A 57671-nucleotide genomic window follows, 5' to 3' on the forward strand; every position below is an offset into this window, starting at 1 on the left:
ATTTATTTGTGTGACGCAGCTTTTCATCAATGTGGCATGGGCAATGCTTAGGTGTCTGTAGAGTGCCGGCAATCAGGCACCACCCTTACAGTCTCCGTTCCCATGAGAGGTGTTACATGAAATACGTTCATCCCGGTTTGCCAGGCTCGTTGGTCTCTTTCAAACAGCGCTACGGCAACTACATTGGCGGCAAATTTGTCGAACCCGTTTCAGGCAACTACTTCACCGACACCTCCCCGATGACAGGTCAGACTGTCGCCGAATTCCCGCGTTCCGACGCGAAAGATATCGAACAAGCGCTGGATGCGGCGCATGCTGCAGCCGAAACCTGGGGGAAAGTCAGCGTTCAGGAAAGGTCTAATGTGCTGCTGGCGATCGCCGATCGTATGGAGTCAAAGCTCGAATTGCTGGCACTGACCGAAAGCTGGGACAACGGTAAACCGATCCGTGAAACGCTGAACGCGGACATTCCGCTGGCGATCGACCACTTCCGCTATTTCGCCGGCTGTTTGCGTGCGCAGGAAGGCACCGCCGCAGAGATCGATCAAAACACCGTGGCCTACCATATTTACGAACCGCTTGGCGTGGTTGGGCAGATTATTCCCTGGAACTTCCCGCTGCTGATGGCCGCCTGGAAACTGGCCCCGGCGCTGGCCGCCGGCAACTGCGTGGTGCTTAAACCGGCGGAGCAAACCCCGCTCAGCATCTGCGTGCTGCTGGAAATGATAGGTGACTTGCTGCCGCCGGGCGTGCTCAATGTGGTTCACGGTTTCGGTAAAGAAGCCGGTGAGGCATTGGCAACCAGCAAGCGTATCGACAAAATTGCCTTTACCGGCTCAACCCCGGTAGGCCGCCATATTCTGGCCTGCGCGGCGGAAAATATTATTCCCAGCACCGTGGAGCTGGGCGGCAAATCGCCGAACATCTTCTTTGAAGACATCATGCAGGCGGAACCAGAATTCATCGACAAGGCGGTTGAGGGGCTCATTCTTGGCTTCTTCAACCAGGGTGAAGTCTGTACCTGCCCTTCGCGCGCCCTGATTCAGGAGTCGATTTACCCGCAATTTATGGAAAAAGTGCTGGCGCGCATCACTACCATTCGCCAGGGTGACCCCTTTGACACCGACACCATGATCGGTGCCCAGGCGTCTCAGCAGCAGTTCGACAAGATCCTGTCTTACATCGAGATCGCTAAAAACGAAGGCGGGAAAATCATTGCCGGCGGCGAGCGCGCCAGCCATGAGCAAACCTTGCAGAGCGGTTTTTATCTGCAACCCACCTTGATTACCGGCAATAACAGCATGCGTTTCTTCCGTGAAGAGATCTTCGGACCGGTGATCGGCGTGACCACTTTTAAAGACGAAGCCGAAGCCCTGGCATTGGCCAACGACAGTGAGTTCGGGCTGGGTGCCGGTTTGTGGACCCGCGACGTTAATCGCGCCTATCGCATGGGGCGCGCCATCAAGGCCGGCCGCGTGTGGACCAACTGTTATCACCTCTATCCGGCGCATGCTGCCTTCGGCGGTTACAAAAACTCCGGCGTCGGCCGCGAGACCCACAAGGTAGCGCTGTCGCATTACCAGCAGGTCAAAAACCTGTTGGTCAGTTACGACAGTAAACCGCTCGGGCTGTTTTGATTCTTTCGCGTTACTGAAACCTGGATGGCCTTTCTGAGTGCTGACAAATCGTGAAAAGGTTAATCCGGTAGGGGTCGAACATGTTCGACCCGATTTAACTCATTGATTATGCTTTGGGCGCAGCATGCAGCGCCCCTACCATTAAACAACAGAGCACTTGTCACAACCACTAAGGCCACCTCAGTGGCCTTAGTTATTTGCGCGGGATTATGATGCGGAAAGATCGATAACCATGCGGCCACGAATAGTGCCCGACTTCATCTCTTCGAAGATCTCGTTGATGTCGCCCAACGGACGCTTGGTTACTTTCGGCGTCACTTTGCCTTCGGCGGCAAACTGGAAAGCTTCTTTAAGGTCTTCACGGGTCCCCACCAGCGATCCCACCACCTGAATACCGTCCAGCACCAGCCGCGGAATGCTCAGGTCCATACTCTCTGGCGGTAGTCCCACGGCGACCACTTTGCCCCCCGCGCGAACCGCATTGACCGCGGAATTAAAGGCTGAACGCGCCACCGCAGTGACCACGGCAGCATGCGCGCCACCGACTTTTTGCTGAATGATTTCTTCGGCGTTTTCAGTTTTCGAGTTGATAACCAGATCGGCGCCAATTTCTTTGGCGAAATCCAACTGGCCCTGATTGACGTCAATGGCGATCACTTTGGCGTTGAACACGTTCTTGGCATACTGCAATGCCAGATTCCCCAAACCGCCCAGGCCATAAATCGCGATCCACTGTCCCGGTTTAATGTCGGAAATTTTCACCGCCTTATAGGTAGTGACGCCGGCACAGGTAATGCTGCTGGCTGCAAAGGAGTCCAGGCCATCCGGCACCTTGACCGCATAATCCGCTACTACGATGCACTCTTCCGCCATGCCGCCGTCAACGCTGTAACCGGCATTTTTCACCGAGCGGCACAGCGTTTCGTTACCATTGACGCAATATTCACAGTGGCCACATCCCTGATAGAACCAGGCGACGCTGGTACGATCCCCGACTTTCAACGAGGTGACACCTTCACCTACGGCGGTGACGACCCCAATCCCTTCATGCCCCAGGGTGATACCGGGCACTTCGCCAAAATCGCCATTTTTGACGTGAAGATCGGTATGGCAAACGCCGCAACACTCCATTTTCAGCGCCGCCTCACCGTATTTCAGTGGGCGAAGCTGTTTATCCTGAATATCGACACTGTGGTTTTTAGTCACTACGGCTGCTTTCATAGGATATCTCTCCTCAGGTGAGTTGAAGTACAGTTGTTAATGTAGTTACTCATAACCCTGAGGGCAAGAAATGCGGGGTTTTCTTTAAAAACAAATATTTAATATCAGCCAGAGCGATTGCGGTTCTGAAACGGAAATAATGATTAACGCTTGGTTTTAGTGATTTTTGTGGCCTTGGCGGGGTTACCGGCAACGAATTCCAACGTTGGCGAATAGTAAAAAGGCAACCAGGCATGGTAACTGCTTTCCCATTCCCACTTTACCGGGCAGGGCCACAGAATATCTTCATGCAGGATGTAGTAAACCCATCGCCCGTGCGGGCGGCGCGGTTTGGCTGTACGCATAGCGTCTGGCTTCTTCGGGGCGGAACGGTTATCGCTGATATTCAATAGCCCGCAGTCGCATAACCACGTTGCTGGGCTTGGGGGCAACATCCTTCGTGATGGGATAAAAATGACCGCTCTTCATGTTAAATTCTCTTTGTGATCAGGGATACAGAGTTACCTGGCACAAATTTAACATGGACCACGGTCCGCAAGCCATCTTTCCCCTCCGGAGGACGATCCGTCGACACTTAACTGTCATCAATTATTCATACCAGATAAATACACAGCAGCTAGGGTGGGCACAACATGCCAATTCAAGAAGCGCTATGAGCTATTTATCACTGAGCAACATCACGAAAACCTGGGGCGATAAAACCGCACTGGATAACATCAGTTTTGAAGTGCAGGAAGGCGATTTTGTCGCGCTACTGGGGCCCTCCGGCTGTGGAAAATCTACCCTGCTGCGCACCCTGGCCGGCCTTGAGTCCGCCGACAGCGGTGCGATTGCCATCCAGCAACGTGATGTGACCGCCCTGCCGCCTTCGCAGCGCAAACTCTCGATGGTTTTCCAGTCTTACGCGCTATTTCCCCACCTCAGCGTGCGCGAGAATTTGCTGTTTGGCCTGCGGGCCCGTGGAGAGGATAAACAGCACTTTGCCTCGCGCCTGGCGGACATCAGTAAGCTGATGGAGCTCGAACCCTTGCTGGATCGCCTGCCGTCCCAGCTTTCCGGTGGACAACAGCAGCGCGTGGCATTAGGGCGCGCGGTGATAGCCCAAAACAAACTGTGCCTGATGGATGAACCGTTATCCAATCTGGACGCCAAACTGCGTCAGAGCATGCGCCGTGAAATTCGCGCGCTGCAACGCAAGCTGGGGTTGACCATGCTGTATGTCACCCATGATCAAACCGAGGCCATGAGCATGGCGGACAAGATAATACTGCTCAACGATGGCCGAATTGAACAGCACGACACGCCAGACAACCTTTATAACAATCCCGCCAGCATTTTTGCCGCACAGTTCATTGGCGCACCGCCGATGAATATTTTGCCTTTAACGCTCAAGGGCGATGGTCATCACATTGGCAACGCCCCTCTTCCGGTGCTGTCAGACCGCCAGGAGACGGTATTGAGCCTGGGCATTCGCGCCGAAGAGATCGGTCTGTGCGCGCCCGGCAGCGGCAATCTCACCGGCCAAATCATCAGCTATGAATATATGGGTGCCGATACGCTCGTCGTTTGCCATCTGCCTGCGCTGCAAGAACCGATCACGGTGAAAACGCCCGGAATGCAACGTTTTTCCGAAGGCAGCCTGGTCGGCCTGCAATGGGATGAGCGCGCACAGTACCTGTTTTCCTCCAGCAATGGTGAGCGTTGCCACCACAGGGAACACGCCTTTCAAACCGTGACACAGCAATACGCAATTCAATAATCAAAAACATCACTTTATTTCAGGGGAATACCATGTCTGTCTCGCTCCGTTTATTTAAACTAAGCGCTGCCGCCCTGCTGTTGGCCGGCGTTTCCGTTTCTGCCCTGGCGGCGGATGCCGTTAAGCTGCAAATGTACTATCCGATCGCCGTCGGCGGCAAAATCAGCCACACCGTTGAAGGGCTGGTCGCAGACTTTGAAAAGCTGCACCCGGACATCAGCATTCAGCCGGTCTATACCGGTGACTATGCCACCACGGTGACCAAAGCATTAACCGCCTTTCGCGGCGGAAATGCACCGCAAATCGCCGTCATCGGGGATATCGAAGCTTATTCTCTGATCGACGCCGGGGCTATCTTGCCGGTCAGCGATCTGGCTGACGATCAAGCCGGCAAGGCCTGGATCGACGGTTTCTACCCGGCGTTTATTCGTAAAATCCAGAATAAGGTGTGGGGGATCCCATTCCAGCGTTCTACCGTGGTGCTGTACTGGAATAAACAGGCGTTTCAGCAAGCCGGGTTGGATGGCGAGACGCCACCGGCCAACTGGCAGCAGGTGGTTGATTTTGGCCAGAAACTGGTGGTGCGCAGCGGCAACGAAGTTAAACAGTGGGGCATTGAGATCCCGTCCACCCCGATCGGCTACTGGACCTTCCAGGGCATTGCCGCCACCAACGGCAGCCATTTGGATAACGGCAAGGGAACGGCGGTGACCTTCAACACCCCGGCCAACGTCGAAGCCTTAACCTGGCTGACCGATCTGGCGCAAAAATATGGCGTTTCGCCCAAAGGCGCCATTACCTGGAGCACCACGCCGCAGGACTTTATCGACGGTAAAACCGCCATGATGGTCACCACCACCGGCAACCTGACCACGGTGCGCGAAAATGCCAAGTTCCCGTTTGGCGTCGCCATGCTGCCGGAGAAAACCCAGCGCGGCAGCCCGACCGGCGGCGGTAACCTGTATCTGTTTAACGGCACCACCCCGGCGCAGCAAAAAGCTGCAGTGGCCTTTATGCAATGGTTATCCGCACCGGAGCAAGCGGCCCGCTGGAGCATCGCCACCGGGTATGTTGCAACTTCACCGGCAGCTTGGGAAACCGCGACCATGAAAGAGTATGCCGCCAAGGTGCCACAGGCGACCGTAGCTCGCGAGCAGTTAAAATATTCGCAGCCGGAGCTGTCCACCTATAACAGTGTGCAAATTCAGGAATTGCTGAACCGCGCCGTGGAAGCCGCCGTGACGCAGAGTAAAACGCCGTCGCAGGCGCTGGAAAACGCGCAGAAACAGGCTGACCGTTTATTGCAACGCTACCAATAATCGAGGCAGGCATGACCCCATCGCATTCTGCCTTGTACACCGCCCGCCGGCATCGTTTTACCTTGCAGCTTTATGGCTATTTGCTGGTGCTGCCGGCTTTGATTTTTCTGATTACCTTTACCCATTATCCGGCGTTGGCCACGGTATGGGAAAGCGTATTCAGCGCGGCGCACAACAACCGCCCGGCCCAGTTCGTCGGGCTGGATAATTACCGCGCATTGCTGGATGACGAGACCTTTATTCTGTCGCTGCGCAATAACCTGCTGTATGCGGCCATCACCATTCCGCTGGCGGTGGGCTTGGCACTGCTGATGGCCCTGGCGGTCAACCGACGCCTGCGCGGTACCGCGTTCGTTCGTGCCGCCTTTTTTATTCCTTCGTTGCTGCCGATGGTGGCGATCGCCAATCTGTGGTTGTTTTTCTATACCCCGCAGGTGGGGTTGTTGAATCAGCTATTGGCGCTGTTTTCGCTGCCTGCGGTTAACTGGCTGGGTGACCCGCAGTCTGCGCTTTATTGCCTGATGGCGGTATCGGTGTGGCGCGAGGCCGGTTTCTTCATGATTTTTTACCTGGCGGCACTGCAGCAAATTGATCCCAAACTTGCCGAAGCTGCCGAAATCGAAGGGGCATCACGCGGCTATTTTTTCCGCCGCATCCAATGGCCGCTGCTGATGCCCACCACGCTGTTTATTCTGATCAACGCGTCAATGAACGCCTTCCGCATTGTCGATCAGGTGATCGCCATGACCAACGGCGGCCCCGACAACAGCACCAGCCTGCTGCTGTTTTACATCTACAGGACGGCGTTCAGCTATTGGGACCTGCCCTATGCTTCGGCAATGACCGTGGTACTGCTGGTCATTTTAGCCGGTATCGCGTTAATTAAGTTCAATCTGCTGGATAAGCGAGCCCACTATCAATGAGCCTTTCCATCGCCGCGTCAACGCCGAAAAAAGTTTCACTACGCCGTATGGGTTGGGGTTTGCTCACCTGGGCCGTTGCCCTGCTGTGGATCTTGCCGATCCTGGTGGCCGGCTGGGTCGCCATTCACCCGGTAGGCGAACAGGGAGGCTTTTCACTCTTTGCCCCATTGACCACGCAGAACTTTATCAATGCCTGGCATGCAGCGCCCTTTGGCCGCTATTTTCTTAATACGATTTTGCTGGTGCTGCTGATCGTGGTTTGCCAACTGATCCTGGCCACCATGGCAGCCTATGCGCTGGTGCGTTTCAGGCTTAAAGGGGCCGGCATTCTGTTTGCCCTGGTCTTATTGCAGTTGATGATCAGCCCGGATGTCCTCATTCTGAACAATTATCAAACCATTGGCTCGCTGGGCTTGCGCGATACGCTATTGGGGATCGCCCTGCCTTACTTTGCTTCGGCGTTCGCTATTTTCCTGTTGCGACAAACCTTCAAAAGCATCCCACTGGTGCTGGAAGAAGCGGCGATTGTCGAAGGCGCCAGTCGGTTTTACATTCTGCGCCGTATCTATATTCCGCTGGCGAAACCGGTGTATGTCGCTTTTGCGCTGGTGTCGATAAGCTTCCACTGGAATGACTTTCTCTGGCCGCTGGTTATTACCGACTCGGTCAATGTACGACCGCTGACCGTTGGGCTGCAGCTGTTCTCTGCGCCGGAGCAAGGCGTGCAATGGGCGCTGATCGGTGCGGCGACGCTGATGACGTCCGTGCCTTTGCTGATCTTGTTTCTGGTGTTTCAACGTCAGTTTGTTCAATCCTTTATGCGCGCCGGCATTCGCTAGCGCTGAGCAGGTAACCCATGACTTCACACCTCACAGCTGCACAAACCCTGGCCCTGGGGGCCGTCAGTACGCTTTATCGGGCGCCGCAATTTACTGAACAATCCGGGCAACCAGAGAAGCTGCGCTTTGGGCTGATAGCGGATCCCCAGTATGCCAACGCCGACCCCAACTTCGAATACAACCGTTACTACCGTAACAGCCTGCGCAAGTTGAGCCAGGCCATCACCCAGCTTAATGACTTACCGCTGGCCTTTGTCGCCACGCTGGGTGATTTGGTTGATCGGGACTGGGACAGCTACGCCGATTTGTTGCCGGTGTATCAGCAATTACGTCACCCGCATGCCGTGGTTATGGGTAACCATGATGCGGATGTCATTTCCTGCCATTTGGCGGCGCAGTCTCCTGCGCTGGCGTTGCCGAAGCACTACTACCAGTTCAGCCTGAAGGGCTGCCGTTTTATCGTGATCGACGGTAATGACCTCAGCCTGTATTGCAATCAGGCTAACGGCGACGAGTATGCCCAGGCCCAGCACCTGCTGGCCAGGATCCGCGCCGAGCATCAACCGCAGGCGCAAAGCTGGAACGGCGCCGTCGGCGATGAGCAACTCCGCTGGCTGGAGTGCAGCCTGGCGGACGCACAGAAACAGGGAGAAAAGGTGTTGGTATTCGGTCATTACCCGCTGGCACCAGACAATGAGCATAACCTGTGGAACTGCGACGCCCTGGTCACTCTGTTGTGCCGTTATCAGGTACGCGCCTATTTTGCCGGTCATTACCATTTGGGCGATTATGTGCGGATAGAGAATACCGACTTTATTACCCTGAAGGGCATGGTAGATGGCGATGAACTGCTGCCGTTCGCCATGGTAGAACTGGATGGCGACAGCCTTTCGATTACCGGTTTCGGGCCAGAAATCAGTCGTACGTTAGTGCGATAGCAGCACCGCCCTCAGAACGCCAGGCCTCCGCCACCCGGGTAGAGGGTCTTGCCGGCAATCTTCATCACCTCGGCCCCCAGGGTGACAAAAGGCGCTTGTCGGCAGGCATAAATCAGCCCGCCCGCGCTGGCTCGCACCGCTTTTACCGTATCGGTGATCGGGTCGATGATTTCTGCCACCGCTTCATCCGCCTCCACCCACTCTCCTGGCTGGCGCAACAGCAGCAAAATGCCGCTGGCTGGCGCGTGGACAATCTCCCCGGCGGCAAACGGCAGCATCGCCACTTCGCGTTGCGGTATCGCCGGAGCGGGTCCGGCAACGGCGCCTCGGTGCTGTAAATAACGGTACAGGCGTTCTGCGTCACCGCTGGCCAATTCATGGCTGATATCCCGTTGTCCGCGTAATTCCAGCGTAACCGCCATGCAGCCCGGTTGGAGCTGGCTTAGGGCAGGATGCTGTTGCGCCAGTCGAAGCCAGGGCAAACCGCAGGCTTCATCAAATGAACCGCCACCGCTGTCTTGCGAAAACAGTACCGCCTCAATGTCCATAAAACGCGCCAGAACTTCGGCATGATGTTCCCAAGCCGGATCGGCGTACATATGCAGGATGGCGCGATCGTCACAGTGCAGATCCAGCACCACATCGGCATCACAGGCCAACAGCAGCAATTGGCGACGCAGTGCCGTGACTTCACTGCCCTCGGTCATGGCTTGCAAAACGGTACGCATCGCGGCCCGGACTTGCGGCTGAAGAGGTTGCGAGGCGCTAAAATCGTGGTTTTGCAACAGACGCGCCAGATCGGGAAAATCGCGATTGAAGTTGCGGCCGCTGACCAGATCGAAGCGCCCCACGCCACCGTTGAGCAGCACCTGCGCCAGCCCCGGGGGGTTGGCCAGCGGCACCAGGATTATTTCGCTTTGCAGCTCACCACGCCGTTCCGCCTGGCTGAGTAATCTTTTAAGATAATGCAGCACCAGCATGCCGGGCAGTTCATCGGCATGCAGACCGGCCTGCAGGTAAATTTTTTCGCCTTTACCCGGCTGGCCGAAATGAAAACTGGTGAATTGGCGCTGCCCCCCCAGGGCATGTTCAGGTAACTTATGATGTTTACTTTTCATTGGACGCCCTATCTGTGGAAAAGAAAGCCCGGCTTGATCGCATCGACAAAAAAATCCTTGAAATACTGTGCCGGGATGGCCGCATTTCCTATCAAAAGCTGTCCGAGCAGGTCAACCTGACCGCGCGCCCCTGTCTGGAACGGGTTCGTGGGCTGGAGCGCGACGGCATCATCCGCGGCTACAGTGCCATCATCGAGCTGCCGGAGCCGGAGCATGCGTTCGTGATCCAGGCGCAGATCGCGCTGGCCGACCACGGTCATTCCCAACCGGCGTTTGAGCAGGAGATGCGTAATACCCCGGAGGTGCTGGATTGCTGGCTGGTCAGCGGCAACTTCGATTTTCTGGTGCGCATTGGCTGCCGCAGCATGGAAAACTACCGGTTGCTGGCCGACAGCTGGCTGACCAGCAAGAAATTCCGGGTGGATAAAATCGTCACCCTGACCGAACTGCAATCCATTAAGCGCTCCTGAACGCCCTTAATCTCGACGGACAAACCCCAACCAACGCCGCTCCGCCCGCGAAAACAGAAATATCAGCAGGAAGGTGCACAGCAGGTACAGCGCCGCCGCCATCAAAAAGGGAATAAATGGCGAATAGGTGGCGGCATAAAGTGCCCGCGCCACGCCGGTGATATCCAGCAGCGTGACCGTGCTGGCCAGCGAAGTGGCATGCAGCAAGAACACCATCTCGTTGTTGAGTGCAGGAATGCCGCGCCGTAGCGTGGCCGGCAGCACCAACCGCTGGATGATCTGCCGCTGGCTCATGCCATAGGCTTCACCGGCAATCCACTCCTGGCGCGGAAAGGTTTCCATCATGCCAGCCAGCAGCTGCGCGACGTAGGCACTGGTATTGAGCACCAACGCCAGCGTGGCGCAGAAGGTCGCGTCGCGAAACAGCAGCCAGAAAGGCTGATCGTCCTGCCAACCCAGCTGCACCACGTCAAACTGCGACAGGCCGTAATAAATCAGCATCAATTGCAGGTACAGCGGCGTACTGCGGAAAAAGTAGGTCACGCTGCGGATCAGATAAGACAGCGGGCGTGGGCCGTAAACCTGACCTATCGCCATTAACATCGCCAGCAATAAGCCGGGGACGACCGACAACAAAAACAGTTTGGCGGTCATCGCTAACCCAGTGACGTCGGAGCCGTCACTCCACAGAAAACTCGGTGCGGCTTCCAGCATATTTTGCAGGTTCATCAGCGGGCTCCTGCATTTGAGGAAGCCAAGGCGTATCGCCGCGACAGCCGGCTAAAGCCCCAACTGGAAATCGCCGTGATCGCCATATAAATCAGCGCCACCAGGAAATAAAACAGGAATGGCTTTTGCGTGGCGCGCCCGGCCTGCTCTGCCAGCCACACCATGTCCTCCAGCCCGAGGATCGACACCAGCGCCGAGGCCTTCATCAACCCAAGCCAGTTGTTGTTGATGCCAGGGATGGCAAAGCTCAGCATTTGGGGTAACAGAACACGGCGAAATACCTGGCCTGGGCTCATACCATAGGCCATCGCAGCCTCCAGCTGGCCACGCTCCACGGTAAGAAACGCGCCACGGAAGGTTTCGGTATAGTAAGCGCCAAACACGAAGCCAATCGCCAACACCCCGGAGATAAAGGTGTTAAACCGCAGCGGCCCCAGCCCCAGCAGACCGAGGGCTCCGTTGACCAGCATCTCACCGCCAAAGAACAACAGCAGCATAATCACCAGTTCGGGGATACCGCGCACCAGCGTGGTGTAGCCGGTTGAAACCCAGCGCAGCCAGCGCGGACCAAAGAGTTTGATCAGCGCATTGACCAGTCCAAGCACCAGCGCCACCGCCAGTGATACCAGCATGACGCACAGCGACATCGCCGCCCCCTGCGCCAGCAACGGCAAATACTCTGTGACCATACCCGGCCTCCCATACTTGACAGATTGCCGGGCCAGCCGGCATTAACGAGCCGGTTTAGTTACCGTAAATATCGAAGCTGAAATATTTTTTCTGGATGGCTTCGTAAGTGCCGTCGGCGCGAATGGCCTTGATCGCACCGTTAAGCGCGTCACGCAGCGCCGGGTTGTCTTTGCCCACCGCGATGCCGACGTCGGAGGAAATGCTGCTGTCCTCAATCACCGGACCGGCAAAGGCAAATTTCTGCCCGCGCGGGGTATCGATAAAGCTGCTGGCGGCCTGGGTATTGTCCTGCAACGACGCATTAATGCGGCCGGACATCAAATCCAGATAGACATTATCCTGGTTGGCGTAAGAAACAATTTTCACCCCTTTTCCACCCCAATGTTGTTTCGCGTAGGCTTCGTGTATCGAGCCGGTCTGCACCCCGACGGTTTTGCCTTTCAGGCTGGCAACGTCAGGCAGTAAAGCGCTGCCTTTACGCGCCACCAACTGGGCGGAACTGCGGTAATAGCGATCGGTGAAATCCACTTCCTTTTTGCGCTCATCGGTGATGGTCAGCGAAGCGATAATGGCATCGAACTTATGGGCATTGAGCGCGGCAATCATGCTTTCGAAGGGTTGTTTGACGAACACGCATTTGGCATGCAGTTGAGTACAGAGCGCATTGGCGATATCGATATCAAAACCGGTGATCTCGCCGTTGGGCGCGAGCACGTCAAACGGCGGGTAGCCACCGTCAACGCCAAAGCTGATGGTGTCGAAGGCCTGAGCCGCCGCAGGGCCGCCCAACGCCAGGCTGGTCAGTAAAACCGCTAATGTTTTTTTCATGGCTGAGATCCCCGGTAAAAGAAAAGATTAGAAACGAAGTGACAGGCAGGTCAGGCCGCCGTCCATTTTTTTAAATTCACTGGTATCAAGCTGGACAATCGGCATAGCCAGTTTCTCAATTTGCGCGAGCGTGTGCGGATAACCGCGCGGCGTAATCAGCGTATCGTTGATCCACAGCGTATTGCCGGCGTAGGACTCTTCTTCCGGGATCACTATCGAACTGAATCCGCTAAAAGCAGGATGCTGTTGGTAGTCTTCGGTCAGCAATAAGGTATTGCGGCCAACGTAATTAACGATGGACTTCAGGTGCAGACCGGCGCTGACTTCAATCGCCGTCACCCGATAGCCGTAGGGCTCCACCGCCGCAGCGAATTCGCCAATGCCGGCTTCATCGGTACGGGCCGTCAGACCGACGAAAAACTGGCGATCGACCAGCAGCACATCCCCTCCGTCCAGATGACCGCGCTGGCTCATGCGCGCCACTGGCCGTACGCCTTCAAACAATGGCGCAATGGTCGCTACCTCGCCCTGACGGCTAGGCGCGCCCGGATGGGTGATCACCGCCAATTCAGGCATCACCACCGCCGTGTCTTCAACAAAGTGTGCATCCGGGAATGCGGGAGCTGCCGGTAACACTGTCACTTTTAGCCCCAGGCGGAGCAAGGTGTCCACATAGGCCAAAAACTGACGGCCGGTGGCCGCGATATCCGGCGCGCCCAATTGGGCGGTAGTTTGTCCGCTGCCGCAGCTGTCGGCAGGGAGTCTGGCAATGGCTTGAGTAAAGTGCATGGCGATTCTCTCGATTGAAAGGGACGGACACTGTTGCTTCGATTATCAAACAGATACCGCCGCCAATCAGGTTGAATCCACGCGCCGACACTCCAGATTTGCGCTGTATATCGCTCCGCTAACGACAAATTCCGCTGTACGCGCTTTTAGGTCGTTGGCGCATTTGCGCCGGTGATACGCGGCATCACCTCTTTCATCAGCTCGAGGAATTTACGCAGCCGGGCGGGATAATAGCTGGCGTACGGATAAAGCAGATAAATCGGCAAGGGCGCGGCACGCCAGGTTGGCATTAAAGGAATCAGAGCGCCCTGCTCCAAATCCTGTTTGACCACCCAGGAGGACAACATCGCCACCCCTACGCCGTTCAACGCGGCTTTACGCACCGCATAAAGACTGTCGGTGCTTAATCTGGGAGCAATGTCAAAACGATAGGCTTCACCGCTATCCCTGTGAGTCAGGGTGACTTCGTTACGGTAAAAGCTATTCAACGCCAGCCAGGGCAACTGCGCTAAATCACCGATCTGCTTCAGAGGATCATGACCTGCTAATAAGCTCGGTGCTGCCACCACAATACGCGGCACTTCCGCCAGCAATACCGCCACCACCGAAGGATCGGTCACGGCACCCACGTGGATCGCGCAGTCCACGCCTTCGGGGATAAAATCCGGCGAGTGGTCGTTAAGCGTCCACTCCACGCTGGTCTGGCGATAACGTTGCAAATAGTCACCCAGCGGCCCAATCAGCTGATCCTGACCGAAGGCATGCGGTGCACGCACCCGTAATACGCCGACCGGCTCATCGCGTACGCCGCGCAGCTCATCCTCCATGATTTGCCACTGCTCTATCAGCTTGCGCGCATGCTGATAACAACGTTCTCCGTCATCCGTCAGCTTCATACTGTGGGTGGTGCGCTGGATTAATTTAACGCCCAGCAGTTGTTCCAGCACCTGCAGGCGCCGGCTAACGGTGGGCTGTGAGGTCTGCATTTGCGCCGCAGCGGCAGAAAGACTGCCGCTGTCTACGATGCGTACCAAGGTTTGCATCATGGCTATGCGATCGCCATTGGGAAGTGAGTTTTTATTCATACGTATTACGTATAACAGTTCTACCCGTTCGGGGGCTACAGTTTGCGGCAAATACTGGCAAAAATAAGCGCACTTTACCTCTACCGGATAAACACCATGACCCTGATTTCACCAGCCAATCATACCGGCGCCACACCGGCCCATGCGCTTTCTGCCAAAGTTGTCTTTCTGCTGGCAACCGGTGCCGGTCTTAGCGTGGCGTCCATTTACTATAGCCAGCCGATGCTGGGGATTATGGGAGATGCGTTCCATGCCGGAGTCAGTGACGCCGGCTGGGTACCTACGCTGACCCAGGCAGGCTACGCACTTGGGATCCTGTTGTTGGCTCCGCTGGGCGATCGTCACGCTCGTCGTCAGATCATCCGCATAAAAGGCATGCTGCTGGCCCTTACCCTGCTGTTTTGCGGTTTTTCATCCTCATTCCCGCTGCTGCTGCTCAGCAGTCTGGCGATCGGCTTGGCCGCTACGGTGGCGCAGGACATTATCCCGGCGGCCGCAACGCTGGCAACCGATGCTAATCGGGGCAAAACAGTGGGAACCGTGATGACCGGGCTGCTGGCGGGTATTTTGCTTTCGCGCGTGTTCAGTGGCGTGGTGGCGGAATATTTTGGCTGGCGCAGCGTTTATCTGCTGGCGGCCGTGGCGGTGTTGGCCATCAGCTTTGCCATCGGGGCCGTATTGCCCCGTTTAAAACCCAATACTTCACTCAGCTACCCGGCGTTGTTGCGTTCATTGGGCCAATTGTGGGCAGATTACCCGGAGCTGCGGCGTGCTGCGCTGGCGCAAGGCTTGCTGTCGATCGCGTTCAGCGCTTTCTGGTCTACGCTGGCAGTGATGCTGGCGGAACGGTATCAGTTGGGTAGCGCCGTCGCCGGGGCTTTTGGTTTGGCCGGTGCGGCAGGCGCTCTGGCAGCACCTATGGCAGGCATGCTGACCGATCGTCACGGGCCGGACTATGTCACTAAGATCGGCGCTGCCATGGTGGTGGTTTCTTTTGCGCTGATGTTTCTGCTGCCATTGCTGCCGCTCCCCGCTCAACTGGCGTTGATTGCCCTGAGCGCGGTAGGTTTTGATCTCGGCATCCAGGCTACGCTGGTCGCCCATCAAACCATTATTTACGCCATCAATCCGGCCGCCCGTAGCCGCCTTAACGCCATCATGTTTACGCTGGTGTTTATCGGCATGGCAAGCGGTGCCGCTCTGGGCAGCAAGATCCTGGAAACTGCCGGCTGGCCTGGCGTAGTAACGTTGGCCACGCTGACGGCAGCCGGCGGGCTGGCAATGAGGTTGTTCGCCAAAACCGCCCCACGCGTGACGGCCTGATAACGACTTTCGACAGGCTCTGGCCGCAGCAACTGCGACCAGGGCCTTTTAAGCTTCTACGCTGTTTTCAGCACAAAACTCACGGTACCAGCGGTCTTGCGCCAGTAACTGCGCATGGCTGCCGCTGCGACGTAACCGCCCCGCCGCCACAATGGCGATGCAGTCTGCCTGCGCCGCCAACCGGGGATTATGCGTGACGTAAATGCAGCTGGTCCGCCCGCGTTGACGGGCCAACAATGCCATGACACGGCTGACGCTGAGCGAATCCAGGCTGGCAGTCGGCTCATCCAACAGCAAGATTGGCGTTCTGGCGCACAGGCTACGCGCCAGGCAGAGACGCAGCCTTTGCCCCCCGGACAGTGCCGCGCCCCCCACGCCAACCTGACTATCCAGCCCTTGCGGCAAGCGGGCGATCTCCTGTAGCAGGCCCACTGCGGACAGCGCCTCCTGCATTTCATGTTCTTTTAACGCCGGATTGGCCAATTGCAGGTTCCAGCGGATACTGCCCTGAAACAGGGGCGTATCTTGCATCAGCAGGTTGCGCCAGTTTGCCAGCGTCTGCTCGCCCAACTGGCGGATGTCTGCCCCGCCAATGAGGATCTGGCCCTCGGTGGCGTCGGCATTGCGCGCCAGCAGCCCCAACAAGGTACTTTTACCCGCGCCGGAGGGGCCAACGATCGCCAGCAATCGGCCCGGCGGAATATCCAGGTCGATCTCGCTGAGCAGGCTTGTACCGTCAGGCAGGCGATAGCCAACCTTTCGCACCAGCACATGGCTGTCCACAGGGGTTTCACCCGGTTGCGTAAACTGCAGCGCCGGCGTTTCCAGGACTCGCAGCACCTGCGTTAGCGCCTGCCAGGCATTGCGCAGCGACTGGTCGAGATGCGTCATGGTCGACAGAGGTTCGATAAAACGCACCAACAGCACCATTTCGGCGATCCACAGCGGTGCCGTCAGTTCGCCACTGCCCACACGCCAGGCTCCCAGTAGCAGCACCAACAGAAACACTCCCTGAACCGCACCGGCAAAAGCCAATGCGACAGGCAGTGAGCGCCGCTGAAGCTGCATGACGTTACGGTATTGAGCGACCAGCGCCTGCACCAGTCGTTGCCCGCTCTGCTGATTCAACCCCGCAGTACGCAACAAGGCCTGCTGCTGTCCAAACTCCGCCAACTGGGCGGCACTTTTGCGTTCCGACTGATGGTGCTGCTCTTCCAGCACCAGGGTGCGCCGCCCTCCCCAGCGCAGCCCCAACCCCAACAGCACCGCTGCGCCCGACAGACACCCGGCCAACGGCAGATCGATAAACGCCAAACCGACAATCACCGTTGCCGGGGTCACCACCGCGGCAATCAGCGGCGCCAGTAAATGCGCCGGGATCGCCATGGCGGTCAGCACCGGCCCCCGCACCAGGCCGGGCAGTTGCACCCGATCAAGCAAGTTGGCGGGAATGCGGGGAATATGGTGAACCAGTGCCCCGATCAGCACCCGTACCAGGGTGCTGCCCGCCAGATACCCTTTTAGCGTAGCCACGAACATCACTACGCCATAAAGCGCCGTAGTCGCCAACAGCGGCCATAACGCCGACCAGACCTGTTCAGCGTTGCCACTAAACCAGGCGACAATCAGCGGCAACAGCATCAGGCCGGCGATACCGTCCAGCACCGCGCACGCCGTCATCCACAGCAGCGTTTTCGTCAACCTCGCGCGATCCTGCGGCGTAAGAAATCTCAGGCGTGCCAACTTAATAGCCATAGGTGTCTCCCTGACTGTCCCACAGGCGGCGGTAAAGCCCGCCGGCGGCAAGCAGCTGCCGATGGTTACCGCGGGCGACCAGTTGCCCGCGCTCCAGCACCAGAATGCAATCGGCATCGATGACATCAGCCAGTCGGTGGCTGACGATCACGGTGGTCCCAGCGCGCTGGCGTAACCGCCCCAGCAAGGCAACGGCGGTTTGCGGATCGAGCGCCGAGGTAGGTTCATCCAGCAGCAGAATGGGCGCCGGAGACAACAAGGCGCGGGCAATGGACAGGCGTTGCAGTTCCCCGCCAGATAGCTGAATGTCTTTACCGGGTATGCTCTGGTAACCCAACGGGCGCGCCATGATTTCCTCGTGCAAACAGGCGGCCCTGGCCGCGGCGTGAATGGCGGCCGGTTCGGCATCCGGGCGGTAGAGCGCGATGTTTTGATCCAGCGGCTGCGACAGCGCACAGCCTTGCTGCAATACCGGCGTGATCAGCCGGAACCGCCCGGCGTCGGATAAGCTGTCCAAAGGTTGGCCACCGACGAGGATCTGCCCGCGATCCGGATCCATAAAGCGCGCCAACAGCAGCAATAAGCTGCTTTTCCCCGCCCCTGATGGTCCAACAATCGCGGTGACGCTGCCGGCGGGGAGCATAAAGCTGATGTTCCGCAGGACGGGCTGACCGGCGTAAGAAAAGTCGAGTTCACGCACGTCGATATTGGCCGGTGCGGCCAGATCAGGTTGCTGCGTGCCTTCCGTCATCTCTGGCATCGCCAACAATGCATTCAGCCGCGCCGCGGCCAGCCTGGCGCTGCGCAGGGCATCGCCGCCGTGTCCCATCGCCTGCAACGGTGCGGCAATGGCTTTGACCATCAACAAAAACACGCACAATTGTGCGGCAGGCAACTGACTGTGACCTGACCCCAGCGCGCCGGCGATCGCCCAGACAGCCAGTAGCGGTGCCCCCAGCAGCAGTTGCGTACCGGCGCTGAAACCGCCGATGCGTTGCACCCAATGGCTGAATGCGGCAGCAAACAGTTCGCTTGCCGCCTGAGCCTGAGCCTGTACCCCGGCCTGTGGATACTGCCGTACCGCTACCGGGTGACTGGCCAGCGAGCCATAGCTTTCCAGCATATGCTCCATCGTACGGTCGCGCTGTTCGACAGCGCTACGAAAACGAGAAGCACGCATAGCCATAAACAACCCCACGGCGGCACCAAGGGGCAACAGGACAAACAGCGCCAGCGACAGGTTCAGCGTCAACAAATAACCCAACGCCACCAGCGGGACGACCAGCAAATTCACCAGATCCGTCGGCGCATGGGCGATCAGCTGATGCAGCGCCCGCACGTCCTGTTCAACGTAACGGGCTACGCCGTCCTCGCCCTGATGAACAAACCAGTTCAGCGGCAGACGCTGCAATTTGGTTGCCAATTTCAAACGCAGTTGATGGCAAAGCCCGGCGTCTACCCGATGTGTCAGATACAAAGCCAGTGTCTGGCCCAGCAGCCAAAGCAAACCGCTGATGGCGATGGGCCACAGCACCCTCATGTCGCCCAGGGTTTGATCCCTGGCGGCGATATACCCCAGCAGGATCCAGGGCACCAGTGAACAGATACCCGCCAGCGCCTGCAAAAACACAGCCGCCCCCAGCGGGCGATAATAAGGCCGCAACAAGAGGTGTAATGCCCCTTCCATCGTTATCACTCCACAAAATTCCGTGCCTTACGATAACGGAATTGCGGGGAGGCTCAGGTAAGGATGCTTTCGCCAGCGCGACTTTTTGTTTAGGTCACCGGTCAGCGCGCCACCAGAGTGCTGGGGGAGACGCCGAAGCGTCTGCGAAAGGCGATGGAGAAATGCGCCGGACTGTAGCCCACGCGGTAGGCAATGGTCGAAACATTCGCCTCTTCGGCACTGAGCATGCGGTGCGCCTGCTGCAAACGATACTCCTGTAGCCAGGCGTACACGCTGGCACCAAAAACCTGGCGGAAACCCTGGGTCAATTTGCGGGTATTAATGCCCGCCTGCGCCGCCAGACTGTCCAGCCCGGGGGGATTTGGCAGGTCGGCAATCAGCAGATCGCGCGCGGCGTGGAGACGTTCAATATCGGCATGCGAGAGCCGCAGTTCGGTGATGTCCTGAACGGGAGCATCCGACAAGTGGTGCAGACTCATGGCGATCAGTTCCATCGCCTTACCGGCCAGATACAGATCGCGCGTGGCACCATGCAATGGGCAGGTCGCTATCTGTGCGGACAATGCCAGCAGTCGTTTTGGCGCAGGGCCTATCAGCATTTTCGGCGGCTGTCCCGCCCGATATTTCAGCGCGGCGGGAAACATTTCGGCATGCTGATCCTGTCCGTCGCTCTCCAGTTGCAAAATGGTGTAGCGCAACGGGATATCGCGCTGGAAACGGTGTATTACCCCGTTGTCACCCAGGTTGCCAAATGCGCAAAGCGAAGGCTCGGCAATATGCCGCATGGCCTGTCCTGCAACCCGGCATTGCATTTGGCCGCTGTGGACCAACGCCAGCTTGATGCCGTCGATCAACGGATCCTCTTCCCATTGTGATTGCTGTTCCAGCCAGGTGCCGCTGTGCAGCATGATGTGCGGCGCGAATTTCAGACGTTCAGGTCCCGGTTGCGGGTGTTGCTCTAGGGGTATCGGCATGGTTGTCATGATGTGTACGAGGAGCAGGGTTTTCACTATGGCACAACGACCGGAAATTGAAAATAATTCCCATTCAACTTTCCGGCCGCCGTCCCCTGCCTACTTCTGATTAACCGCCTGGAACTCCGCCAAATTCTGCTGTGTGATGGTTTTGTAAGGCACCCAGTTATAGGGCTCGACCTGCTGTTTTTCCAACAGCGCCCTGGTCACCTGCACGGCCCCGATGGCCTGCCCTTTGGCATCCTGGAAAATGGTCAACGTCATGCCGCCGTTTTTAATGAACTGCTGACCGTCCGGCGTGCCGTCGATACCCGCCACCAGAATGGTTTTGTTTTTGGCCTGATTCAACGCCATGATGGCCCCAATCGCCATTTCATCGTTGTTGGCGGCAATCGCGTCAATCGGGCGACCGTTCAGCAGCCAACCGGACACCACATCCACCGCCTCATTGCGCTGCCATTTGGCGGTCTGTTTCTCCAGCACCTTCATCTCTTTATATTTGGCGATCACCGCTTCCACAGCGCGGGTGCGCTCGCGCGCCTCTTCGTTGGCCAGCGCCCCCATCAGGATCGCCACGTTACCGCGGTAGTTCATCTTTTTCGCCAAGGCTTCCATCTGCATTTCTCCACCGGACGCAGAGTCCGACCCCACGTACGCCATGTCCTTTCCCAGTTTCACCTCCGGTTTGCGGTTGACGAAAATCAGCGGAATATTGGCCCTTTCGGCGGCGTCCATCATCGGTTTCACCCCCTGGGTATCAACCGGATTGAGGATAATGGCGTCCACCCCGAGGTTGATAAAATCGTCCACCTGCTGCACCTGCAGCGCCACGTCCCCTTTGGCATCGACAAACTGGCCGTCCATGCCCAACTGCTTAAGTTCGCTCACCATCTGTGAACGCAAAATAGAGACAAAGTTAAGATCGAAATTGGCCAGCGCGACGCCGACCTTGTAGGTTTTCGCCTGGGCGCTGAAGGTCATGACGATGCTCAGCAGTATCAGTAGCCAGCTTTTGGTTTTCATGATGACATCCTGTAGGTTGAGGTTTATTTATTATTAAAATCAACGCATCATTTTTGCCTGCCGGGCAGCGGCCCTGCCCGGATGTGTTTAGGCTATCGGGTAAAGTGGTCGCGGAACTGTAACAGCGCGTCGGTGCTGTCACCGGATGCCCACCCTTCCATCGCCACCACGCCCTGATAACCGATGTCTTCTAACGTGCGTGCGATGGCGCGGTAATTGATTTCACCGGTACCAGGCTGTTGCCGCCCCGGCACGTCCGCCACCTGGATTTCCCCTATTGCCGGGCCACAGCGACGGATCAGTTCGATAAGATCCCCTTCGCCAATTTGCGCATGGTAAAGATCGAGATTCATCTTCAGGCCTGGGCGGTTTACCGCCTCCACCAGAGCCAGGGTATCGCAGGCTTTGGCGAAGGGCGTGCCGGGGTGGTCGCGCGGCAAATTGAGGTTTTCCAGCGTGAAGACTTTCCCGGCCCGCTCCGCCATGTACGCCAACCGGCTTAGCGTGTCGGCCGCCTTGAGCCACATCGCACCGGTTACCACCGCCACCGGTTTCACCGGTAACCCCTGGGGATCCAGCCCGGTGCCGTGAAGATTCAGGCTCGGGCAATTCAAACGTTGTGCGACGGCCAATGACTGCTCGGCGGTGTGCAACAATTGGGCAATCTCCTCGTCGTCGGTCAGGTTACCGCTGAGATAACCGGTCATTGACGTGAAGCGCGCCCCGCTTGCGGCCAAAGCATCAAGATCTTTATTGGCCCAGTTCCACATTTCAACGCCAAAGCCTAGCGTATCGATACGCGCCACGCGCTCGGCAAAGGGTAGATCGAGAAATACCATTTCGGCACACGCGGAAAGCTGATAACTCGCCATCATTGCCCCTCCAGCTTGACCGGTTTGCCCTGCTGCACCGACTCGATACAGGCCAACGCTATTGCCAGCGCATTGCGCGCATCTTGTCCGGTAGCACGCGGACTGCAACCTTGCAGGATGCTCTGGGCGAATTCGGTCAACTCCGCCACGTAGGCGTCACGCAACAGATCGGTATCCTGCCGCGACGTTTCTATGGCGATGCCTCCGGCGTGATAACGCACGCAGTTGTTCAGGTTGATATTGCCCGCCTGCAACATGCCTTTGCTGCCAAACACCTCGCCGCGCACGTCGTAACCGTACACCGCCTGGAAATTGGCTTCGGCGGTGGCGATTGCCCCGTTGTCAAAACGAAGGGTGACCACGGCGGTGTCCAGCAGCCCTTGGTCTTTGAAGTCCGGTCGCACCAGGGCGTCCGCCAACGCATAGACCTCTACCGGCCTGGCGCCAGGGTTGAAATGCAGTAAGGTATCGAAATCATGAATCAAGGTTTCGAGAAAGATGGTCCACGCCGGGATAGGCGCCGGATCCCGTAACAAGGGGTCGCGCGTCACCGAACGGGACAACTGCGTGGTGCCATTCTCACCCGCCTTTACGGCGGAGATAGCGGCGGCAAATCCGCTGACAAAACGGCGATTAAAGCCGACCTGCAAAACCACCCCCGCCCGTTTGGCGGCGGCAATGGCGCTGTCTGCCTCATCCAGCGTGATGGCCATCGGCTTTTCGCAGAACACATGCTTGCCGGCCTGTGCCGCTGCAATCACCCACTCCGCATGGGTGCGGGCCGGAGATGCTATTACCACCGCATCAATAGCCGGGTTGTCCAGCATCGCCTGCAAATCGCTGTAGGCTTCAACGCCCAAGCGTTCCGCCAGCCGTTGCGCCGCACCCGGCAGAGGATCGGCCACCGCCGCCAGCACCGCACCCGGCACGCGCCGTGCCAACGACTCCGCATGGAAAGTGCCCATTCTGCCGGCACCGATCAGACCAACACGCAGGGGTTGGGATGAATGACTCATAGTGATTCCTTATGTGAGGTAACGCCCTATTGGGCAACGGAGTTCACCTTGGGTATTGCAAAGGGGATGCCAGCTCAAAACACGCGGAATTTGTGAGACGTTGCACAGATGGGCATAACAAAGTGACAACTAAATTGACATGTCAATTTCACATGCCAATAAAATGAACATTATATTCCAAGCAGCGGAGAACGCTATGCAAACAGCCGCCGGCCTGATGCCGATCAAAGACGAGAGCGATCCGATCTTCAGCCTGCCTGAAGGGGCGGAATCCGGTGAATGGGACAGCCTGTTTTGGCAAGGATGGCAGGCGTTTAATGAAGGCGGACAGCCTGGTTGGATACGCAAGTCGATTCTGCAATCCTGGCGGCGCTCGCGGGAATACGGCATCGACCCGGATGAATTTGTCTATCACGCCCCGCCGGCTGACCAACTGCTGGCGATCCTGGCGCACAATGCCGAGCTGATTGCCGTGGCGCACAGCATCATGGAAAACCTGCTGGCCTATAATCCCGACGGTCACATCAACCTGACCGATGCCCATGGCGTCACCCTTCACTACTGTGGCGCGGACATGACGCCGATCGGCAGCATCTTGCGTGAAGAGGTTCAGGGCACCAACTGCACCGCACGCTGCCTGCTGGAACAGCGGCTGGTGTATGTGCTCAGCGGTGAAAACTGGAAGATGGGCCTGCGACAACGACATCGTCAATGCGCCGCCGCGCCGGTGCGCAACGCCGAAGGCGTCATGATTGGCGTGCTGACGCTCACCGCCACGCCGGACAATTTCAATGCCCACACTCTGGGTACCGTGCAGGCAGCTGCGGAAGCCATCGGCCAGCAGCTCAAGCTGCACCGGCTGTTGGCCGAGCAACAGTCCATTTTGGAAACCCTGAATGAAGGCGTGATGGTCTGCGATGGCCACGGCCGGCTGAAAACGGTCAACCGCTATGCTCGCCAAATATTTGGCGGGTTGGAACCCGGCGATACGCCGATTGATGAGCTGTTGCGTCCCCAATCCGGATCGTTGTTAACCATGCCGTTTTGCAACGATCGTGAAATGGTCTTTATGCCCGTCGGCAAGCCGGCCCTCTGCTGCGTGATTTCGCTGATGCCTGCGCCGGATAATGGTCGGGTGCTCTCCCTGCGTGAAAATCAGCGCATCCGCGCCATCACCCGACGAGTCATGGGCGTGAGCGCCAGCTACACCTTCGAGATGATCTTCGGCCATTCCAGCCGCATGCGGGAGGCGATCGTACAGGCGCGCACCTGCAGCCGCAGTGACAGCACGGTCTTGCTGACGGGGGAAAGCGGCACCGGCAAGGAGCTGTTCGCTCAGGCAATCCACAACGGCGGTGAGCGCTGCAACGAACCCTTTGTCGCGGTCAACTGCGGCGCCCTGCCGCGCGATCTGGTGCAAAGCGAACTGTTTGGCTACGTCGATGGCGCCTTTACCGGATCGCGGCGCGGCGGTTCGGCAGGCAAATTCGAACTGGCGGACGGCGGCACGCTGCTACTCGACGAAATCGGTGAAATGCCGTTGGATGCGCAAACCAGCCTGCTGCGGGTATTGCAGGAAGGCGAAGTGTTGCGGATTGGTGCGGCACATCCGGTCAAAGTGAATGTGCGAATTATTGCCGCTACCCACTGCGATTTGCTGCAGGCCGTGGAGAACGGTGCGTTTCGTCGCGACCTTTATTACCGCCTGAACGTCCTTTCTCTCCCCGTTCCGCCCCTGCGTGAACGTCGGGAAGATATCGCCGGACTGGTCAACGGCTTTATTCACAAACTGAGTACGCGGATGAAAAAGATCCCGCCGCAGGTCTCGCCGCAGGCCATGGTGTGCCTTAACGCCTGGCACTGGCCCGGCAACGTGCGTGAATTGGAAAACCTGGTGGAGCGGATGGTGAACCTGTGCGAAGGGTTGCTGATCGACGTGGATGATCTGCCCAGGGAGATCGCCCACGCTTTACCAGAACAGCAAGCCATCCCCTCAAGCCGTCTGGAGGACAATGAACGCGCCCATATCATTCAGATCATTGAGTCCAGTAACGGTAATCTGCGACAGGCGGCTCGTCTGCTCGGGCTTTCGCGCACCACCTTGTACAATAAAATCAACAAGTGGCAGATTGATTTGACCTCGCTGCGTCCCTGAGTATGTCGGCTTGACAGCATTGCGGCGGCGTTCGATGATGCAGGCTCTCGCTCGCCGCTCAGGTTCTGCCAATGAAAACATCCCCTGTTGTTACTATTCACTATTGTTCGCAGTGCAACTGGCTGCTGCGTGCGGCGTGGATGGCGCAAGAGTTGCTCCATACCTTCAGCACCGATTTAGCCGCCGTCACGCTGGTGCCCGGTACCGGCGGCATTTATGAAATCACCGTCGATGGCGTGGTACTTTGGGATCGTAAAATCGAGGGCGGCTTTCCGGATGCGGCGGCATTGAAACAGCGCTTGCGCGACCATTGTTTCCCCGAGCGCTCATTAGGGCACCTAGACAATAAAGGTAAGAAAGATTAATGAGTTACGGCTTGAGCCGCCTGCCGCAGTTGGCCAATGGCCGCCGGCATGGCCAGGCCAAAACTCAGCAGTGCATTATCATCAATCACCAACAGACGTCTTTGTTGACCCGCCGGGGTAAAAGCCAATCCGGGCAGCGCCCAGATGTTCGCTTCTCCGCCCATTCGTTGCAGACTGCCTTTGCCTACCACCAACAACTGCGGCGCAGCAGCCACCAGGCCCTCCTGGGTTAACGATTGATAACGTGCTACGCCGCCCATGGCATTTTGCAGCCCGGCGCTGCGAATGGCTCCATCGGCGGCGGTGCCGCTGCCTGCACCCATGGCCGTGATCCCAGTGTGAGCCATGATAAACAGCACCTTGACCGGCAAAGGGTTCGTCGGCACCGCGGTGAGCTGGCGATCCAACTCTGCCTGCAGGGCTTTCCCCTCTTTTTCGCGGCCCAGGGTGGCGGCGATCACGGCTATTTTTTCGTCGATCGCGCTCAGCTCGGGTTTGCCTGTCACGGTGACGACTTTTACCCCGGCCTGCTCAACCTGCTGCAATGCCAACGAGGGTTGCGACAGCATGCTGGCGATCACCAGCGTGGGTTTCATCGCCAGGATCCCTTCGGCGTTGAGCAGCCGCATATAACCGACATTAGGCAGCTCCGTGGCCTGCGGCGGTTGCAGACTGGTGCTGTCGCGTGCGACCAAGCTTTGCTGGGCGCCAAGCGCATAAACAATCTCCGTGATATCTCCGCCAATCGAAATCACGCGTTCGTTGGCGAAGGCCGAAAACGGCAGCGCCAGCAAGCCGATAATCCACAGTTTCATTGGGTGTCTCCTTCAACGGGGGATGAATGACATAGCCGCCCTTCGCTGACGAAAGGCGGCATAAGGAACGTTAAGGGTTCATCCGCAGGATGGGCTTAGAAATCCACGTTTACGCCTAACTGGAAAGTTCTTCCCGGCATAACGGCCAACGCATTGTCGTAAGCATCCTGTTGGGTCGAGTCCGTGAGTTCGCGGCTGCTCAGGTAGTCACGGTATTTTCTGTCGGTGATGTTATACACACCGCCGCTCAGCTTCACATTACGGGTCACCTGCCAGTAGGCGGACATATCCACCAGGCCATAACCCGGCACGCGCAAATACTCCGTGGTCGCGTCGGTGAGCGTACTGCCACTGGCGTTGTTGTAGCTTTCACGGTTGGTGGCCGTTGCCTGCTTGCCTTTAACGAAGGTCGCCGTCACCGCCGCGCCGTAGCGTTTTGCCGGATCGTCCCACGCCACGCCGACAATGGCCTTCATTGGCGCGACGCTGTCGATATCGACATATTTATCGCCGGAGTAACTGGACTTGGACTTGCCCTGGTTATACCCCAGGGCAAAGTTGGCGCTCAGGCCATTAACCTGCTCAAACCAGGTGCCAAAATTCAGCCGGGTGCTGATTTCACCACCGTAGATATAGGCCTTGTCGCGGTTTTCTGCCTGATAGATGGTGTAGATATTGGACGGCACGTTAGCAAACTTGTCCGGACTGCTGGCACGCTGGTAGCGGGTATAAGCAATGAAGTTTTTATAGGTGTTGTAGAACAGCGAGGTGCGCAGGGTCACGCCTTCGACAACATCTCCTTTCACGCCCCATTCCAGGTTATTGCTGGTCTCGGTATTCAGATCGGCGTTGCCGATCAACGCATACTGTGCGGTGCCTGCGTAGCTGGAGCCGAGGTTCCATGAGCCATAAAGTTGGCTGGCGTTAGGGAACTGCGCACCGCGTTTGTACTGGAGATAAGTCATCAGCGTCGGCGTCAGATTGTACTGGAAGCTGAGTGACGGCAGGACCTGGGTATCGGTGTTGCTTTTGCCGTACAGCGTTTCCAACTCGGACTCCGTCAGCACCGTGCTGCCGGTCGTCAGGCTGCTCAGGTTCTGCGGCTTGGTGCTTTGGTGAGCCACGCGTACGCCCGGCACCACGGCAAAGCCGTGCCCGTCGAGATCGAACTGGATCCTGTCCTGCACAAAACCGCCCAGCACATAGCTGCGACTGTCGGATTCCGGCTGCATGATGGCGGTAAATGCACTGGGTGCTGGCTCTTCACGGAACGGTCGCTCGGTATCGGTCAATCTTGCATTGAGTCCCCCGCTCAGCGTATGCCGTCCCCATGTTTTGGCTATCTGGCTTTCAAAACCATAGGTGTTAACGTTGTAGTCGGAGTACACCCGCTCCATGCTGCCAGTGCTGGTGGGCATATAGGTGTTGTCATGCGCCTGAGTCTGTTGGTAATAGACTTTTGAGGTCAGGGTATCGACAAAATCGTTGTACGGCGTCCATTCATCTTTCAGGCTCACTCCCCAACGGCGCGTATTGCTTTGCTGTTGGGCGGTCCCCAGAATGGCACTGCCGGCCGAGTTCCAACTGTCGTAATGGGTATGGTTGGTTTTGTCATAATAATCCACCGTGCCGGTGAGTTTGTGCTCGTCGTTCGGTTGCCAGATACCGGAGGCCATCAGCGCATTGGTGTGCCAGTTAGCCGGATAGGCCTGGTGGGTGCCGCTGTTATTGCGCGTTTCCTGGCCGTCACGGCGACTGTAAACAAACACCCCGCGCAGTTGTTCATCGCCCGCAGCGGCGGTAATGCCATTGTGCCAGCTGCGATTAGACGAATCGTAATCGCTCTGGTAACCAAAGTAGGTCTGTTTGGTGGGGGACAGGTACTGATCGGCTGATTTCGGTAAAAACGAAACGGCGCCGCCAATGGAGGTATTACTGCGTTCTATCGAGGTTGCGCCCGATTCGATCTCCACCTGGCCGTACATGTAAGGGTCGATATAGTCCCTGCCGATTCCAAAGGTATTGAGCCCGGCGCGGCTGACGTAGCTGCGGCCAGTGGCATCAGGCTGTGGAATGCCGTCGACGTCCAATCCGACGCGATTGCTCTCCAGGCCACGGATGTTATAGCCGGTATACCCACTGCGATCGAAACCGCTTTTCCCCGATGATGAGCCCCCGCTGACGCCGGTGGCACTGATCAAGGGCTCGTAACGCATAATCGAACCGAAATCATTGCCCCCTTTTTTCTGCATGTCCTGCGCGGTAATTGTGGTGATTGTTCCGGATTTGTTTTCAATAACCGGCGCCACCACCGTTATTTCCTCTTCACTTTGCGTGGTCTTTTCTAATGAGTTTTTCTTAACTTCGGCATTGGCGTTAAAGGCGCTGGCGATTAACGCGCCCCATAAGGCCGAATGCCCGATAATTCCCCGGCAATTAAAAGTTCTGCACATGTGTTAGCCCTGCATTAATTATTAGTATTCGCTCGCAGTTGCTTCGCCACTCGGGTTTAACCGAGTCAAAAGAGATTAAGAGAAATTAATAATGGTAAAATAAAGGTCTTTCTTCGCAGACTCAGTAAATTGATAATAATGACAATGCATACCATAAGCAACGTCGTTATAACCTTATTAAATACATTGATGAGATATTTCCAAACCGCTTACGAAATCCTTACAAAGCGGCGTCGGCAGCCGACATGGCGCAGAGGCATTGTGGAGCGTGGGGGAATAAAAACCGTAATAGAGCGGTGGGCATAGCCCACCGTGACAGAATTAAACAATAAAATCAGTGGCGGTATTTGCCTGGCCTACGATATTCACCAGGAAGTCAGGTGTCGCATGGCCACTTATATTCAACGCCAATTCACTAAAATCATTTTGTGCATGGTAAGTCAGGGTTGCCTCGCCAGCCTGACCGCTGAAACTGTCAACGAAATGAATAAAGCCTGCGTCATTCTCGCCCTGATTAAAGAAAGACAGGTCAATCTTGTCGATACCGGTTTCAAAGTCGAGGATCTTATCCGGTGCTTTGAACGGTGAATCGCTCACGGCGGAGAAAACAAAAATATCACTGCCGCTGCCACCGGATAACTGATCCTGGCCGCCGCCACCGTAAATAACGTCGTTCCCCGCGCCACCCTGAAGAATATTGGCGGCGTCGTTGCCGACAATGACGTCATTCCCCGAACCGCCAATGGCGTTTTCGATGACGGCGCCTACGGCGATGGAAATGTTGCCCGTCAACCCGCCAACGTCAGAGAAAGAGCCTTCGGTCAGATTAATGCGTTGGTCTTGCGTATACCCTGAAAAATCAAGGGTGTCGTTACCGCCCGCATCCCAGACGGAGAAAATCAGTTTCTGGCTGCTGTCCGTCGCGGTGTAGAAGTCTCTGCCGGAATTAGAGTTGAATCCATATACCGTGTCACCGGTGCGCGTGGTGGTATTGGCGCCATATAAATACTGAATGGCAGCAATATCATCGACCAGCGGAGCCGCGGCATAATAACCGCCGTGATCGCCGCCGGTGACAGATTCATCCCAATAGCTCATCAGGCTGAACATGCGAGTGTCTTCGGCGTAGGTAGCCTTGGCGTAGCTCGGGCTTTGTCCGGCATTATAAACCCCAGGGTGATCCAACCCCAAAGTGTGCCCCAATTCATGGGTGATACTCAGGCGGCCATAGTTGCCCAGTTCAGGGTGCAAATTGGCATAAACCCCGTCACGAGGATCTGCATAATCGTAATTGATATTGAACCAGCTTTGACCGTCGGTATTGTGCCCGCGATAATCTTTACCTGCGCCGGTAAAAGGTTTAATCGCATAAGCCTGGCCGTCGCCTTCATAATTGCCGAAGGTAATGTTGGACTTCTGCCCCGGGGCTACTTCGACGAAATTAAGGTTGGCCACATCGGCCCAAGACTGCAGGGAAAGCTTGGCCTGTGCTTTTTGAGCGGCAGTAAAGGCGCTAAGCCCGGTATCCTGGCTTTCAAAGCGACCATTTAAATTGCTCTTATTATAATCCCAATCCGGGAAGGAGTAAGTGACCGTGGCACCTTGGCCGATGACGTGAGTACCATTCCAGGTTTGTTCACTACGCGCTATTTGCTCGCCTGCCGCTTCTATATCAAAAGAAGGCTTATTATTGATGGTTAAACCATTGCCTCTATTATGGTAATTCAGCAAATCATTAACACTATCCCAACCGTTGGTTTTTCCATTTAGGGAATTATCCATATCCATCTCCATTAGGTTAATTCATTTCCGTTATATATAATTCGCTCGCGATATAAAAAACCACTGCAATATCACTATGCAGCATTTAAAGGCTAGTCTGATTTTCAAATAGCTCAATATATATTGATAAAATATTTTTTCGTGGAGTAAATAGCTTAAAAACACGCAGTCATTAAAGGGGCATATTTCTTTCACATGGCTCTGCGAAGTCCCCTTTCAATCCTCACGGGCTCTCTTGCTTTTTGGCGGGCCTCTTGCGTTATACTGTACCCCACTTTTTGTAACGAACTCAGATGACTATGGAACGCTTTCTAGAAAATGCCATGTACGCCTCCCGTTGGCTACTTGCTCCGGTTTACTTCGGCCTGTCCCTGGCCTTGCTGGCGCTGTCGATTAAATTTTTCCAGGAGATACTGCATGTTCTGCCGAACATTTTCTCCATAGCCGAAGCGGATCTGGTTCTGACGCTGCTCTCGCTGGTCGATATGGCGCTGGTGGGCGGCCTGCTGGTGATGGTGATGTTCTCGGGCTATGAAAATTTTGTTTCGCAGCTGGATATCAGCGAAAACAAAGAGAAACTGAGCTGGCTGGGCAAGATGGATGCCACCTCATTAAAAAACAAGGTTGCCGCGTCAATTGTCGCCATTTCCTCCATTCACCTGCTGCGGGTGTTTATGGACGCCAAAAACGTGCCGGACAACAAACTGATGTGGTATGTGATCATCCACCTGACCTTTGTTCTTTCGGCTTTTGTGATGGGTTACCTCGATAAGCTGACGCGCTACAAAAACTGATCCCCCTTGGCCGCCAGTCTCCTGCTGGCGGTTAGCCCTCTCCCCCTCAAAACACGCAATTTCTTCAACGAGTTGTGCTTACTGGCGTTTGAATCGGCTGACGTTATTCGCTGTTTTTCAACCCAGGCGGCTTTCATTTGGTGCATCTGATGATAATAACATTATAATGTTATTACACTTCGACCGGCACAGAGGCCCACGCAAGCTGAGCTTTGTCCCGCTGACAGGATCCGAAACACACATGCCGCTAAATGGTAATCCCCTGCAGTACCAGGATGTTCAATCTATCCTGCCACACCGTTTTCCCTGTCTGCTGGTTGACCGCATCCTGCCTGCCGGCACTTGCATTGCCGAAGGCCGCCTTAGCGCCATCAAAAATATCACCGCCAACGAACCGACATTCTGGACCGGCCATCATCAGATGACGGTGTTTCCCGGCGTATTGATGGTGGAAGCGCTGGCGCAGACCACTGGCCTGTTGGCGCATTATTTTCTCAGCCCGTTGCTGCCAGGCGAGCATTACTATTTTGCGGCCATCCACCGTGCCCGTTTCTATCGTTCGGCACGGCCCGGTGACCAACTCTGTATGGAAGTGACGTTTGTCCGACAGCGCTCCGGCATTGCCCGATTTTCTGGCCGTGCGTCGGTCAATGGCCGCAGGATCTGTACCGCAGAATTTATGTGCGCCCGTAAGTAAGGCTGCCTTTTTAGGATGGAGGCTTGAAGAAATTACTATGTCTTTGGTTGATAAGCTGCTAAATAGCCTGGATTTCTCCCCTCGCGGTCAGGTCATTGCACGGGAGTTGGATCACTGCGGCGAAATTATCGTCTCCGATCACAAGGGTTACCGCACCCTGCGTTTTGACGGCATTTGCGAACAGAGCAAAATGTGCATCAGCGCGCCGCAGGTGCCGGTTCATAACTACATCAAAACCATGCTGATGGCAGTCGCCTGGCAGCCCCCCGCCTCTGCACTGATCCTGGGGCTGGGCGGCGGTGGCCTGGTGCGGGCGCTGCACGCCTATGATCCCAATATGCTGCTGGAAGTGGTGGAATTGCGCCAGGCGGTGGTGTCCGTCGCCCGCCGATACTTCACTTTGCCTGCCGAGCAAAACATCACTATGCATATCGCCGATGCCGCAGATTTCTTGCGGGCCCCCGCAGAGCAGCGTTATGACCTGATTTTTTCCGACCTCTACAGCGCCTTTACCATGGATCCGCAACAGGGCACGCAGGCCTTTTTGGCACAGTGCGCCGACCGGCTTTCGGATCCGGGCTGGTTAGTGCTGAACTACCATGAAGTGCCGGATGAGGGCTCGCTGCTGTATCACAGCTTACACCGGGTGTTTAACACGGTTCTGTACTGCGTGGCACCCAGCGGCAACGTGATTATCTACGCTGCGCTTGCCAGTACCGAAACGCCGCTCAGCCTGCTGCGCCGCCTTTCCGCAGAGGTAGGACCAAGCTTTAGCTGCGATCTTCGCTACCTGTCGCGCAAAATTGAACGGCTGCACTTTAGCTGAGGCGGTATTGCCGCCCTGCTATGATCATTTGATTATCATCCTCTGGAGCAACCACCATGGAAAAGAAAACGGCGCGTCTGACCGTCCTTATCGACCCAGACAAGAAAAAAGCCCTGGAAGAACTCTGTCTGCAACAGGACGTGACCCCCTCTCAGGTGATCCGTCAGTTGATACGTGACTATCTGCACAAGCACCAGGTGGAGTATCCCAGCCAGCCTACCCACTCCAATCCTCGGGTGGACAACGCCTGACGCCAGATGGCGCACAACAATGCCATCTGGCGGAACCGGATCACGTTAGCCCTTCGTTCGGCTTCTGACGCTTTCCGCCCTAATCCGGCGGAAGCTTTAGCATTAACGCCACACTGAATTAATGAACAATGCGTGGATTTTCTCACCACTCTCAACGGTTTGTTTAAGTATTCACAACCATTATGATTAAAGAAAATCCTAACAAAGAACTAATTTCAAAGCTAACGGTTCATCATTATTTAAATAACAAGAAAATCATATTGACGCAATGGGAATACAATGCATTGATTTAATAAGAGTAAAGAATTTATTAACGAAAAAATTAACAACAACCTCCTCTTTATTTGATTGTTTAAACGTTTTTTTCCTGCCCCGGTTAACGCAGTGATTTATTTGACTATCTGTCAAAACACTTTAAAACACTTCATTTATTTTTATGTGTTGGTTGATTTTTTAGTCGCCATTGCTATTGTTGATGATGAGTCATTCATCGCTCCCGAACCGACCAATAAACCTTATTTTTATACTGAAAAATGTATAAGGACCTGACTATGCCCATTAAAAAATACGTCATTCTCGACAGTAACCCTGCGGCCGTTGGAAATAATGATTTTATTCTTTTAGCTTTAAAAAACACCGGCTTCGCCAGAGGCTGCCCTATGTTATTTGGGGGTACCGCAGATGCAAAAGACGGCCCGGTTGACGGTAAGTATTTCGCGTTAAACGTCATTAAACGAGAAACCTGGGAAGAGACTTTGCATAATATTGAAGTCCAACAGGTTGTTCGTTATCAGGTTTACCCTAACGACATCAGTTTTTATACCAGTAAAGACTTCATCTTCACCGGCAAAGTTGCTCTGGGGGGCGAATTTGCCTGGATACGAAAAGTCAGCAAAGGAAAGTTAAAGACTTACTTTAAAAGTAAGCCTTCAGCGACCAAAGCGATGTTTGCTCAAGAGCTGTATGGCATGACGCTGGATCCTGATATCGACCCTACCGACAGTGAATTTGAACAATATCTGGGCTCCGACAGTCTGAGCGCTATTTATTCTTACTGCAAAGAAACCTGTAAATAAACGCAAAGCTAAAATTCTTTTTAATCTCATAGGTTATTCCCTGCGTTTACCTCTAAATACTATTGGGTGCTGATATTATGATCACACAAGGTTATACGTCAGATGAAAAGAGTATTGTCAAAAATGTCATCGGCAAATATAGCAACACCGGACTGTTTATTATTGAGCCCGACGACCCCTTGTTGGTCAGTTTTTATGACATTCAACTCAAACTTGCCGGCCTCACCTCAGGCTACTCCCCGCAGTTCACCCAATGCTGGCAAGAAACAAAACAGCTAAAATGCAGCGGTGGCCGGTTGAGCGAGGCCAGTAACGGGTCGGCTCAACCGGTCTACAGCATTGTACGGCTGGATTCTACCGACGGCAGCAATTACCGTGCTGACGCCATTGGCTCCCTGCCGGTATCCGCCGCCAACGTGACGCAAACCCTGGGACTGTTTGACGGCGAAGCGGTTAATGTCGGCACGGTGAACTACAACCAGGCTTATGTCTATGCCGCAGACTGTACCCTCAGCGCCAATGGGGTTTATCCTGGCAGCCAGATCGCTACCGATTATCCGGTCACGGTGATTTATACCTTTGCCCAGACGATTGACAGAGAGACGATATACGGCGCAGAAATTATCACCACGCAGAGTTACCCCAAGGATATTTACAATGAGTCGCCTCGAAGTATTATCAACCCGAATGAAATAAAGATTTGTTTAACCCGTGATGAACCCGACTGCGACTACCGTAATACCTATGACGGCTCGGTCAGAGTGCCCATTAAAGGAAATATCACCTATCTGGGTCAAATTGAACTTAGCGGTGGTCAGCCGGTTAAAGCCAGCAATACTATTTATCTGATTCGTACGCGGGCGGGTGGCGATCCCGTCACTCCTTTTGGCAACTATAATATTTTCAACTCCCCTAACACCCGAATCAATGGCAACAATATTTCCTGGGACCTGGACTGGCTGAGGTTTAATCAGGTCAATTTTGATTCGGGCGAATGGATCTATTATGTTTTCAAGGTCATTCTTAACGTTGAGGGGAAAAGCATAGTTGCGTTTATTACCAATGCTCCGAAAGAAATCGAACCGGACCAACGCTTTTTAAATACCGTACAATTAAAACCGATGCGTATCGTGTACGGGTGCCTGGCGGGTGATAGCAGAATACTAATGCAGGATGGCAGTGAAAAACTGATTTCCGCCATAGATATCGGTGAAGCTGTGTTGTCGAAAAATAATAAACCGCTGCGCATTGAGGCGGTCACCAGCGGCCAGGAGCATCATTATCTCAAGATTAGCGTGCGCAATAGCACGGGTAAGACAAGTAATATCACCACCAGTTTGGGCCACCCTTTCATCACGCCGTCAGGCGTGGTCATAGCTCGGGAATTAACCTCATCCAGTAAATTAATTACCCTGGATGGCGAAAGCGAAATCATTAGCATTGTTCAACAGCAGGGCGATCTGAAAGTCTACAACCTGCAACTCTCCTCCCACGACGAGCACTACACCGATAACTGCCTGTATGCCAACAGCATACTGGTGGGTGATATTCAGATGCAAAGGATCTATGAGGATGAATATCATCAGCGCCCCGCTAACGTGCTGAGCAAATTGCCGAAAGAATGGCATCAGGATTATCAAAATCATCTCGATAAAGTGGGGAAATAATCTCATGTATGAGGGATACCCGGACTTTCAGCAGATTATCGTCACCGACAGGCAAAGGTTTATTGCCGCTTATCGGCAAAACGACGCCTATTTTTTATACCCCGAATCCGTCAGCATTCTGGTGGCAGACCCGCTGGCGTTCTCTTTGGATATTGTCCGCAGTCCCAGTACCGACAGCGTCTACGGCTGGTTGAATTTCACTGCCGAACTGCAGTATGCCGGCGAGCAAAGCCTGGCGGAGTTCAAACAACAGCACCCGGATAAAGCCATTAAGGTGCTGCCCGTGTTGCCCGGCAGCCTGGGGTTTGACGTCCCTATTGAGTATCACAGCGCCCTCAGCGGGCAAAACTATGACCCCACCTGGTATTCGGCGCAGTGCACTCAATTTATTATTTTGCTCAATTCGGCCAGCACCGAGCTGATTGAGAAAACCCTGCGGGATGAAACACTCGGTTTTAATGCCCGTATGGACGGGTTTGTTGAGGGCGTCTCGCCCCGTCTGGCCTATTCCGTCGAATTTGATCCCAGGGCGTTGATGCTTGATTTAGCCAACGGGGTCAAAAGTTCACAAACTCTCGACGACAGTCGGGTGGCCTTTGATTACGGCCTGTTGACGCAATATATCTATCAGAATATTGCTTTGTTACCGCTGCAAATCAGCCCGCCTTTGCCGACAAAGGATCCTGAACAAAACCTGCTTTTCAGTCAGGCGTTGCTTGATCGGCTTTACAATTTGCTGGGTTCCCCCTACGCCGGTCCGGCCTCCAGCAACACGGCAATGATTGCCCTGACGGTGCCTGATCAAGGCGGCCGGGTGATTTTCAAACTCGATTCGCTGGTGCTGAGTCGACGCCCTCTGTGCTTCATACTGGATCCCTTTGCCGCTGCGCAGCAAATCGTCAAAGCCACTCCCGATGCCATTATTCACCGTTCTACGGCCCCACCATTGCCCTCGGGTGAGCGGGAGATCGACGTCTTTTACGCCTATCCGCTTGGGTTGAAAAGCAGCGTGTTTGTCGATATTCAGCTAACCCTGCCGGGTGGCGATATTTACCCGGTGGAGCAGACGCAAACGAAGATACTGACGCCAGATCAAAGCAGATTGATTTTCCGCTTCAAAACCAGTGCGCTGGAAGTGGTGCCTTTCTTCTACCAAATTCGGGTCAACTATTCACAGGATGGCAGTTGGCGCAAGCTGAGTAGCGAACTGCGCTCCTGCGCCAAGCCTGCGCTGGTACTGGATTACGCCGCACTGCCCTGCCAATTTCTGACCATCAGCCTTGATCCGGGGTTTGCCCGGCAAAGCCGAATCAGCGGGCTTTATCATTCCGCCGGCTGGCTGCAGGATTTGGCATTAACCGCGGCCGCCCCCTATTTCAGTTGCCCTATTCTCGGCGACGAAACCTATGCAGAAGCGACGGCCTACCAGCTAGGCGACACCGGCGTTGTCGCTTTGCCCATGCCGATAACTCAAGCCACCACTATCGGCGCTTACAGCTTCCCGCAATTTGGTGCGCAGCAGGCGCGTATCACCGTCCATTTTCCGGACAACCTGCCCACTTTCAAGGTGACATTCCAGCAGCAAAACGAAAGCCGCACGACGGATCACATCTTTACCCACCAGCAAAACAGCTTCGATTATCGATGGAACGTTACCTCTATTTTTGCAGCCGGATTTCGTTACAAAACCGACGATAGCCCATGGTCCGAGATTGTGACCGGCGATCAAACGATTGATGTCAAAGGTGAAAAATGAACACTGATGAGTTGAACCCGCAACAAGCATTGCAGAATTTTTTCCTGCTTGGCAGGGCCTTTGCTTTCCACGACCAAAGCCTGCCCGCCGAGTGTTACACCTACGGCAGTTTCATACCGCAGGTGATAATGGACACTCCGGGTGGCAAGGTCAGCGCATTGCATTTGCTGACCAGCCCCGGCGGCGGCCTGGCGACCTTCATCGCCCCCAATATACCGGTCGATACCGCGGCAATTGAGGCTTACATCCGCCAGCATTTCATTCCTGCGCCGAAACCGATCCGTCTGGAACAAGGCGATATTCGCCAGACGCTGTTTCTGCGTTTTGCTCACCAGCCTGAATCTGACAGTTATAACGTCGAGTTTGAACAGTCAAAAATGCCAATGACCCATGCCGAGTCAGCGTTGTTGGACAATGCCGTTCGCGGGGCAAAAAACCAGGTTTACCTGGTGACGCACAGCAAGTTCACCGTCAGCAGCCGCGTCACCGCCAGCCTGGAAACGGACTGGGTGGCCTTTTTGACCCTGGCCTTCAACCAACAGGCTCGCCAGCCAGAGGCCATTGCCATTCTGCTTAACCAACAGATCGACGCCGGCGTGGTCATGCTGCTGGAGCAGTTCGACAATGCCCCGTCGGAGCAGACCCGTGAACTGGTCAGAAACGCGCTGGTGAAAACCGCATCGCAATTGGTCAGCAACACGCTGCGAAATATCCACTCCATAGATGAGATCCCCAACCAGCTCAGCTATGACGTGAAATACAGCAATAGCGTACCGCAAAGCTATTTGCTCGCGCAGCAGCAGGATATCGCCGCCCTGCTCGGTCAACTGCCCGCCGACTGCGTCATCACCTTTACGCCAACGCCGCTGCCGGAACCCAGCAGGCCGGATAAACCGATCAAGCAACGGCAGTGCGTGGTCAGCCTGGGGTTCAACCCTAATGGTTTCAACATTATGTCGATCGAACTGCGCTATGCGGGTGAACAAACGCCTATGCAGTGGCCCAGCTTCCCGCCGGTGACGTTAAAAACGCCAAGCCCGGTGAGCGAAATCACCCTCAAAGTGACCTTTTCCGACTACTCCAGTTATGAAAAATCGCTCGGCTGGCAAGACGCTATCGCACTCACCCCGCAAGACCTGGGTTTTTACAGCGTGCTGTTTGAAGCCGAACACCTGAAGGCTGATTTCAAAACCCTTTCCGGCAGTGCCAGTTACACCCCTGCCGGCCAGGGTAAAAAACAGAACTTCAGCTTTGCGTTTCCTGCCCAGCCCTGGTTGGCCAACTGGTGGATCAATGCTCATTCAGCCGGACTGAACGGCCGAATCGAGTACCGCTGGCAAGGAAAAACCTCGTCGATTTTCCCGAAAACCTACGACTCTGGCCCGCAACAGGCCAGCGCCAGCCCCATCAAACTGCAATACAAGTAGTCACATAAACAAGAGGAACACCCTATGTTAACCACCGCTTTGCAGCAATCGGTCAAAATCCCCACGGATAAATACCTGGGCATTAAAGAGTGCGCCTATACCTGTTACGGAGACAGCCTCGACAAGGACATTTTTTACGTGGTGCCTGAAACGCCGGTGTTTGTCGCCAGGGATACGAACAGTCCAAGCTTTATGTTCTACAAGTATCGCAGCGAAGACACCCAGGGCGGCTACGCGCAGTTTACCGTGATGCTGCCGTTCCCAACGGTAGACCTGCAGGCCAAAATTCGCGCCCAGCTGTTTGGCAATATCCAAAGCCAGCTGGAGGCGAAATCTGCCCTGATCGTCAAGTATGTCAAAGCGGAACAGGACTACGCGGCAGATCCCGAGAACGCGACCAAAAAAGCGACTATGGACACCGCGCTGCGCAACTGCGGTCTGAACGATGAACAGGCCAGCAAGTTTGTCGCCCTGTACGATCCCAACAAGGGCCCTGACCAGTTTCTTGCTCAGCTACTGCCGGAAAATGCCGAAAAAATCAAGCTGATGCAACCGCGATACACCTCGGCACAGGCGGCTTTGATTCTCGACAGCAACGACAAATTCTACCGCCAGATCCCGACCACGCTGTCACCCTCCGGCCTGGGAGATAACAATACCGTTTTCAGCCTGTCGCTGACCGGCGAAGGCGCTACTTTGTTCGAACAGGTGCTGCAAGGCACCGACAAGAACTCCAGCGTGGGCATTCGCTTCGACTTTAACCTGGACGCCTCTTTGCCGGCGGCCAAGGTCACCGTCAGCTACGACAGCGAGATCACCAAGTCGGTGACGCAAAGCATCAGTTACCACACCTGGTCGGCCGATGAGAAAAAGATCGAGCGTGAATATATCGAGAAAGGCGCCATCAAAATCGACGTTCAGGTCGGGTTGACCGCCAAGGAAATGGGAATGGATGATGCCCAGTACATCAAGTGGAAAGAGGGTCTGACCGCCTGGGGGCAGAAACAGGTAGAGCAGATTTTAAGCAGCCAAACCGGGCTGGATATGAGCCTCGAATTGCTCAATGACGCCGACGGCTTTGATAAATTTCAATCCAGCCTCAAAGAAACCAAAAGTTTTACCCGCGTCTATGATGAAAACTCGGTGGTTTCCTTCGCTATCGCCCCACAGACCCAGTTGCCGTCTATCCGATCCATCGTCGGCGAAGCCAATCTGAAAGAGTACTTTAAAGAGTACGACCTCAACGATCCTTTCTACCAGTACATACAGCCTGAATTTTTCGTTACCGACGATTTGGCGCAATACAACGTCGCCAATATCGTGGTGACCGCCATCTACGATAAAGACAACCAGAGCACCCTGCAGTTTTCCCCGAGCGACAGCACCCCGAAAAAAACCGGCAAGTGGTTTATCAAACCCGAGCTGGGCCGTGCATTTAAGTATTCCTACACCGTCAACTTTACCGGCCTGCAGGCCAAACCCTACCATTCCGGCGAAATTCAGAGCGATCAGGATTTGATTATCTCCATTAACGTGGCCGAATGCGGCATCGTCTATGCCGATATCTCTACCTTGCTCGACCCTATGGGCTGGAAAGTTTTTAGCCAGGTGGTGATCAAAACGCAATACTCCGATCCGGACAAGGGGGTCAAACTCAAGACGGATAATCAGGTGGTGAATGAATCTACGCCGCCAAGGCCCTTTATCTATCCGATTGGCGTCGACGTGGATAAACCGATTTATTTCTCCACCGACTACTATGCCCTGGACGGCGACAGCCTGACCTACATTCCCAGCGGGGTTGAAACCAACCCGCAACTGCCGGGATATGGGCTGATCCGCGGTCATCAGATCCTGGTCGCCAACGCCCTGCCGAAGGCGCAGAAGTACACCATTATCTTTAAGCCAAGCCAGAAAGACATCACGCTGATCACCTTTGAAATGGTGGTGTTTTATCAGAAATGGAACTTCACGCAGTCCCAATCCCTGGCGCTGACCGAGTTCGATACTAAATCCCTCACCCAGTATCTGACCTTTGATCTGATGCAGGTCGAAGCTGACAACGTGCCGCAGATCAAATACATCGCCACGGTGTATTACGGCGAGGACAACCAGGAGAAAACCGTTGAAAAACCCGTGACGGGCACCAGCACCATCGTAGTGGTGACGTTCTAATCGGTACAAAACGCAGGGCGAAACAACTTTGCCCTGCCTTCACCTTTATCAAATGGGATTGTCGCTATGAACAGCCAAATCGTAGTGCAAAACATCTGTTTTATCCGAGCCGATCCGGACAGACCCATTTATTACTATTGCGCGGCTGCACCGAGCATTAGCGTTATCGATGGAAACCAGCCCGCCGTCCAGCTGCAGATTTTCCGTAACAGCAGCCAGCCGGCGACGGTTTACTATGCCATGCTGTCGCTGCAAACCCAGTTGGCCAGCAGCTACGAGGCTGCGCAGGCAGCAGCAGCGGCCAGCCCAGAGATGCCTCGCGATGCGATATTAATGCCATTACAGGCCATAGCCTGTAGCGCCACCCTGGACATCCCCGGCTTTGTCGCCGGCCAAACCAACAAAACCTCATTGAGCGACCAACAGAACTGCTACCTGCTGGCCAAACTCCCCCCGGAGGCGGATATCGCCCTGCTGGCGAGCCTGATGGCAACCCCCGCGACCGCGCCCATCGCCATCAGCTATAAAATTGACTACCTGCAGCAGCTGCCACCGGCCACTTTCGAACTGGAGGCCCGCTGGGACCAGGTTTATCAGTTTCTGCAGGAGTCATTCGGTTTCAACCTGTTGATATTCTCCGTCGATATAGAAGAAACCTCGTCGCGGTTAATCAGCGAAAAAGTCGTGACCATTAAAGTCAGAGATACCGATCCCGACGGCCACTTTGCGCAGGCGGCGGCTGAACTGACGCAGATTTTGATCAGCGAGTTTTTTACCCCGGTGTTTGCCGATGTGCCGCAACAAGCCAAGCCAAAGCCCGGTTTTTATCTGCAGCGGCTGTCGGTAGAGGATATTGATCAACGACGTTTAAGCGGCAAGCTGAGCGAAACCACCGTAGTGAAACGCTCGCTCTATCCGCAGGCACTGTTTGCCGAGTTGGTCGCCGGTACCGACTATCAGGCCGATCGGGTGATCGGTCAGAGCGATCTGCAGGATGACTTCTTCGCCCACCGCGAAGTTCGGGTCCATCTGCTGTCGGATGAGTGGGATGCGAACGTCCAACTGGTCACGGTGCGTTTGCGTTACGGCAAGGACAACAAGCAGTTCACCTTCCGTAAGGACGATACCGGCCCTAAAACCTTCAGGTCACCCAGCATTACCGATCCGAAAACCGGAAAAATGCTGTGGCCGGTCGAATACGACTTCACCGTCTATCTCAACCAGGCGGTGGGCGGCGTGAGATCGGTCAATTCCGGCCCTCTGCCAACCGAATTGAATGACGTTTATCTGGACATTGAGTCGCTGTATGGCCGCTATGATTTCGTCATCAAGGCAGCCAGCCAATTTGACTGGCGCTGGTACCAGTCGGTGTTGGTCACCCTGCGCTGCCGTCATATGAAGCTGCCGGCATCCAGCCTGTCGAAAAGTTTTCAGATTAGCGAGACATCGCAGCAGCATAACTATCCGGTCATGCTGCCCAACCCCGACCTCTATCTGTTTGAAGTCACCAAAGAGTACAGCTGCGCCGCCAATTCGCCCCATATCCCTGCGGTACTGAGCGAACCCACCAGCCAGGATGTGTATCTGTTCTCCAGCCTGTACCACCAACGGGTATTGACGCTGTCCGCCGACATGGATTGGCAACAGGTCGAAATGGTGCTGGTTTCAGCCAGCTATGCCTACCTGCCCGGGGATGACGACATCTTGCAGCAGGTCTTTCAGTTTACCGAATCCGATGCCGCCCCACAGCGGTTCAGCGCCGACCAAATCGATCCGCAACGCCTTAGCGTCGACCTGGAGATCTGGTTCACCTACCAACCGGGCCGGCAAGGGGATAAACCCGAGTACGTCCAAACCTCAACCGTTCAAGACGATATCGATATCGCCAACCTCAATTAAGGAACCGCCATGTTATTACTCAGAGCAAAAACCGCCACCATCAAAAATATCACCTTCTTTGCCGATGACTCTGATGACAATCAGTTCTGGTATTTACCCGGTGATATCCATATCGCAGAGAAAGACGGTAAACCGATTTTTTCATTGATTAAGTACACCGGCGACGGCACCGGTCAGCAAGGGGGTTACCTTAACTTCGAGGTGAATACCGCCATCGATCCCGCCGAACTGGACAGTGCCTTCAACGAATACCTGCGGAAACTGAAAGTGGATCCGAAAACCGCCCGTAAGGCGCAGGTCCCCTATGACAAAGGTACGGTAAACTTTTTTGTGCTTGATGTAGGCAGCACCAACGGTGAGTTGATCAGCGCGCAGTGCCCCAGCCTGTTTGGCAATAACAGCGCCATTTTCAGCGCCAAACTGACGCCGCAACAGGCGGTGATCCTCGAGACCGCGTTTAATAAGGCACAGGCCCCGGCCGCCGTGGCCTATAACCTCGGTTTTACCGGTATCACCCCGGCGTTAAAAGTCGAAGTCGAGGCCAAGTTTGAAAGCCTCTACAAGGAGTTTGACCTTAAATTCGGCGCCAACATCCCAATCCCGGTAGAAACCCCCGCCAGTTTCTGGCTGGGCTTTGACAGCGTGATCAAGAAGTTGCAGCAGGATCAGAAATTGATCATCAAAGTGACCGAAAGCATGCCGAGTGAAGAGGCAGCCAAAGAAAAAGAATGGGCGCTGCAATTCGTCAAGGAAGAGATCCTGAAAAGCTTCTTTACCGCCTCGCTCAAACCTAATGACGACAGCAATACCCAGGCCAAATCGGCCAGCGACTCCATTTTGGACTCGCTGATTTCGAGCAATAAAGAGGGAGAAGAAGGCGGTAAGGGCGGGCTGTTCCCCAGTGCCTCTCTGGAGATAAAACTGGTGCGGATCGAAGAAACCAAGAGCCTCAACTTCAACTACGTTTCTTCGAAAGCCCTCAGCCAATCTGCCGTGCCGCAAAACTTTATCGGCAGCGATATCCTGCGCGCCAAAAAGGAGCCGCCTTACTTTATTGAAGTTAACGTCAACGACCCTTTCTACCAAAAAATCGACTTCACCGTGCTGGGGCCAGACGGCTTTGCCGAGTACGGCATTAAAGCCGCCACCTTCAAAATCAGTTACAACCAGCAGGTTTATACTTCCGAGCCTTTTACTGCCGATGACGGTAAATGGAGCAAGGTCATGTCCCGCAGCAGAGACCCGAATGAACGCTTTGTGATCGACAGCGAATATGCCTTCAAGTCTGCCGCTACCACCGGTTGGGAAGGCAGCAGCAGCTATCAGCCACGGTCGATTTCGGCCTCGACCCTGCTGAACCTGGATCCCGGTTCGGTGTTGACCTTCAACGAGATCTCGATTTTCCTCGACCGAAAATTCTCCTGGGAAAATTGCAATCAGGTGATTGTCGAACTGACCTATCTGGACGACAAGCAGAGCCGTAAAACCAAGAAATACCTGTTTAATCCGGATAAGACGGAAGAGCAAACCTTCAAGTATCGCTGCCTGACCGAGAAACCCTGGACGGTGAATTACAAAATCACCTATCTGCTGGTCGGTGGTGACAGCGTCACGCGAGACGGCACCGAAAATCCACCGGCCATCGTTATCCCGGCCGTGGCATAGGTGACTGACGATGGTCGAACGCAATGCAGTATTACCAGCGGCATGGAACGCCCTGGTAAGCGCCCTGTGCCAAAAAGCACCCTATTTACGGACCACGCTGGCGCCCGAGATCGCCCGTTTCAGCCAGGCTCGCCTGGCTTCCGGTTGCCTGTCCGCCGCCTTTAACACCAGCCTGCTGGGTTATAACGGTTGCCCGCTAGAGTTCACCGTTTCGTCATCAAAGCCGCTGGCGCTTGCCTGTACGCTGGATCCTTTTTTACCTCGCTACGCTGAAAACCGCGATATCGAGGCTTTTTATCGACACAGCCAAAAGATCACTGCCTCGCCTGTTGAACCTGATACTGAACGTTGCTTTGCCGAGATAGGCCATATGCAGCGCCAAAGCGCTCACCCTCTGAGGTTCGGCTCCTGGTTAGGTCGAAAATATACCCCGGAGGCGGTTAAAACCAAGGTGTACTCGGAGGTGCCTGAAGATTGCGCCTGGCCTGGCGACGCGGAAGATTTCCCGACGAAAGACTGCCGGCAAGCCGGTTTATCTTTACTGATGGCCGGCTATTATCCCGAGCGGCCGGCCTCGCCGCGCGAATACTACTTTCAGTGGCACAGCGCGCTCATCACCCACGCAGATATTGCGACGGTAATGGCCTTTTTTGGCTGCGAGGCGCTGTTCTCTGCGCTGGAACCCTTGCTGGACCAAGCCCTGCAGCAAACCTTGAGTCACGAGGGTTTTCCACCCACCACCTACGGTTTTAGCCTGGTCTACGCTCCAGACGGTAAGCTGGAAAGTTTTACCCTGTTCACCATGGCGGCCAGTTTCTTTGGTGATAACCAGCGCGTATTCCCGGCGCTGCAAGCCTTGTTGACGCAAAGCGGTCAGGCATTGCCCTTGTTGCAACAGCTGGTGGATAAGCAGATCGACCTGCAGTACAACGTGGTCGGCTTTTCGGTTGATCTGCAAGGGCATCACGCCACCAGTTGCACCTTCAGTCCGCAAAATACCCGCTTTGAGGCGTTGCCGCTGGAAACAGCCCCTGTGGCGATCAAGGCAGGAAGACCGGGACTGGCGACACTGCTGGCGCAACAGTGTGCCAGCGGCGCCTTTGCCGCCCATGTCAGAACGCCGGACGGACGCTGGCATCAGGATGAAAACGCTTTTGTCACTGCGCAGGTGTTGCGCACCCTGGATTACACCCCGCAGACCGCGCCGTTTATTGAGAAAGCGCTCGATTTTTTGTTGGCTTGCGAGGCCCGCCCGTTCCACTTCAGGTTTTGGCCCAGCGCCGCCCATCCGCGATGGATGGAGAACCAGAGCATCTGCGCAGATATTGACGACACCGCCATCATCACCGAGCTGCTGTACAAGTTTGGCCGCATTTCATTGTCACGGGTCAGCCAGACGATTTCACATATGAACGGCTATCAGGTACGCCGGGTCGATCCCCGGCTGGTCGCCGAACAGCACCAATGGGCACAATGCCAAAGTTTTTATACCTGGATGAAGGACGACAACGACATCCGCCAACTGGATTGCTGTGTGAATACCAACGCGCTGATCCTGCTCCATACGCTGACGAGCGAAAACGGTGCCGTATTGCCGGCCTACCGACGCATTATTCAGATGCTGAATCAGGCGGTGCAATGGAGCGACGGCCGTTACGATCGGCTCAGTACGCTAACCCCCTATTACGCCCACCCCGGCGAATGGCGCACCACCCTGGAGTACGCCAAACAGGCGGGGATCCCGCAACTCTCGCCCGTGATTGACGCATTGGCCCGCTGGCAATGGCCCGCGGAACCCTTGGAAAGCCCGCTATACCGTCGGCACGACGGGCGCTTCCTCTGGACCTCTTCCTGCCTGAACCAATTCAGAACGCTGGCCCAAACCGAATCTACTGAGGATAACCATGAATACCTTTCTCAATGACCTGGTGGCACTGAACCAAATTATTCTGCAGAATGCGCGCGAACAGTTTCCTGACGTCACCGCCAAACAGCTGCGTTATCGACGGGCTGCGCCCATGGCGGCGGAGGATCTGACCGCCGAGGTCTGCACCGAGGTTGTTTCAGGCGAAACCCGCTACCAGATTGCCACCAGCACCGACGGCACCAGTTGGAGCATGAAACTGGACTTCGCGCTCAGCCGTCAGGTGCCGCAAATACCCTATGTGGTGCTGAGTTTTACCAGCTTCGGCAGCGCCGAAGAGATGATCTTCGATCAGGTGCTGCTGACGTCACAGGAAAACCGCTACCAGGCGCAGCTTGATCTGCAGCGGCTGGAGCAGCGTGACGCCCTGCTGCGGGCCTTGTCCGACTACGATGCGCAAACCACGCTGGTGGTCGCGATTAAAACCGAGCACGGCATTACCAATACCGTCACCGATCCCAAGATTTTCTACTTTGCCGAAAACTACTACCCGTATATCTATCAGGGCATCCTGCCGCCACCGCCGCGCCTGCAACTGATCCTGACGCCGCTGGAGTATCAACAGCTGTGGTACAACTACTATCAGGATTATGTGCGCAAGAATTACCTTTACTACCTGCCCGATACCTTCCTGCTGGCCACCGATGGCGACGGCAAACCCATGCTGTCGATTTCTTTCTCCGCCCCTGAACACGCCACTTCGCTGGGGGAGGTCCAGGTGACCTTCGACTACTTCCTGTTACCCAAGGTCAATCAGGGGCGAATTGCCAACGCCACAGAACAGTTTTCGCTAATGCAAGCGGACGCCAGGCTGGTGCCGTTCGCCAATGCCGACACGCTGACGTTGCAGCTGGCGTTGCCCGAGGGTAAAACCGAGGAGAAAAATGCGCTGATCAATCTGCAAAGCGGCATTGTCGATTCCTTCACGCTACCCGCCCAGCAATTTGCGCTGATCTGGGACGCGTTATTCGATCGCTCACCGCAAAACCTGCTGCTTAAAGGGTATCTGGCGGTGCAATTCATCGGTTTCAATCCGGACCATCTGCCGGTGATGTTGGCGCTGGAGGCCAAATATCAGGACAAGGTGCGCGACTTTATCAAACAGTCCGCCCCGGTGGATATCGACAAAACCCTTGAATTCAGAAGCGACAGTGCGGCTTATGACCCGTCGGGACCGCGTCCGATTAAACGCATTTTGGTCAATATCGACAACCAGACCCTGGAGCTGAACAAAGACCACCCCAATCATGACGTCACTATCAAGGTTTCGGCCCTGGATCTGATCCTTAATCCAGATAAAAAGCTGGTTTATCATTATGATCTGCAGGTTTTCTACGTCGATGGCGGCATGACGCCCTACTACGATAAAACCTCCAGCTTCGAGATCATTTACGTACCGTAAACGACAGCTCTGCCGGTAGCGGCGGCGGCAGGCTATGCAGAGCAACCCAGGTCGGGGGAAATTCCGCTTCCCCCAGGCCTGTCAGTTACGCGCTCTGAGACTCCACAAAGTTAAGCGCAGCGCGCAAGCTGGAATCGTTGATCGCAATCGGCAGCAGGTGAATCGACTCGCCCTGTTGCAGGGTGCGTTCGATCAGCCGTTTGATTTGCGTGTCATCGTGAATATCCACCTGCAACGCTGCCAGACTGACCGGCAAATCCAACCGCCGGTAAAGCGCTATCAGCTGCGCCACGGTTTCCGGCTGCCCCAACAGTGCGCTCTGCACCAGAATACCGTACGCCACCTTGGTGCCATGCAAGAAGGCATCGGTTTGCGGTAGCGCGGTCAGGCCGTTATGCACCGAATGTGCGGCGGCAATGCGGGTATAGCGTTCGCCCAGTCCACCCACCAAACCACCGCCGGCGATAATCGCCTCCAACACATTAAGGAAGTCCTGACGCAATTGCCCTTCTGCCTGAGCCTGTAGCGCCGCTTCGCTTTGGTTGAGCAATACGTCGCGCAGCGTCAGTGCGGTGTTGAGACCCAGTTGCACGGTTAACGGCAAACGTTCCGGCTGCGGGCTAAGCACCACCGCTTCATACCATTTTGCCAGGGTGTCGCCGATACCGGCCAGCAAGTATTCCCGCGGGGCACGCAGGATAATTTCCGGTTCTACCAACACCAGATGGTTGGCGTCATTGAAAATCTCATAGCGCAATGCCTGCCCCTGATCGTTGTACCATACCGAGAGCGGCGTCCAGGCGGCACAGGTGGCGGCAATGGTCGGGATCGCCACCAGCGGCAGCCCTAAGCGACGGGCCACCACTTTGGCGGTGTCCAACACGGCACCGCCGCCAACGCCGATCACCACCTGCCGATCCGCGCCGGCCTGGCGCACGATATCCTGCACGTTACTCTCACTGCAGTGGCTGTTAAACAGCACCCGACGAGCCTCGGCATCGTCGAATATCGCCGGTAACCAGGGTTTTGCCGCCGCCAATGCGCGCTCGCCATACACCCAGAGCGCATTTCTCAGCTGCTGCGGGGAATAAAATTGCGCCAGTTGGTCAATGGCTCCGGGGAAAGCAAAATAGTTGGCGGGGCCGGCGACCACGCGAATGGAGTTATCACTCATGCTCAAGTCCTTATTTTATCAGCTATTGCCATCATAGGGGCGAGGACGCCAATCACTAATACTCTTTTGCATTAGCTTATGTTTTTTCGTTCATTGTCATCCGCCGGCCCGCCATGGAAACTGGCTGCCACAATTCATCCTTTCAATAAAAAGCCATCCCAATGGTAACGATGAATTGTCCTCTCGCTTTTTAATGATGCTTAACCATGCAGGGTAAAACTCAATGAAATTGTTCAACACCTCACTTCTGGCGCTAAGCCTGTTCGCCGTGTTCCCCGCATTGTCCGCCTCCACAGCCGCCCCGATCCCGGCAGCGATAGCGAATCATCAGGGGCCGATCCGCATTGCGGTGATCCGCAATCTGGGCTCGGACGACAATACTACGCAGTTCGTATCCGGAGCAGTGCAGGAAGGCCGCAAGCTGGGCTTTCAGGTCAATACCTTCCTGACCAACGGTGACGACGCCAAATTCCAGGACTTCGTCAACCAGGCCATCAGCCAGAAATACGACGGCATTATTCTGTCACAGGGGCGCGATCCCTACTCAACCTCCCTGCTCAAACGCATCGCCGACAGCGGCATTGCGGTGGCCGCCTTTGATACCGCCGTTCAGGGCGAAATTCCGGGCGTGACCCTCAGCCAGCAGGACGACGCTTCATTAACCGATCTTTCATTTGGCCAACTGGTGAAAGACTTCAATGGCCAGGCGAATATCGTCAAGTTATGGGTCGCGGGGTTCCCACCCATGGAGCGGCGTCAGGCGCAGTACCAGAAACTGCTCAAACAACAGCCCGGCATTAAAGAGCTTGAATCCATCGGTGCGGTGTCCTCCGACGTTCAGGGCGATACAGCCAACAAAATTGGCGCGATCCTCGCCAAATACCCGAAGGGCAAAATCGATGCCATCTGGGGCACCTGGGATGCGTTTAGCCAGGGTGCCTATAAGGCCCTGCAGGAGAATGGCCGCACCGAAATCAAACTCTACAGTATCGATATCTCCAACCAGGATCTGGCGCTGATGCGCGCTAAAGACAGCGCCTGGAAGCTCAGCGTGGCGGTTGATCCCAAGCTGATCGGCGCCGTTAACCTGCGCCTGGTGGCCAATAAAATTGGCGGCGAAAAAACCCCGGCGACCTATGAATTTAAAGCTGCGGCGATCCCGCAAGCCCTGTTGCTCAGCCATCCGCAGGCCACCAACGTCGCTTCTCTGGCGAAAGTGATCCCGGACTGGGGTAAATCGGACGATTTCATCGCCCCCTGGTTCGCCACGCTTGAAGCGCAACAGGCTAAAAAATAAGGAGCGGAGATGGCAACGCAACCCCTTGTGCAGCCCGAGTACAGCCGCAATATGCGGCTGGTCGGCCACAGCGATCAGGGCGGCAGGCCGGACGGCGTGCAAGTGATGGTTCATCGGGGCTATGCCTATATCGGCCATATGGTTTCGCAGGGGTTTTCCATCGTCGACGTGCGCGATGTGAAGCACCCACGGCCCGCCGGCTTTATCCCTGCGCCTGCCGGCACCTGGAATGTACATTTACAGGCGCATGACGATTTGTTGCTGGTGATTAACGCCCGGGATTTATTTGCCGACGTCCGCTTCGCCGATGAAAAAGTCTATTACACCCGCGCCATCAGCCAGACCGTATCTAACAGCGATCTCCGGGGCTGGAGCGCCGGGATGCGTATTTTCGACATTTCCACCCCGGACCGGCCACGGGAGATTGGTTTTCTGGCGCTGGAGGGCATCGGCGTGCACCGCATCTGGTACGTAGGCGGTCGCTGGGCTTACGTCTCGGCTCTGATCGACGGCTACAGCGACTACATTTTTTTGACCGTCGATCTGGCCGACCCTCGCCATCCGCAAATTGCCGGGCGTTGGTGGCTGCCGGGTATGCACAGCGCCGGGGGTGAAACGCCCAACTGGCCGGAGGGCAAGCGCTACGCTCTGCACCATGCGATCATCAGCGGCGATACCGCCTATGCCAGCTGGCGCGACGGGGGGCTGACCCTGTTGGACATCAAGGATCGCAGTCAACCGCAGTTAATTGCCCATCGCAACTGGAGCCCGCCGTTTGGCGGCGGCACCCACACCGCACTGCCGCTACCGGATCGGGATCTGCTGGTGGTGTTGGACGAGGCGGTGCTCGACAACCAGCAGGACGGCGAAAAGTTGATCTGGCTGTTTGATATCCGCCAACCGACCAACCCGGTGAGTATCGCGACCTTTCCGCAGCCGGATGAACGCGATTACGTCAGCAAAGGCGCGCACTTCGGGCCCCATAATCTGCATGAGAACCGTCCTGGCAGCTTTATCAGTTCGACGCTGATTTTCGCCACTTACCAAAATGCCGGCGTTCGCGCCTACGACATCAGCAACCCTTATCAACCGAAGGAAACCGGCGCTTTGGTTCCCGCTGCGCCGGAGAGAATGATGGATACGCGCCCTGACCGTCCGCAGGTTATTCAGTCATGCGACGTCTTTGTCGACGCTCAGGGGATCATTTACAGCACGGATTACAACGGCGGTTTGTCGATCATTGAATATCTGGGCTGAAAATTCTGCCGTGCGCCGATCATTTTGCGCGCGTTGGGTCTAAGATGGCCGAACGTGTAACCAGGGTCAAATGAGGGAAACTATGTTTAGCCATATCACCGTAGGCGTCAGCGATCTGGACAAAGCCGCCGTATTTTACGATGCGATTTTGCTGCCATTGGGGCTAAAGCAACGCCCGGTCACGCCCGATGGCGGCCCCGGTGCTCGTTGCTGGGTATTGCCTGACCGGACATTGCCGCGTTTTTACGCCTACCAACCTTATGACCGACTGCCGGCCAGTGCCGGCAACGGCAGTATGGTGGCGTTCACCGCCCAGAATGAACAACAGGTTCGGGAAGCTTATGCCGCCGGGCTGGCTGCGGGCGGCACTTCGGAAGGTGAAGCCGGCGAGCGGGCTCATTACGGCAAGGGATATTTTGGAGCTTATCTACGCGATCCGGACGGCAACAAAATTCATATCACCTACCGGGGGGACCTGCTGTAATCATCCTCGGGCGGGCGGACGCCACCGTTTCTGGCCGCCATCACCAGCGCAAACGCCGCCAGCGCACAGGCAACCAGGTAGGTGATCTGCATGCCATTCGCAACGGCATGTGACGAAGCCAACTTGATATCGCCGGTGTGGGTTGCCATCAGAAACAACGCCCCCATGGCCGAAGCGCCGGTGATCAAGCCAAGGTTGCGCGAGAGGTTGATCATGCCGGAGATCACCCCACGCTGCTCAGGGGCGGCATGCTTCATCAAGGCCGTATTGTTGGCGACCTGAAAGAGCGCATAGCCCAGCGTCATCAGGCACAGGGGAGCCACATAGCCGAACACGCCCTGATTCAGCGGCATCATAGCCATGATGCCTGCCCCAGCAGCCATGGTCGTCAGCCCCACCAGAGTGATCCTTTGCGCCCCGAAGCGATCTACCCACCGACCGGCCGGTACCCCGAGCAACGCGGCGACTATCGGCCCCGCCGACATCGCCAGCCCCGCTTGTCCAACCGCCAAACCCAGCCCATGCGTCAGATAAAATGGCCCTACCACCAGCGTCGTCATCATGATGGTCATTACCAGCGCACTCATCGCCAACCCGACGCTCAGCCCCGGTTGGCTGAACAGCGCCAATTGGATCAACGGGAGCGCCGTACGCTTTTGCCACCGGACAAATAACCCCATCCCCAGCGCCGCGCCCAGCAACAACGCCAGGTTGACGACGCCAAAGTCACCGCGCCCCAACGTCATCGACAGCGCATAACAGGCCAGCGTCCCCCCAAGCAGTAAGGTCCCCGGCCAGTCAAACCGACCGCGTTCTTTTTGCCGTTGCCGTTCTCCCTGCGGCAGGGAGCAATAAACCAGCAGAAAGGCCACTATGCCCACCGGTATGTTGACCAGAAACATCGCCCGCCAGCCGAAACCCACTATCAGTGCGCCCCCCAGCGAGGGGCCAAGCGCCGTGCCGATGGCCGACATGCTGCCCAGCAACCCCATGGCACGGCCGGTATTGTCTTTACCCACCGTCTCACCGACCAGCGCCATGGTCATCGCCATCATGATTGCCGCACCCAAGCCTTGCGCAACGCGCGCCGCCAGCAATAGCCAGATGGCGGGTGCAACAGCACAGAATCCGGACGCCAGGGTGAACAGGGCAATCCCTGTCAGCAACAGACGGCGGCGCCCCATCCTGTCTCCCAAACGGCCCATGGCAATAATCGAGGTGGTAACGGCCAGCAGGTAGACGATAACTACCCATTGCACCGCCTGAAAAGAGCTGTTGAGCGTCTGCGCCAGCGTCGGCAAGCCCACGTTGGCAATGCTGGCACCCAGCGAGGAAACCAGCATCGACAAACAAAGGCTGGCAAGGATCCCACGCAAATTGGCCGGCGGGCTGGCATGTTGGGTTATTGACTTCATGTTGCTGACTCCTGAAAGAACCTGTCAGTAGCCTATGCCGTCCGCAGAGAAGGCGGAAGGCGCAGCAAATGCAGTTTATCAGTGCATCAGACGCCTCATCACCGCGAACCCGTACCCGCATTAACAAGCAAACGCCAAAACGGCTTCAGGTAGATGATGAGGGGTCACCTCAAGGAGAGATAGATATGAAAATCGACCTGCTGTTTGATGATCTGTCCATGCGCGCCGTGCAGTACAACGCCCGCGCCTCGGTAGAAGATTTTGACGCCTGCATGGCGCAATATGAACAACTGGCCGCGCAGGCCAAAGCGCAGACGCCGGGGATTTACGATATCCACTACGGGATGGGCGTCGCCGAGCGCCTGGATTTATTCCCTGCAGCCCGCCAGCCTTCCCCTCTATTGGTGTTTATTCACGGCGGTTATTGGCACTCTCAGCGTAAGGAAGAAGCCTGTTCGATGGCGGCAAACTTCACCCAGCATGGCGTAGCGGTCGCCACGCTGGAATACACCTTGCAACCTGAAGCCACGCTGGCAGAAATCGTCCGCGAGGTTCGCAGCGCAATAGCCTGGCTTTACCACCACGCCGGCCAGTACGGCATCGACCCAGAACGCATCTTTGTCAGCGGCAGCTCGGCCGGCGGCCACCTGTGCGGCATGCTGATTGCCGATGACTGGCAGCACCGGTATCAGGTGCCCGTCAACGTGATCAAAGGGGCGCTGGCGCTGAGCGGCCTGTACGACATCCGACCGCTGTGTGATATCTACATCAATGACTGGATGCGCCTGACGCCGGAACAGGCGGCAACCCTCAGCCCGCTGTTTATACTGCCGGAAAAGGTGAATGCGCCGCAGATCCTGCTCGACGTCGGCGCCAAAGAAACTCAGGGGTTCAGAAACCAGACGCTGGCTTACTTCGCCGCCTGTCGGGAAAAAGGGTTGAATGTGGCGCTGTTGGAAGATCGGCACAACAACCATTTCACGCTGGTTAACGAGTTGGCCAATCCCCACAGCACCCTGTTCCAACAGGTTATGGCAATGATTAAGTGACGCCGTGAGTCACTGCGGCGCCCATTCGAGGGTAGAGCCTGATTTTAAGCGCGATCGTCGCCAGCGCCGCGATCACCCCACCAGAGCATGATGCCCTGCTGCCAAACATAGATTGGCAGCTTTAAAATTCTCTGGCCATCCAGCAAGCACCTGACGCCCCGACTGCGGGTGTTTATCGATCTGCTGAGTGAACAACTGTTCCCGCTTTAGCGCCCTTTTTTCTTACGCCAAATTGCGACTTTGCTTTGCCTTAAAATGACTAAGCCAGATGCCATGCGGCATTGGGCCAGCTTTATTGCCGGGAACGGCGTTCGTGATATTCCATTTTGAAATATGAAATTTCCGTTCGTTCTTTCGGGGTCAATGAAATCGCCACACAATGAAATCTGAATCGCAGGCCGGCACATAACCGCATAAAAAATCAGGTTTTCTATCTTGTCATCGCTCATAACCGCTCAATTTGCCCGTCGGGTGCTGGACAGCCGGCCCGAAGCATCAGCCCTGTCGGCCGCCCGCCTTGGGCTGATAGATTATTTCGCCTGCGCATTACCGATCGCCCAGGGCGCACTCACCGACAGCGGCCTGACAGCGGTAAAAACAGTGTTCCCGCCGGTCGGTGCCGAAAACCGTGCGCTCTATTTCGGCTACATCAGCCATTCGTTGGATTTTGACGATTATCACCCCGCGCTGCGTGGCCACCCCACCACGGTGGTGCTCTCTGCACTGCTGGCGTTGACCGGCGATAACCCGGACGTTGACGCGCTACTGACCGCCTATGTCGTTGGCGTAGAGGCAGCCGGACGACTGGGGCTGGCTGCCGGTACCCAACACTATCAGTTGGGATTTCACAGCACGGCCACTCTGGGTGCCGTTGCCGCCACTGCGGCGGCGGCACGCTATTTACAACTCACCTTGCCGCAAACGCAGGTCGCCCTTGGGCTGGCTGCCACCCAGGCTGCCGGGCTGCGCAGTCAGTTCGGATCGGCCGCCAAGCCGTTGCACGCAGGGATCGCCGCTCGGGCGGCAGTCAATGCCGTGCTGCTGGCGCAACTGGGTTTTACCGGTCAGCCGGAAGGCGTGATAGACAGCCTGTTGAGCTCGCATGGCGACGGACGGCAGCGGCCTGAATTGTTGACCGCCGATTGGGGAGCGCCGTGGCGTATCCTGCAACCGGGGCTGGAATTTAAACGCTATCCCACCTGCGGCGGTACCCACAGTGCTGCGGAGGCCGCATTTATCCTGCGCGAACGCCTGCTCGAACAAGGCATTGCCGTCGAGGATATTTCCGCTGCCATCGCCAAGATCCAGGTCAGTTTCCCCCCCGGTGCTGATACCGCGCCCTATATTCGCCGCCCGTCAAACGGAGTTGAAGCGCGTTTCAGCCTGGAATATGTCATCGCCGATGCGTTGTATAGCGGCACCGTACCCTTGATGCACTACGGTGAGGCCCTCGTTGACCCAAACATTTCAGCCCTGGCGGCACGGGTTGAACGCCATGCAGACCTGACGGCACCGCCAGACGAGCTGGATGCGGAATTACGCTTCCACCGCGTCACGCTAACGCTGCACGACGGCCGCCAATTAAGTGACATCGTCACAAGAAAGCAAACCGCAGCCCGACAGACCGACGTCGGCGCGAAACTGCGCAGCATCCTGCTATTGCTGCCGCATTTGAACGGTGAGCGCGTGATTGAGGACTGCGCGCTAACGCAGCCCGCCGCGCTGAGCCGCTTAATTGAATTATTAAACCAATAATAAATATAGGAATAATTATGAGTACTTCACCTTCAACACCATCGCGTCAATTACGTCTCGGCCTGTTTGTTCAGGCGTTGGGCCATCACGTCGGCGGCTGGCGTGCCGAAGGGGCCAGCGGGTCACCTACGGACATTGACTGGTTCACCTGGATTGCCCAAAAGGCCGAAGAAGGCACCTTTGATATGTTCTTCGTCGGCGATGCGCTGGCGACCAGCGTGCACCGTTTGCCTTCCACCCTGTCCCGCCTGGAGCCGCTGACGCTGCTGGCGGCGCTGGCGGTCAGAACTCGGCACATCGGTCTGGCGGCCACCGCTTCCACCACTTTCGATCAGCCTTTCCACCTGGCACGCGCCATGGCCTCTATCGATCACATCAGCCACGGCCGCGCGGCCTGGAACGTGGTGACGTCGTTCTCAAGCGACGCAGCACGCAACTTCAGCCGTGACGATCTGCCTTCGCACGCCGAGCGCTATGAAGTGGCGCGCGAGTTTCTCGAAGCCAGCTACAAACTGTGGGACGGCTGGGAAGAAGACGCCATCGTGCGCGACAAGCAAAGCGGCAAGTATGCCATCGATGAGAAAATTCACGCCGCCAACCACAAAGGCAAGCACTTCTCGGTGCAGGGTCCGCTGAATATTTCCCGTTCGCCGCAGGGCCGCCCGGTGATCATCGAAGCCGGTTCTTCGCCTGCCGGACAACAGCTGGCCGCAGAAACCGCCGAGGTGGTGTTTACCGCCGCCGCCACGCTGGAAGAAGGCCAGGCCTTCTATCGCAGCCAGAAGAAATTTGTCGCCGATGCCGGCCGCAACCCGGATCACCTGCTGATCCTGCCTGGCGTGATGCCGATCATTGGGCGCACCAAGGCCGAGGCGCAAGAGACCTGGTATCAACTCAACCAATTGGTGGACATCGACAACGGTATCGAGCAGCTTTCGGCACGCTTCGGTTTCGATCTTAGCGGATTCCCGCTTGATGGCCCGGTACCGGACGTCGGCACGACCGAAGGCGGCCAAAGCCGCGTGAAGCTGTTGACCGATCTGGCAGCACGCGAAAACCTGACGTTACGTGAACTGGCTGCGGTGGCTGCCGGGTCGCGCGGGCATCGCGTGGTGG

49 protein-coding genes and 1 pseudogene (1 of these 50 running past the window's edge) are annotated in these 57671 nt (G+C 55.9%); 30 read left to right on the forward strand and 20 right to left on the reverse strand.

The features are described from left to right. Nucleotides 1–116: 116 nt before the first annotated feature. A complete protein-coding gene (locus tag H5P17_RS19235; RefSeq protein WP_182824640.1) occupies nt 117–1637 on the forward strand; it encodes an aldehyde dehydrogenase family protein in 1521 nt (506 codons plus the stop codon). 207 nt (nt 1638–1844) lie between these two features. On the opposite strand, the gene adhP is transcribed toward H5P17_RS19235, so the two are convergent. Both adhP and H5P17_RS19245 read right to left on the reverse strand, forming a co-directional pair. Next, complete coding sequence (adhP, locus tag H5P17_RS19240) at nt 1845–2858, reverse strand: alcohol dehydrogenase AdhP (RefSeq protein WP_182824642.1); 1014 nt, start codon at nt 2856–2858, stop codon at nt 1845–1847. 143 nt (nt 2859–3001) lie between these two features. Then, on the reverse strand, nt 3002–3202 hold the full coding sequence (locus H5P17_RS19245) for a hypothetical protein (protein WP_017892824.1): 201 nt from the start codon (nt 3200–3202) through the stop codon (nt 3002–3004). Between the two features lie 308 nt (nt 3203–3510). Here H5P17_RS19245 and H5P17_RS19250 point away from each other — a divergent pair, with 308 nt between their 5' ends. The 5 genes from H5P17_RS19250 to H5P17_RS19270 are packed head-to-tail and all read left to right on the forward strand — an operon-like array spanning nt 3511 to nt 8636. After that, nucleotides 3511–4617 carry an ABC transporter ATP-binding protein gene (locus tag H5P17_RS19250; RefSeq protein WP_182824644.1) on the forward strand — a complete coding sequence of 369 codons (1107 nt, stop codon included), beginning with the start codon at nt 3511–3513 and terminating at the stop codon, nt 4615–4617. Between the two features lie 32 nt (nt 4618–4649). Further along, the gene (locus H5P17_RS19255; protein ID WP_182824646.1) at nt 4650–5936 is read left to right on the forward strand and encodes an ABC transporter substrate-binding protein; all 1287 of its coding nucleotides are present in this window, start codon (nt 4650–4652) and stop codon (nt 5934–5936) included. Between the two features lie 11 nt (nt 5937–5947). Then, nucleotides 5948–6859 (forward strand): carbohydrate ABC transporter permease, encoded by a 912-nt coding sequence (locus tag H5P17_RS19260; RefSeq protein ID WP_182824648.1) that lies wholly within the window; start codon nt 5948–5950, stop codon nt 6857–6859. 47 nt (nt 6860–6906) lie between these two features. Further along, complete coding sequence (locus H5P17_RS19265; protein WP_044552927.1) at nt 6907–7698, forward strand: carbohydrate ABC transporter permease; 792 nt, start codon at nt 6907–6909, stop codon at nt 7696–7698. A 17-nt stretch (nt 7699–7715) separates the two neighbouring features. Further along, on the forward strand, nt 7716–8636 hold the full coding sequence (locus H5P17_RS19270) for a metallophosphoesterase (RefSeq protein WP_182824649.1): 921 nt from the start codon (nt 7716–7718) through the stop codon (nt 8634–8636). 11 nt (nt 8637–8647) lie between these two features. On the opposite strand, the gene H5P17_RS19275 is transcribed toward H5P17_RS19270, so the two are convergent. Further along, on the reverse strand, nt 8648–9754 hold the full coding sequence (locus H5P17_RS19275; protein WP_182824650.1) for a succinylglutamate desuccinylase/aspartoacylase family protein: 1107 nt from the start codon (nt 9752–9754) through the stop codon (nt 8648–8650). Between the two features lie 14 nt (nt 9755–9768). Here H5P17_RS19275 and H5P17_RS19280 point away from each other — a divergent pair, with 14 nt between their 5' ends. After that, nucleotides 9769–10224, forward strand: a complete 456-nt coding sequence (locus H5P17_RS19280; RefSeq protein WP_020826863.1) for an Lrp/AsnC family transcriptional regulator — start codon at nt 9769–9771, stop codon at nt 10222–10224. Between the two features lie 6 nt (nt 10225–10230). Here the strand turns inward: H5P17_RS19280 and H5P17_RS19285 are convergent, their stop codons facing one another. From H5P17_RS19285 to H5P17_RS19305, 5 genes are all read right to left on the reverse strand, one after another. Then, on the reverse strand, nt 10231–10953 hold the full coding sequence (locus tag H5P17_RS19285) for an ABC transporter permease (protein ID WP_044551065.1): 723 nt from the start codon (nt 10951–10953) through the stop codon (nt 10231–10233). After that, nucleotides 10953–11642 (reverse strand): ABC transporter permease, encoded by a 690-nt coding sequence (locus H5P17_RS19290; RefSeq protein ID WP_182824651.1) that lies wholly within the window; start codon nt 11640–11642, stop codon nt 10953–10955. The genes H5P17_RS19285 and H5P17_RS19290 overlap by 1 nt, the downstream gene beginning before the upstream one ends. Before the next feature lie 55 nt (nt 11643–11697). Then, a complete protein-coding gene (locus tag H5P17_RS19295; protein WP_020826860.1) occupies nt 11698–12471 on the reverse strand; it encodes an ABC transporter substrate-binding protein in 774 nt (257 codons plus the stop codon). Between the two features lie 27 nt (nt 12472–12498). After that, on the reverse strand, nt 12499–13260 hold the full coding sequence (locus H5P17_RS19300; protein WP_182824652.1) for a dimethylarginine dimethylaminohydrolase family protein: 762 nt from the start codon (nt 13258–13260) through the stop codon (nt 12499–12501). A 146-nt stretch (nt 13261–13406) separates the two neighbouring features. After that, nucleotides 13407–14345 (reverse strand): LysR family transcriptional regulator, encoded by a 939-nt coding sequence (locus H5P17_RS19305; RefSeq protein ID WP_182824654.1) that lies wholly within the window; start codon nt 14343–14345, stop codon nt 13407–13409. 96 nt (nt 14346–14441) lie between these two features. On the opposite strand from H5P17_RS19305, the gene H5P17_RS19310 reads away from it, so the two are divergent. Further along, the gene (locus H5P17_RS19310) at nt 14442–15668 is read left to right on the forward strand and encodes an MFS transporter (RefSeq protein ID WP_182824656.1); all 1227 of its coding nucleotides are present in this window, start codon (nt 14442–14444) and stop codon (nt 15666–15668) included. Between the two features lie 48 nt (nt 15669–15716). On the opposite strand, the gene H5P17_RS19315 is transcribed toward H5P17_RS19310, so the two are convergent. The 6 genes from H5P17_RS19315 to H5P17_RS19340 all read right to left on the reverse strand — a co-directional run bounded on the left by H5P17_RS19315 (nt 15717) and on the right by H5P17_RS19340 (nt 22995). Next, on the reverse strand, nt 15717–17423 hold the full coding sequence (locus tag H5P17_RS19315) for an ABC transporter ATP-binding protein (RefSeq protein ID WP_182824658.1): 1707 nt from the start codon (nt 17421–17423) through the stop codon (nt 15717–15719). Next, complete coding sequence (locus H5P17_RS19320; RefSeq protein ID WP_182824660.1) at nt 17413–19110, reverse strand: ABC transporter ATP-binding protein; 1698 nt, start codon at nt 19108–19110, stop codon at nt 17413–17415. Before H5P17_RS19320 ends, H5P17_RS19315 begins: the two co-directional genes overlap by 11 nt. Nucleotides 19111–19211: 101 nt before the next feature. Then, nucleotides 19212–20084 carry an AraC family transcriptional regulator gene (locus tag H5P17_RS19325; protein WP_044551051.1) on the reverse strand — a complete coding sequence of 291 codons (873 nt, stop codon included), beginning with the start codon at nt 20082–20084 and terminating at the stop codon, nt 19212–19214. A gap of 99 nt (nt 20085–20183) precedes the next feature. Beyond that, nucleotides 20184–21107 carry a substrate-binding domain-containing protein gene (locus H5P17_RS19330; RefSeq protein WP_182824662.1) on the reverse strand — a complete coding sequence of 308 codons (924 nt, stop codon included), beginning with the start codon at nt 21105–21107 and terminating at the stop codon, nt 20184–20186. A 92-nt stretch (nt 21108–21199) separates the two neighbouring features. Continuing rightward, the gene (locus H5P17_RS19335; protein ID WP_182824737.1) at nt 21200–21979 is read right to left on the reverse strand and encodes a TIM barrel protein; all 780 of its coding nucleotides are present in this window, start codon (nt 21977–21979) and stop codon (nt 21200–21202) included. Next, nucleotides 21979–22995: a Gfo/Idh/MocA family oxidoreductase gene (locus tag H5P17_RS19340; protein WP_182824664.1), complete on the reverse strand. Its 1017-nt coding sequence runs from the start codon at nt 22993–22995 to the stop codon at nt 21979–21981. The genes H5P17_RS19335 and H5P17_RS19340 overlap by 1 nt, the downstream gene beginning before the upstream one ends. Nucleotides 22996–23191: 196 nt before the next feature. Between H5P17_RS19340 and H5P17_RS19345 the strand changes: the two genes are divergently transcribed. Then, on the forward strand, nt 23192–25150 hold the full coding sequence (locus tag H5P17_RS19345; protein WP_182824666.1) for a sigma-54-dependent Fis family transcriptional regulator: 1959 nt from the start codon (nt 23192–23194) through the stop codon (nt 25148–25150). Nucleotides 25151–25221: 71 nt separating this feature from the next. Next, nucleotides 25222–25515: a SelT/SelW/SelH family protein gene (locus H5P17_RS19350; RefSeq protein ID WP_044551043.1), complete on the forward strand. Its 294-nt coding sequence runs from the start codon at nt 25222–25224 to the stop codon at nt 25513–25515. Here the strand turns inward: H5P17_RS19350 and H5P17_RS19355 are convergent. From H5P17_RS19355 to H5P17_RS19365, 3 genes are all read right to left on the reverse strand, one after another. Then, nucleotides 25512–26330 (reverse strand): hemin ABC transporter substrate-binding protein, encoded by an 819-nt coding sequence (locus H5P17_RS19355; protein ID WP_182824668.1) that lies wholly within the window; start codon nt 26328–26330, stop codon nt 25512–25514. The genes H5P17_RS19350 and H5P17_RS19355 overlap by 4 nt on opposite strands. 95 nt (nt 26331–26425) lie before the next feature. Beyond that, nucleotides 26426–28783 (reverse strand): TonB-dependent receptor domain-containing protein, encoded by a 2358-nt coding sequence (locus H5P17_RS19360; RefSeq protein WP_182824670.1) that lies wholly within the window; start codon nt 28781–28783, stop codon nt 26426–26428. 321 nt (nt 28784–29104) lie between these two features. Continuing rightward, entirely contained in the window at nt 29105–30565 is a 1461-nt protein-coding gene (locus tag H5P17_RS19365) for a serralysin family metalloprotease (protein WP_304621582.1), read from the reverse strand. A 299-nt stretch (nt 30566–30864) separates the two neighbouring features. Between H5P17_RS19365 and H5P17_RS19370 the strand changes: the two genes are divergently transcribed. The 13 genes from H5P17_RS19370 to H5P17_RS19430 all read left to right on the forward strand — a co-directional run bounded on the left by H5P17_RS19370 (nt 30865) and on the right by H5P17_RS19430 (nt 48124). Continuing rightward, nucleotides 30865–31359, forward strand: a complete 495-nt coding sequence (locus tag H5P17_RS19370; RefSeq protein WP_044551034.1) for a TIGR00645 family protein — start codon at nt 30865–30867, stop codon at nt 31357–31359. Between the two features lie 241 nt (nt 31360–31600). Further along, nucleotides 31601–32056 (forward strand): 3-hydroxyacyl-ACP dehydratase FabZ, encoded by a 456-nt coding sequence (gene fabZ, locus H5P17_RS19375; RefSeq protein ID WP_020826847.1) that lies wholly within the window; start codon nt 31601–31603, stop codon nt 32054–32056. Between the two features lie 37 nt (nt 32057–32093). Beyond that, on the forward strand, nt 32094–32882 hold the full coding sequence (locus tag H5P17_RS19380; protein WP_182824674.1) for a spermidine synthase: 789 nt from the start codon (nt 32094–32096) through the stop codon (nt 32880–32882). Between the two features lie 56 nt (nt 32883–32938). Then, the gene (locus H5P17_RS19385; protein ID WP_012145111.1) at nt 32939–33133 is read left to right on the forward strand and encodes a ribbon-helix-helix protein, CopG family; all 195 of its coding nucleotides are present in this window, start codon (nt 32939–32941) and stop codon (nt 33131–33133) included. 551 nt (nt 33134–33684) lie between these two features. Beyond that, a complete protein-coding gene (locus tag H5P17_RS19390) occupies nt 33685–34209 on the forward strand; it encodes a hypothetical protein (RefSeq protein ID WP_182824676.1) in 525 nt (174 codons plus the stop codon). Between the two features lie 77 nt (nt 34210–34286). Continuing rightward, nucleotides 34287–35876, forward strand: coding sequence for a Hint domain-containing protein (locus tag H5P17_RS19395; RefSeq protein WP_182824678.1), 1590 nt, complete (start codon nt 34287–34289; stop codon nt 35874–35876). Nucleotides 35877–35880: 4 nt separating this feature from the next. Further along, nucleotides 35881–37632, forward strand: coding sequence for a hypothetical protein (locus H5P17_RS19400; RefSeq protein ID WP_182824680.1), 1752 nt, complete (start codon nt 35881–35883; stop codon nt 37630–37632). After that, nucleotides 37629–39059 (forward strand): hypothetical protein, encoded by a 1431-nt coding sequence (locus H5P17_RS19405; protein ID WP_182824682.1) that lies wholly within the window; start codon nt 37629–37631, stop codon nt 39057–39059. The genes H5P17_RS19400 and H5P17_RS19405 overlap by 4 nt, the downstream gene beginning before the upstream one ends. A gap of 24 nt (nt 39060–39083) precedes the next feature. Continuing rightward, complete coding sequence (locus H5P17_RS19410) at nt 39084–41234, forward strand: hypothetical protein (protein ID WP_182824683.1); 2151 nt, start codon at nt 39084–39086, stop codon at nt 41232–41234. Between the two features lie 66 nt (nt 41235–41300). Continuing rightward, on the forward strand, nt 41301–43133 hold the full coding sequence (locus H5P17_RS19415; RefSeq protein ID WP_182824685.1) for a hypothetical protein: 1833 nt from the start codon (nt 41301–41303) through the stop codon (nt 43131–43133). A 9-nt stretch (nt 43134–43142) separates the two neighbouring features. Then, nucleotides 43143–44798, forward strand: a complete 1656-nt coding sequence (locus tag H5P17_RS19420; RefSeq protein ID WP_182824687.1) for a hypothetical protein — start codon at nt 43143–43145, stop codon at nt 44796–44798. A gap of 10 nt (nt 44799–44808) precedes the next feature. Then, nucleotides 44809–46722: a hypothetical protein gene (locus H5P17_RS19425; RefSeq protein ID WP_182824689.1), complete on the forward strand. Its 1914-nt coding sequence runs from the start codon at nt 44809–44811 to the stop codon at nt 46720–46722. Continuing rightward, a complete protein-coding gene (locus H5P17_RS19430; RefSeq protein ID WP_182824691.1) occupies nt 46703–48124 on the forward strand; it encodes a hypothetical protein in 1422 nt (473 codons plus the stop codon). The genes H5P17_RS19425 and H5P17_RS19430 overlap by 20 nt, the downstream gene beginning before the upstream one ends. Before the next feature lie 85 nt (nt 48125–48209). On the opposite strand, the gene H5P17_RS19435 is transcribed toward H5P17_RS19430, so the two are convergent. Next, entirely contained in the window at nt 48210–49298 is a 1089-nt protein-coding gene (locus tag H5P17_RS19435) for an oxidoreductase (protein ID WP_182824693.1), read from the reverse strand. Between the two features lie 223 nt (nt 49299–49521). On the opposite strand from H5P17_RS19435, the gene H5P17_RS19440 reads away from it, so the two are divergent. From H5P17_RS19440 to H5P17_RS19450, 3 genes are all read left to right on the forward strand, one after another. Continuing rightward, nucleotides 49522–50595 carry a sugar ABC transporter substrate-binding protein gene (locus H5P17_RS19440; protein ID WP_182824695.1) on the forward strand — a complete coding sequence of 358 codons (1074 nt, stop codon included), beginning with the start codon at nt 49522–49524 and terminating at the stop codon, nt 50593–50595. A gap of 9 nt (nt 50596–50604) precedes the next feature. Next, nucleotides 50605–51852: an LVIVD repeat-containing protein gene (locus H5P17_RS19445; RefSeq protein WP_182824697.1), complete on the forward strand. Its 1248-nt coding sequence runs from the start codon at nt 50605–50607 to the stop codon at nt 51850–51852. 82 nt (nt 51853–51934) lie between these two features. Continuing rightward, a complete protein-coding gene (locus tag H5P17_RS19450) occupies nt 51935–52336 on the forward strand; it encodes a VOC family protein (RefSeq protein WP_182824699.1) in 402 nt (133 codons plus the stop codon). On the opposite strand, the gene H5P17_RS19455 is transcribed toward H5P17_RS19450, so the two are convergent. Next, a complete protein-coding gene (locus H5P17_RS19455) occupies nt 52315–53751 on the reverse strand; it encodes an MFS transporter (RefSeq protein WP_182824701.1) in 1437 nt (478 codons plus the stop codon). The genes H5P17_RS19450 and H5P17_RS19455 overlap by 22 nt on opposite strands. A 185-nt stretch (nt 53752–53936) precedes the next feature. Between H5P17_RS19455 and H5P17_RS19460 the strand changes: the two genes are divergently transcribed. Further along, the gene (locus H5P17_RS19460; protein ID WP_182824703.1) at nt 53937–54800 is read left to right on the forward strand and encodes an alpha/beta hydrolase; all 864 of its coding nucleotides are present in this window, start codon (nt 53937–53939) and stop codon (nt 54798–54800) included. A 114-nt stretch (nt 54801–54914) separates the two neighbouring features. Continuing rightward, nucleotides 54915–55010, forward strand: a pseudogene (locus H5P17_RS26690) (LysR family transcriptional regulator); the annotation flags it as partial. Here the strand turns inward: H5P17_RS26690 and H5P17_RS19465 are convergent. Next, nucleotides 55007–55249: a hypothetical protein gene (locus tag H5P17_RS19465; RefSeq protein WP_156033818.1), complete on the reverse strand. Its 243-nt coding sequence runs from the start codon at nt 55247–55249 to the stop codon at nt 55007–55009. The pseudogene H5P17_RS26690 and the gene H5P17_RS19465 sit on opposite strands and share 4 nt — an antisense overlap. Here H5P17_RS19465 and H5P17_RS19470 point away from each other — a divergent pair. After that, nucleotides 55236–56555 carry an MmgE/PrpD family protein gene (locus H5P17_RS19470; protein WP_182824705.1) on the forward strand — a complete coding sequence of 440 codons (1320 nt, stop codon included), beginning with the start codon at nt 55236–55238 and terminating at the stop codon, nt 56553–56555. The two genes, H5P17_RS19465 and H5P17_RS19470, sit on opposite strands and share 14 nt — an antisense overlap. Before the next feature lie 17 nt (nt 56556–56572). Further along, nucleotides 56573–57671, forward strand: partial view of an LLM class flavin-dependent oxidoreductase gene (locus H5P17_RS19475; RefSeq protein WP_044550999.1) — the 5' portion only. 239 nt of this gene lie beyond the right edge of the window; the window shows 1099 of its 1338 coding nt (coding positions 1–1099); it begins with the start codon at nt 56573–56575; its stop codon lies beyond the right edge, outside the window.

It is taken from the genome of Serratia sp. OS31 (assembly GCF_014164835.1).
Taxonomy (GTDB): domain Bacteria; phylum Pseudomonadota; class Gammaproteobacteria; order Enterobacterales; family Enterobacteriaceae; genus Serratia; species Serratia liquefaciens_A.

Bases quoted from the DNA above. Each gene is read 5' to 3' on its own strand.
- H5P17_RS19235 (WP_182824640.1), top strand. From the start codon at position 117: ATGAAATACGTTCATCCCGGTTTGCCAGGCTCGTTGGTCTCTTTCAAA.
- adhP (WP_182824642.1), bottom strand. From the start codon at position 2,858: ATGAAAGCAGCCGTAGTGACTAAAAACCACAGTGTCGATATTCAGGAT.
- H5P17_RS19245 (WP_017892824.1), bottom strand. From the start codon at position 3,202: ATGCGTACAGCCAAACCGCGCCGCCCGCACGGGCGATGGGTTTACTAC.
- H5P17_RS19250 (WP_182824644.1), top strand. From the start codon at position 3,511: ATGAGCTATTTATCACTGAGCAACATCACGAAAACCTGGGGCGATAAA.
- H5P17_RS19255 (WP_182824646.1), top strand. From the start codon at position 4,650: ATGTCTGTCTCGCTCCGTTTATTTAAACTAAGCGCTGCCGCCCTGCTG.
- H5P17_RS19260 (WP_182824648.1), top strand. From the start codon at position 5,948: ATGACCCCATCGCATTCTGCCTTGTACACCGCCCGCCGGCATCGTTTT.
- H5P17_RS19265 (WP_044552927.1), top strand. From the start codon at position 6,907: ATGGGTTGGGGTTTGCTCACCTGGGCCGTTGCCCTGCTGTGGATCTTG.
- H5P17_RS19270 (WP_182824649.1), top strand. From the start codon at position 7,716: ATGACTTCACACCTCACAGCTGCACAAACCCTGGCCCTGGGGGCCGTC.
- H5P17_RS19275 (WP_182824650.1), bottom strand. From the start codon at position 9,754: ATGAAAAGTAAACATCATAAGTTACCTGAACATGCCCTGGGGGGGCAG.
- H5P17_RS19285 (WP_044551065.1), bottom strand. From the start codon at position 10,953: ATGAACCTGCAAAATATGCTGGAAGCCGCACCGAGTTTTCTGTGGAGT.
- H5P17_RS19290 (WP_182824651.1), bottom strand. From the start codon at position 11,642: ATGGTCACAGAGTATTTGCCGTTGCTGGCGCAGGGGGCGGCGATGTCG.
- H5P17_RS19295 (WP_020826860.1), bottom strand. From the start codon at position 12,471: ATGAAAAAAACATTAGCGGTTTTACTGACCAGCCTGGCGTTGGGCGGC.
- H5P17_RS19300 (WP_182824652.1), bottom strand. From the start codon at position 13,260: ATGCACTTTACTCAAGCCATTGCCAGACTCCCTGCCGACAGCTGCGGC.
- H5P17_RS19305 (WP_182824654.1), bottom strand. From the start codon at position 14,345: ATGAATAAAAACTCACTTCCCAATGGCGATCGCATAGCCATGATGCAA.
- H5P17_RS19310 (WP_182824656.1), top strand. From the start codon at position 14,442: ATGACCCTGATTTCACCAGCCAATCATACCGGCGCCACACCGGCCCAT.
- H5P17_RS19315 (WP_182824658.1), bottom strand. From the start codon at position 17,423: ATGGCTATTAAGTTGGCACGCCTGAGATTTCTTACGCCGCAGGATCGC.
- H5P17_RS19320 (WP_182824660.1), bottom strand. From the start codon at position 19,110: ATGGAAGGGGCATTACACCTCTTGTTGCGGCCTTATTATCGCCCGCTG.
- H5P17_RS19325 (WP_044551051.1), bottom strand. From the start codon at position 20,084: ATGCCGATACCCCTAGAGCAACACCCGCAACCGGGACCTGAACGTCTG.
- H5P17_RS19330 (WP_182824662.1), bottom strand. From the start codon at position 21,107: ATGAAAACCAAAAGCTGGCTACTGATACTGCTGAGCATCGTCATGACC.
- H5P17_RS19335 (WP_182824737.1), bottom strand. From the start codon at position 21,979: ATGGCGAGTTATCAGCTTTCCGCGTGTGCCGAAATGGTATTTCTCGAT.
- H5P17_RS19340 (WP_182824664.1), bottom strand. From the start codon at position 22,995: ATGAGTCATTCATCCCAACCCCTGCGTGTTGGTCTGATCGGTGCCGGC.
- H5P17_RS19345 (WP_182824666.1), top strand. From the start codon at position 23,192: ATGCAAACAGCCGCCGGCCTGATGCCGATCAAAGACGAGAGCGATCCG.
- H5P17_RS19350 (WP_044551043.1), top strand. From the start codon at position 25,222: ATGAAAACATCCCCTGTTGTTACTATTCACTATTGTTCGCAGTGCAAC.
- H5P17_RS19355 (WP_182824668.1), bottom strand. From the start codon at position 26,330: ATGAAACTGTGGATTATCGGCTTGCTGGCGCTGCCGTTTTCGGCCTTC.
- H5P17_RS19360 (WP_182824670.1), bottom strand. From the start codon at position 28,783: ATGTGCAGAACTTTTAATTGCCGGGGAATTATCGGGCATTCGGCCTTA.
- H5P17_RS19365 (WP_304621582.1), bottom strand. From the start codon at position 30,565: ATGGATAATTCCCTAAATGGAAAAACCAACGGTTGGGATAGTGTTAAT.
- H5P17_RS19370 (WP_044551034.1), top strand. From the start codon at position 30,865: ATGGAACGCTTTCTAGAAAATGCCATGTACGCCTCCCGTTGGCTACTT.
- fabZ (WP_020826847.1), top strand. From the start codon at position 31,601: ATGCCGCTAAATGGTAATCCCCTGCAGTACCAGGATGTTCAATCTATC.
- H5P17_RS19380 (WP_182824674.1), top strand. From the start codon at position 32,094: ATGTCTTTGGTTGATAAGCTGCTAAATAGCCTGGATTTCTCCCCTCGC.
- H5P17_RS19385 (WP_012145111.1), top strand. From the start codon at position 32,939: ATGGAAAAGAAAACGGCGCGTCTGACCGTCCTTATCGACCCAGACAAG.
- H5P17_RS19390 (WP_182824676.1), top strand. From the start codon at position 33,685: ATGCCCATTAAAAAATACGTCATTCTCGACAGTAACCCTGCGGCCGTT.
- H5P17_RS19395 (WP_182824678.1), top strand. From the start codon at position 34,287: ATGATCACACAAGGTTATACGTCAGATGAAAAGAGTATTGTCAAAAAT.
- H5P17_RS19400 (WP_182824680.1), top strand. From the start codon at position 35,881: ATGTATGAGGGATACCCGGACTTTCAGCAGATTATCGTCACCGACAGG.
- H5P17_RS19405 (WP_182824682.1), top strand. From the start codon at position 37,629: ATGAACACTGATGAGTTGAACCCGCAACAAGCATTGCAGAATTTTTTC.
- H5P17_RS19410 (WP_182824683.1), top strand. From the start codon at position 39,084: ATGTTAACCACCGCTTTGCAGCAATCGGTCAAAATCCCCACGGATAAA.
- H5P17_RS19415 (WP_182824685.1), top strand. From the start codon at position 41,301: ATGAACAGCCAAATCGTAGTGCAAAACATCTGTTTTATCCGAGCCGAT.
- H5P17_RS19420 (WP_182824687.1), top strand. From the start codon at position 43,143: ATGTTATTACTCAGAGCAAAAACCGCCACCATCAAAAATATCACCTTC.
- H5P17_RS19425 (WP_182824689.1), top strand. From the start codon at position 44,809: ATGGTCGAACGCAATGCAGTATTACCAGCGGCATGGAACGCCCTGGTA.
- H5P17_RS19430 (WP_182824691.1), top strand. From the start codon at position 46,703: ATGAATACCTTTCTCAATGACCTGGTGGCACTGAACCAAATTATTCTG.
- H5P17_RS19435 (WP_182824693.1), bottom strand. From the start codon at position 49,298: ATGAGTGATAACTCCATTCGCGTGGTCGCCGGCCCCGCCAACTATTTT.
- H5P17_RS19440 (WP_182824695.1), top strand. From the start codon at position 49,522: ATGAAATTGTTCAACACCTCACTTCTGGCGCTAAGCCTGTTCGCCGTG.
- H5P17_RS19445 (WP_182824697.1), top strand. From the start codon at position 50,605: ATGGCAACGCAACCCCTTGTGCAGCCCGAGTACAGCCGCAATATGCGG.
- H5P17_RS19450 (WP_182824699.1), top strand. From the start codon at position 51,935: ATGTTTAGCCATATCACCGTAGGCGTCAGCGATCTGGACAAAGCCGCC.
- H5P17_RS19455 (WP_182824701.1), bottom strand. From the start codon at position 53,751: ATGAAGTCAATAACCCAACATGCCAGCCCGCCGGCCAATTTGCGTGGG.
- H5P17_RS19460 (WP_182824703.1), top strand. From the start codon at position 53,937: ATGAAAATCGACCTGCTGTTTGATGATCTGTCCATGCGCGCCGTGCAG.
- H5P17_RS19465 (WP_156033818.1), bottom strand. From the start codon at position 55,249: ATGAGCGATGACAAGATAGAAAACCTGATTTTTTATGCGGTTATGTGC.